General features: G+C 63.4%; 57 protein-coding genes and 1 tRNA gene (1 of these 58 only partly in view). 33 read left to right on the top strand and 25 right to left on the bottom strand.

What is annotated here, in order from left to right; genetic code table 11:
• Nucleotides 1-7 precede the first annotated feature (7 nt).
• On the bottom strand, nt 8-1228 hold the full coding sequence (locus tag VGG89_07870; GenBank protein ID HEY1976444.1) for a DUF1501 domain-containing protein: 1221 nt from the start codon (nt 1226-1228) through the stop codon (nt 8-10).
• A 7-nt stretch (nt 1229-1235) separates the two neighbouring features.
• Nucleotides 1236-2687 (bottom strand): DUF1800 domain-containing protein, encoded by a 1452-nt coding sequence (locus tag VGG89_07865; GenBank protein ID HEY1976443.1) that lies wholly within the window; start codon nt 2685-2687, stop codon nt 1236-1238.
• A 38-nt stretch (nt 2688-2725) separates the two neighbouring features.
• Between VGG89_07865 and VGG89_07860 the strand changes: the two genes are divergently transcribed.
• A complete protein-coding gene (locus tag VGG89_07860; protein HEY1976442.1) occupies nt 2726-4309 on the top strand; it encodes a carboxyl transferase domain-containing protein in 1584 nt (527 codons plus the stop codon).
• 16 nt (nt 4310-4325) lie between these two features.
• Nucleotides 4326-5543, top strand: a complete 1218-nt coding sequence (locus tag VGG89_07855) for an alkaline phosphatase family protein (GenBank protein HEY1976441.1) — start codon at nt 4326-4328, stop codon at nt 5541-5543.
• A gap of 2 nt (nt 5544-5545) precedes the next feature.
• On the opposite strand, the gene VGG89_07850 is transcribed toward VGG89_07855, so the two are convergent.
• Nucleotides 5546-5692 (bottom strand): hypothetical protein, encoded by a 147-nt coding sequence (locus tag VGG89_07850; protein ID HEY1976440.1) that lies wholly within the window; start codon nt 5690-5692, stop codon nt 5546-5548.
• Between the two features lie 26 nt (nt 5693-5718).
• On the opposite strand from VGG89_07850, the gene VGG89_07845 reads away from it, so the two are divergent.
• The gene (locus tag VGG89_07845; GenBank protein ID HEY1976439.1) at nt 5719-6576 is read left to right on the top strand and encodes an EamA family transporter; all 858 of its coding nucleotides are present in this window, start codon (nt 5719-5721) and stop codon (nt 6574-6576) included.
• Here VGG89_07845 and VGG89_07840 read toward each other — a convergent pair.
• The 4 genes from VGG89_07840 to VGG89_07825 all read right to left on the bottom strand — a co-directional run bounded on the left by VGG89_07840 (nt 6573) and on the right by VGG89_07825 (nt 11428).
• On the bottom strand, nt 6573-8750 hold the full coding sequence (locus VGG89_07840) for an NB-ARC domain-containing protein (GenBank protein HEY1976438.1): 2178 nt from the start codon (nt 8748-8750) through the stop codon (nt 6573-6575). The two genes, VGG89_07845 and VGG89_07840, sit on opposite strands and share 4 nt — an antisense overlap.
• 78 nt (nt 8751-8828) lie before the next feature.
• Complete coding sequence (locus VGG89_07835) at nt 8829-9872, bottom strand: hypothetical protein (protein HEY1976437.1); 1044 nt, start codon at nt 9870-9872, stop codon at nt 8829-8831.
• Nucleotides 9873-9909: 37 nt separating this feature from the next.
• Nucleotides 9910-10653, bottom strand: a complete 744-nt coding sequence (locus VGG89_07830) for a molybdopterin-dependent oxidoreductase (protein ID HEY1976436.1) — start codon at nt 10651-10653, stop codon at nt 9910-9912.
• Nucleotides 10643-11428 (bottom strand): cytochrome b/b6 domain-containing protein, encoded by a 786-nt coding sequence (locus VGG89_07825; GenBank protein HEY1976435.1) that lies wholly within the window; start codon nt 11426-11428, stop codon nt 10643-10645. The genes VGG89_07830 and VGG89_07825 overlap by 11 nt, the downstream gene beginning before the upstream one ends.
• Nucleotides 11429-11513: 85 nt before the next feature.
• Here VGG89_07825 and VGG89_07820 point away from each other — a divergent pair, with 85 nt between their 5' ends.
• Nucleotides 11514-12293: an enoyl-CoA hydratase-related protein gene (locus VGG89_07820; protein ID HEY1976434.1), complete on the top strand. Its 780-nt coding sequence runs from the start codon at nt 11514-11516 to the stop codon at nt 12291-12293.
• Entirely contained in the window at nt 12290-14167 is a 1878-nt protein-coding gene (locus VGG89_07815; GenBank protein ID HEY1976433.1) for an acetyl-CoA carboxylase biotin carboxylase subunit, read from the top strand. The genes VGG89_07820 and VGG89_07815 overlap by 4 nt, the downstream gene beginning before the upstream one ends.
• Here VGG89_07815 and VGG89_07810 read toward each other — a convergent pair.
• Nucleotides 14164-15924, bottom strand: a complete 1761-nt coding sequence (locus tag VGG89_07810) for a DUF885 domain-containing protein (protein ID HEY1976432.1) — start codon at nt 15922-15924, stop codon at nt 14164-14166. The genes VGG89_07815 and VGG89_07810 overlap by 4 nt on opposite strands.
• 59 nt (nt 15925-15983) lie before the next feature.
• Here VGG89_07810 and VGG89_07805 point away from each other — a divergent pair, with 59 nt between their 5' ends.
• From VGG89_07805 to VGG89_07770, 8 genes are read left to right on the top strand one after another with little or no spacing between them, the layout of a single operon-like run.
• Complete coding sequence (locus VGG89_07805) at nt 15984-16895, top strand: hydroxymethylglutaryl-CoA lyase (GenBank protein ID HEY1976431.1); 912 nt, start codon at nt 15984-15986, stop codon at nt 16893-16895.
• Nucleotides 16882-17697, top strand: a complete 816-nt coding sequence (locus VGG89_07800; GenBank protein ID HEY1976430.1) for an alpha/beta fold hydrolase — start codon at nt 16882-16884, stop codon at nt 17695-17697. Before VGG89_07805 ends, VGG89_07800 begins: the two co-directional genes overlap by 14 nt.
• Nucleotide 17698: 1 nt before the next feature.
• Nucleotides 17699-18127: a DUF4870 domain-containing protein gene (locus tag VGG89_07795; protein ID HEY1976429.1), complete on the top strand. Its 429-nt coding sequence runs from the start codon at nt 17699-17701 to the stop codon at nt 18125-18127.
• 58 nt (nt 18128-18185) lie between these two features.
• Complete coding sequence (locus VGG89_07790; protein HEY1976428.1) at nt 18186-18638, top strand: VOC family protein; 453 nt, start codon at nt 18186-18188, stop codon at nt 18636-18638.
• 17 nt (nt 18639-18655) lie between these two features.
• A complete protein-coding gene (locus tag VGG89_07785) occupies nt 18656-19807 on the top strand; it encodes an amidohydrolase family protein (protein ID HEY1976427.1) in 1152 nt (383 codons plus the stop codon).
• The gene (locus VGG89_07780; GenBank protein ID HEY1976426.1) at nt 19804-21081 is read left to right on the top strand and encodes an alkaline phosphatase family protein; all 1278 of its coding nucleotides are present in this window, start codon (nt 19804-19806) and stop codon (nt 21079-21081) included. Before VGG89_07785 ends, VGG89_07780 begins: the two co-directional genes overlap by 4 nt.
• A 1-nt stretch (nt 21082) precedes the next feature.
• Entirely contained in the window at nt 21083-22225 is a 1143-nt protein-coding gene (locus tag VGG89_07775; GenBank protein HEY1976425.1) for a glycosyltransferase family 4 protein, read from the top strand.
• Nucleotides 22225-22626, top strand: a complete 402-nt coding sequence (locus VGG89_07770; GenBank protein HEY1976424.1) for a hypothetical protein — start codon at nt 22225-22227, stop codon at nt 22624-22626. The genes VGG89_07775 and VGG89_07770 overlap by 1 nt, the downstream gene beginning before the upstream one ends.
• On the opposite strand, the gene purK is transcribed toward VGG89_07770, so the two are convergent.
• Nucleotides 22623-23774, bottom strand: a complete 1152-nt coding sequence (purK, locus tag VGG89_07765) for a 5-(carboxyamino)imidazole ribonucleotide synthase (GenBank protein ID HEY1976423.1) — start codon at nt 23772-23774, stop codon at nt 22623-22625. The genes VGG89_07770 and purK overlap by 4 nt on opposite strands.
• Nucleotides 23771-24262 (bottom strand): 5-(carboxyamino)imidazole ribonucleotide mutase, encoded by a 492-nt coding sequence (gene purE, locus VGG89_07760; protein HEY1976422.1) that lies wholly within the window; start codon nt 24260-24262, stop codon nt 23771-23773. Before purE ends, purK begins: the two co-directional genes overlap by 4 nt.
• An 86-nt stretch (nt 24263-24348) precedes the next feature.
• Between purE and VGG89_07755 the strand changes: the two genes are divergently transcribed.
• Genes VGG89_07755 through VGG89_07740 form a run of 4 tightly spaced genes read left to right on the top strand, consistent with a single transcriptional unit; the run spans nt 24349 to nt 29451 of the window.
• Nucleotides 24349-25521, top strand: coding sequence for a hypothetical protein (locus VGG89_07755; GenBank protein ID HEY1976421.1), 1173 nt, complete (start codon nt 24349-24351; stop codon nt 25519-25521).
• 48 nt (nt 25522-25569) lie between these two features.
• The gene (locus VGG89_07750) at nt 25570-27513 is read left to right on the top strand and encodes a hypothetical protein (protein HEY1976420.1); all 1944 of its coding nucleotides are present in this window, start codon (nt 25570-25572) and stop codon (nt 27511-27513) included.
• Between the two features lie 4 nt (nt 27514-27517).
• Entirely contained in the window at nt 27518-28618 is a 1101-nt protein-coding gene (locus VGG89_07745; protein HEY1976419.1) for an SDR family NAD(P)-dependent oxidoreductase, read from the top strand.
• On the top strand, nt 28591-29451 hold the full coding sequence (locus VGG89_07740; GenBank protein HEY1976418.1) for a hypothetical protein: 861 nt from the start codon (nt 28591-28593) through the stop codon (nt 29449-29451). Before VGG89_07745 ends, VGG89_07740 begins: the two co-directional genes overlap by 28 nt.
• A gap of 6 nt (nt 29452-29457) precedes the next feature.
• Here VGG89_07740 and VGG89_07735 read toward each other — a convergent pair whose 3' ends face one another.
• From VGG89_07735 to VGG89_07710, 6 genes are read right to left on the bottom strand one after another with little or no spacing between them, the layout of a single operon-like run.
• Nucleotides 29458-32766: a choice-of-anchor Q domain-containing protein gene (locus VGG89_07735; protein ID HEY1976417.1), complete on the bottom strand. Its 3309-nt coding sequence runs from the start codon at nt 32764-32766 to the stop codon at nt 29458-29460.
• A 23-nt stretch (nt 32767-32789) separates the two neighbouring features.
• Nucleotides 32790-33626, bottom strand: coding sequence for a metal ABC transporter permease (locus VGG89_07730; GenBank protein ID HEY1976416.1), 837 nt, complete (start codon nt 33624-33626; stop codon nt 32790-32792).
• Between the two features lie 55 nt (nt 33627-33681).
• Nucleotides 33682-34482 carry a metal ABC transporter ATP-binding protein gene (locus VGG89_07725; protein ID HEY1976415.1) on the bottom strand — a complete coding sequence of 267 codons (801 nt, stop codon included), beginning with the start codon at nt 34480-34482 and terminating at the stop codon, nt 33682-33684.
• 58 nt (nt 34483-34540) lie between these two features.
• On the bottom strand, nt 34541-35413 hold the full coding sequence (locus VGG89_07720; protein ID HEY1976414.1) for a metal ABC transporter substrate-binding protein: 873 nt from the start codon (nt 35411-35413) through the stop codon (nt 34541-34543).
• The gene (locus tag VGG89_07715) at nt 35404-35799 is read right to left on the bottom strand and encodes a transcriptional repressor (GenBank protein HEY1976413.1); all 396 of its coding nucleotides are present in this window, start codon (nt 35797-35799) and stop codon (nt 35404-35406) included. Before VGG89_07715 ends, VGG89_07720 begins: the two co-directional genes overlap by 10 nt.
• 35 nt (nt 35800-35834) lie before the next feature.
• Entirely contained in the window at nt 35835-36554 is a 720-nt protein-coding gene (locus VGG89_07710) for a hypothetical protein (GenBank protein ID HEY1976412.1), read from the bottom strand.
• Here VGG89_07710 and VGG89_07705 point away from each other — a divergent pair.
• From VGG89_07705 to VGG89_07655, 11 genes are all read left to right on the top strand, one after another.
• Nucleotides 36528-36603, top strand: a tRNA-Ala gene (locus VGG89_07705). The two genes, VGG89_07710 and VGG89_07705, sit on opposite strands and share 27 nt — an antisense overlap.
• Before the next feature lie 128 nt (nt 36604-36731).
• Nucleotides 36732-37124, top strand: coding sequence for an STAS domain-containing protein (locus VGG89_07700; protein ID HEY1976411.1), 393 nt, complete (start codon nt 36732-36734; stop codon nt 37122-37124).
• Between the two features lie 53 nt (nt 37125-37177).
• Nucleotides 37178-38029 (top strand): STAS domain-containing protein, encoded by an 852-nt coding sequence (locus tag VGG89_07695; GenBank protein HEY1976410.1) that lies wholly within the window; start codon nt 37178-37180, stop codon nt 38027-38029.
• Nucleotides 38026-38442, top strand: coding sequence for an STAS domain-containing protein (locus VGG89_07690; protein ID HEY1976409.1), 417 nt, complete (start codon nt 38026-38028; stop codon nt 38440-38442). The genes VGG89_07695 and VGG89_07690 overlap by 4 nt, the downstream gene beginning before the upstream one ends.
• Nucleotides 38429-38848, top strand: a complete 420-nt coding sequence (locus VGG89_07685) for an ATP-binding protein (GenBank protein HEY1976408.1) — start codon at nt 38429-38431, stop codon at nt 38846-38848. Before VGG89_07690 ends, VGG89_07685 begins: the two co-directional genes overlap by 14 nt.
• The gene (locus tag VGG89_07680) at nt 38845-39843 is read left to right on the top strand and encodes an ATP-binding SpoIIE family protein phosphatase (protein HEY1976407.1); all 999 of its coding nucleotides are present in this window, start codon (nt 38845-38847) and stop codon (nt 39841-39843) included. Before VGG89_07685 ends, VGG89_07680 begins: the two co-directional genes overlap by 4 nt.
• Entirely contained in the window at nt 39840-41573 is a 1734-nt protein-coding gene (locus tag VGG89_07675; protein ID HEY1976406.1) for an ATP-binding protein, read from the top strand. The genes VGG89_07680 and VGG89_07675 overlap by 4 nt, the downstream gene beginning before the upstream one ends.
• A complete protein-coding gene (locus VGG89_07670) occupies nt 41570-43435 on the top strand; it encodes a SpoIIE family protein phosphatase (GenBank protein HEY1976405.1) in 1866 nt (621 codons plus the stop codon). Before VGG89_07675 ends, VGG89_07670 begins: the two co-directional genes overlap by 4 nt.
• 37 nt (nt 43436-43472) lie before the next feature.
• Nucleotides 43473-44549 (top strand): hypothetical protein, encoded by a 1077-nt coding sequence (locus tag VGG89_07665; protein ID HEY1976404.1) that lies wholly within the window; start codon nt 43473-43475, stop codon nt 44547-44549.
• A 73-nt stretch (nt 44550-44622) separates the two neighbouring features.
• Complete coding sequence (locus VGG89_07660; GenBank protein ID HEY1976403.1) at nt 44623-45681, top strand: hypothetical protein; 1059 nt, start codon at nt 44623-44625, stop codon at nt 45679-45681.
• Between the two features lie 50 nt (nt 45682-45731).
• Nucleotides 45732-45914, top strand: a complete 183-nt coding sequence (locus VGG89_07655; GenBank protein HEY1976402.1) for a hypothetical protein — start codon at nt 45732-45734, stop codon at nt 45912-45914.
• A 97-nt stretch (nt 45915-46011) separates the two neighbouring features.
• Here the strand turns inward: VGG89_07655 and VGG89_07650 are convergent, their stop codons facing one another.
• A complete protein-coding gene (locus tag VGG89_07650; protein HEY1976401.1) occupies nt 46012-46494 on the bottom strand; it encodes a hypothetical protein in 483 nt (160 codons plus the stop codon).
• A 5-nt stretch (nt 46495-46499) separates the two neighbouring features.
• A complete protein-coding gene (locus VGG89_07645; protein HEY1976400.1) occupies nt 46500-48398 on the bottom strand; it encodes a KUP/HAK/KT family potassium transporter in 1899 nt (632 codons plus the stop codon).
• 96 nt (nt 48399-48494) lie between these two features.
• Between VGG89_07645 and VGG89_07640 the strand changes: the two genes are divergently transcribed.
• Nucleotides 48495-50480: a hypothetical protein gene (locus tag VGG89_07640; protein ID HEY1976399.1), complete on the top strand. Its 1986-nt coding sequence runs from the start codon at nt 48495-48497 to the stop codon at nt 50478-50480.
• A gap of 159 nt (nt 50481-50639) precedes the next feature.
• On the opposite strand, the gene VGG89_07635 is transcribed toward VGG89_07640, so the two are convergent.
• The 3 genes from VGG89_07635 to VGG89_07625 are packed head-to-tail and all read right to left on the bottom strand — an operon-like array spanning nt 50640 to nt 52221.
• Nucleotides 50640-50999, bottom strand: coding sequence for a hypothetical protein (locus VGG89_07635; protein ID HEY1976398.1), 360 nt, complete (start codon nt 50997-50999; stop codon nt 50640-50642).
• Nucleotides 50999-51400: a hypothetical protein gene (locus tag VGG89_07630; GenBank protein ID HEY1976397.1), complete on the bottom strand. Its 402-nt coding sequence runs from the start codon at nt 51398-51400 to the stop codon at nt 50999-51001. The genes VGG89_07635 and VGG89_07630 overlap by 1 nt, the downstream gene beginning before the upstream one ends.
• 26 nt (nt 51401-51426) lie before the next feature.
• Entirely contained in the window at nt 51427-52221 is a 795-nt protein-coding gene (locus VGG89_07625; protein HEY1976396.1) for a hypothetical protein, read from the bottom strand.
• A gap of 63 nt (nt 52222-52284) precedes the next feature.
• Between VGG89_07625 and VGG89_07620 the strand changes: the two genes are divergently transcribed.
• Entirely contained in the window at nt 52285-53145 is an 861-nt protein-coding gene (locus VGG89_07620; GenBank protein HEY1976395.1) for an HNH endonuclease signature motif containing protein, read from the top strand.
• A 9-nt stretch (nt 53146-53154) separates the two neighbouring features.
• Here the strand turns inward: VGG89_07620 and VGG89_07615 are convergent, their stop codons facing one another.
• Nucleotides 53155-54081, bottom strand: a complete 927-nt coding sequence (locus VGG89_07615; protein HEY1976394.1) for an HNH endonuclease — start codon at nt 54079-54081, stop codon at nt 53155-53157.
• Nucleotides 54082-54210: 129 nt separating this feature from the next.
• Between VGG89_07615 and VGG89_07610 the strand changes: the two genes are divergently transcribed.
• Nucleotides 54211-55236 carry a restriction endonuclease gene (locus tag VGG89_07610; protein ID HEY1976393.1) on the top strand — a complete coding sequence of 342 codons (1026 nt, stop codon included), beginning with the start codon at nt 54211-54213 and terminating at the stop codon, nt 55234-55236.
• A gap of 25 nt (nt 55237-55261) precedes the next feature.
• Here VGG89_07610 and VGG89_07605 read toward each other — a convergent pair whose 3' ends face one another.
• Nucleotides 55262-55525, bottom strand: coding sequence for a hypothetical protein (locus tag VGG89_07605; GenBank protein HEY1976392.1), 264 nt, complete (start codon nt 55523-55525; stop codon nt 55262-55264).
• A 63-nt stretch (nt 55526-55588) separates the two neighbouring features.
• On the opposite strand from VGG89_07605, the gene VGG89_07600 reads away from it, so the two are divergent.
• Complete coding sequence (locus tag VGG89_07600; protein ID HEY1976391.1) at nt 55589-55969, top strand: hypothetical protein; 381 nt, start codon at nt 55589-55591, stop codon at nt 55967-55969.
• A 173-nt stretch (nt 55970-56142) separates the two neighbouring features.
• Here the strand turns inward: VGG89_07600 and VGG89_07595 are convergent, their stop codons facing one another.
• Complete coding sequence (locus VGG89_07595; protein ID HEY1976390.1) at nt 56143-57279, bottom strand: DUF2130 domain-containing protein; 1137 nt, start codon at nt 57277-57279, stop codon at nt 56143-56145.
• A 14-nt stretch (nt 57280-57293) separates the two neighbouring features.
• Nucleotides 57294-57488 (bottom strand): hypothetical protein, encoded by a 195-nt coding sequence (locus VGG89_07590; protein HEY1976389.1) that lies wholly within the window; start codon nt 57486-57488, stop codon nt 57294-57296.
• Nucleotides 57489-57615: 127 nt separating this feature from the next.
• Between VGG89_07590 and VGG89_07585 the strand changes: the two genes are divergently transcribed.
• Nucleotides 57616-57671, top strand: partial view of an HTH domain-containing protein gene (locus VGG89_07585; protein ID HEY1976388.1) — the beginning only. Its footprint extends 205 nt past the window's final position; only the first 56 of its 261 coding nucleotides appear in the window; its start codon is at nt 57616-57618; the stop codon falls past the right edge of the window.

The raw sequence follows: 57671 nt of genomic DNA, 5'->3' as shown, positions 1-57671 counted from the left end.
CGGAGATTTACGCCAGGACCGGGATCGCCGGGAACGCCCCACCCAGAACCGGTGACGCAGGTCGCCCTAGCCATCGCTCGAGGACGGTGGCGTAGACGCTGCGGAAGTCGGTCGTCCAGCGCAGGTTTCCGTTGTCGAGGCTGCCGAGGTCGGGCACGTCGCCGTAGAGACCGCCTTTCACGCCGCCTCCGATGAGAAAGAGAGGGGACGCTTGGCCGTGATCGGTGCCGCGGCTGGCGTTCTCCGCGACGCGGCGTCCGAACTCACTGAAGGTCATCGTCAGGACGCGGTTGTCGTTGCCGTGAGCCGCGAGATCTTGATAGAACGCCGAGATGGCATCGGAAAACTGCATCAGCATGCGATCTTGACCCGGCCGCTGATTTTGATGCGTGTCGAACGAAGCGTGCTCGACATAGATGACGCGCGTGCCGAGATTGCTGCCGACGATCTGCGCGGCCAGTGCCAGGCTGCGTCCGAGCGGCGTCGCCGGATACGACGCGTCGGTCTTATAGCCGCCGATCAATTTCGGAAGCTCTTCCGAACCGCGCTGCGCGTGGTCTTCGATCTCCATGACGTGCGCGAGATACGGCGATTTAAACGGCAACGACGCGTCGCGTGCGTCTTGTTTGAACGCCTGGCTCAGCTCCGGCGAACGGTCGAACGCCAAACCGTATCCCGCGGAATTGGGAATCGCCGGGATGTCGGTCTTGTTCGAAGCGAGCACTTCGGGAACGGTTTGCGAGATCGCGACGCCGTTGAAAAGGTTGTCCGGCGGCAATCCGGCTTCGTCGAAATAGCGTCCCAGCCAACCGGTGTGCTCGTAGCGGTCGGGCGCGGCCGTCTGCCAAATCTCGGTCGAACGAAAATGCGAGTAGTCGGGATTCGGATAGCCGACGCCTTGCACGATCGCGACGTTGCCCTTATCGTACATCGACTTGAACGCGGACATCTTGGGATTGAGGCCCATGTGCGCGTCGATCGCGAGCACCTCGGATTGCGAGATGGCCAATGTGGGGCGCAGGTTGTAGTAGCGCTGATCGCCGTGCGGAACGACGCAGTTGAGGCCGTCGTTTCCACCGCCCAAGTTGATCAGCACCAGGCAGCGGCCTTGCGAACCCGGCAGCCCCGCCAGCGGCGTCTGCGCGAGAGCGCGCGCGAAGACGTGATTGGCCGTCGCGGAGACCGTGAGTCCGGAGATCGTTCCGAGGAGAAAGTTACCGCGTTTCATATCTTCCCTAATTGAGCTGGTACGCCGGCATCGCCATCGCGAGCGCAACCGCTTGCCCGATGCGCTGTTGCAGATTTTCCGGCGAAAGCGACTTGAGCGACGCCGTTCCCGAGCCGGCCATCACACCTTCGAGTTGGAAGCGCGACGCGGGCGCGGCGTCCTGCTGCACGATCGCCGAAAGTATCTCGTGCGCGGCTTGCGCCGGCTGCATGGGAATTTGCTGCAGCCACGACGATGCCGCGAGCGTCTGCGAGTTGACCATGCGCACGGCGAAGTTCTGGCGCGCGATCATGGTCGCGCTGGTGATCCAGTTCGCTCCGCCCGGCCAGCCGGCGACGTTGGGCGGCTGCAGCAGCGTCTGTCCCATCTGCTTGGAAGCCGCTACGGCGGACGTCTCGATCTGCGGGAGTCCCAGCGCCTTATAGGTTCCCACGACAAACTCGGTTGGGCTCTTTACCAGCGCGCGATAGGCGCGATCGCCGTAGAATAGGTTGCTGCGGAAAATCGCCGACATCACGGGCGCGAGCTCGAACTGGTGCTTGCGCAAAAGCGCCGCGACGCCGTCGATCAGTTCCGGCTCGGGATCGTTGTAGACGAAATAGCTCAGCAGGCTGTTGGCGAAGAATCGCGCGCACTGCGGCTGATCGAAGATGATGTCGACGACGTCGTCGCCGGTGAAGTTGCCGGTGTGCCCCAAGAACGTCTTGGTACCGTCGTCGTGCTGCGCCTCGCCGAACCAGACGGTCTCGGTGAAACGATCGAAGCGCAGACCCGTCCACGCCCGCGCCGCTTCGCGCACGTCGTCTTCGGTGTAGTGCCCTACGCCCAAAGTGAAGAGCTCCATCAGCTCTCGAGCGTAGTTCTCGTTGGGATGCTTGGCGACGTTGCTGTTATTGTTGAGGTACAGAACCATCGCCGGATCTTTCGACACCGCGTGCGCGAGCGCGCGCACGTTCCCCAGCGCGTATTGACGGAACAGCTGATTCTGACCGTACATCATGCTGCTGAAATTAATGTACGTCGTAAAATGCCCGTGCCAGAAGAGCGTCAACTTTTCTTGCAGCGGCGCTTGCGTCGTCAACATGCGGTTGAGCCACCACAGACGCAGGTCTTCCAGGGCGAGCACGTCGCCGTGGACGAGCCGATTCTGCAACTGTTTTTTTTCGTTGCCCTCGAGACTGGCGAGCTCGCGCATGTACGGACGGCGATCGAAGAGCGTCGGCTGCGCAGCGGCGGAGCTCGACGTAAAACGAACGAGCGATTCGACCGCATCGCCGGCCGACATCGAAGCGTACCGGCGGATCTCGTCGGGCGTGCCGCCGAAGCCCGCGCGGCGCAGCAGATGCGCCGCCAGGCGCTCGTCGAGCGCTCCGCGGAACGGTTGCAAAGCCGTGGCGGAATCCAACTGCCCCGACGGGCGAAGGATGCCGCCGAAATCGACTCGAGTCTGCGCTGCCATTGCATGTAGTATAACATTTGCGGCGAATCGCTCGGTTCGTGGCTACATTAGAATCGCGTTTAGATCGGCGATCCGAAGAGTTTGCGCGCAACGACGCGCGTCTAGCGAGCCTGGTTGCCGAACTGCGCGAGCGCCTGATCGCGGTGCGCGCAGGCGGCGGCCCCGAAGCCACCGAGAAGCACCGTAAGCGCAATAAGCTCACCGCGCGCGAGCGCATCGAACGTTTGATCGATCCGGGCTCGGATTTCCTGGAGTTTTCGGCGCTGGCTGCCTACGACATGTATAACGGCGATTCGCCGTGCGCGGGCATCGTGACCGGCATCGGCATCGTCGAAGGACAGCATTGCGTCATCGTCGCCAACGACGCAACCGTCAAAGGCGGAACGTACTATCCAATGACGGTCAAGAAACATCTGCGCGCGCAAGAGATCGCCGAACAGAATCATCTGCCGTGCATGTATCTCGTCGATTCGGGCGGCGCGTTCTTGCCGCTGCAGGCCGACGTGTTCCCCGATCGCGAGCATTTCGGACGTATCTTTTACAATCAAGCGCGCATGTCGGGCAAACGCATTCCGCAGATCGCGGCCGTGATGGGCTCGTGTACCGCGGGCGGCGCTTACGTGCCCGCGATGAGCGACGAAGCGGTGATCGTCAAGGGCCAAGGGACGATCTTTCTCGGCGGTCCGCCGCTGGTCAAAGCCGCGACCGGCGAAATCGTCACCGCTGAAGAGCTGGGCGGCGCCGACGTGCACACGCGCGTTTCGGGCGTTGCCGATCACTTCGCCAACGACGACACGCAAGCGATCGGCATCGTGCGCGAGATCGTGCGCAACCTGCATCTCGAACTTCCCGGTCAGTGGGACCGCACCGATCCGCAGCCGCCGAAATACGATCCGCGCGACATCTACGGCGTCATTCCCAGCGACAGCCGCATCGGCTACGACGTTCGGGAAATCATCGCACGCTTAGTCGACGCGTCGGAGTTTCACGAGTTCAAAGCGCGCTACGGCACGACGCTCGTCTGCGGCTTCGCGCGCATCGAAGGCCATCCGGTCGGCATTTTGGCCAACAACGGCATCCTCTTTAGCGAAAGCGCGCTCAAGGGCGCGCACTTCATCGAGTTGTGCGTGCAGCGCGGCACGCCGCTGCTCTTCCTACAGAATATCACCGGCTTCATGGTCGGCAAGGAATACGAAAACGGCGGCATCGCCAAAGACGGCGCCAAGCTCGTCACGGCCGTGGCTTGTGCCGAAGTCCCAAAGTTTACGGTGGTGATCGGCGGCAGCTTCGGCGCTGGGAATTATGGCATGTGCGGGCGCGCATATTCGCCGCGCCAGTTGTGGATGTGGCCCAATGCCCGCATCAGCGTGATGGGCGGCCCACAGGCCGCAAGCGTGCTCTCCACCGTCAAAGGTGAGATGCCGGCCGACGAGAAGGCCAAGTTCGAAGCGCCGATTCTCGAAAAGTACGAGCGCGAAGGCAGCCCCTATTATTCGACGGCGCGGTTGTGGGACGACGGCATCATCGATCCGCTCGACACCCGCCGCGTCATCGCCATCGGACTCGACGCCGCCGCGCACGCACCGCTGCCGCGAACGCACTTCGGCATCTTCAGAATGTAACGAGGGGAGGTTCGCCGTGACGCACGTTCGATCGCTCGCATGGATCGCCGTAATCGCCGTTCTCGCAGCCTGCGCACCCGGCGGTGACGGCGCTTCAACGACGCCGCCGCTCGACGCCGCGCGTCGCTTGAATGCTGCCGGCCCCGGATCGATCGGCAACGTGATCTTCATCGTGCAGGCCGATCGCAGCTTCAACGATCTTTTCGAAGCGTTTCCGGGCACGGATACGGCGTCGACCGGACGCACCCACGACGGCCGGGAGGTTGCGCTAAAAGCGGTTCCACTGTCGGCACCGCCGTGTTCGATCGAAGGATACGGGCTGTCCTCATCGGTTACCGCATGGAACCACGGGGAAATGAACGGGTGGGATCTCCTCGATAGTTCGAAACCGGTTTGTCCCTATACGTACGTGCGCCCCGCCGATACAAAGCCGTATTGGCAACTAGCGAAGGCATTCACGATCGGCGACCACACGTTCTCGTCGAGCTATTTCGGCGATTTCGTTGCGATGCAATATCTGATTGCAGGATCGACGAAGGTAGCGCCCGGCACGTACGTGATCGGCGTGCCCAACAAGCTCGACTGCGACGCGCCGGCCGGAACGACGTCGACTGTTCTGCGCCGCGGCAAGGTCGATCCGCACGGACCCTTCCCGTGCTTTAGTTATCCGACCATTGCCAATCTGCTCGACGCGCATCACGTTACGTGGAAATGGTACGCGGCACCGAACTCGCAATGGAACCCATGGGCGTATATCAGGTACGTTCGCACGGGCCCGGATTGGAAACGCAACGTCAGCATTCCGGAGACGAACGTCTTCTCGGACTTGAAAAACGGAACGCTCGCATCGGTCTCCTGGGTGACGCCCAGCGTAGCGAACTCCGACGATCCAGCCTCAGGCAGCGATGGCGGCCCGGAGTGGGTGAAATCCGTCGTCACGGCGGTGCGGCATAGTAAGTACTGGAGCCAAACGGCGATCGTCGTCGTCTGGAACGACGCGGGCAACGGACAGTTCTACGATCCCATCGCGCCGCCGCAGCTTGATGTTCTCGGACTCGGCTTCCGCGTTCCACTCATCGCCATTTCGCCGTTCGCGCGCAACGGCTACGTTGCGCACGCCGTATTCCAAAACGGCGGCAGCACGCTGCGATTCGTCGAGCAGAACTGGAAGCTCGGCAGTCTTGGTACGACCGACGCGAGCTCAACCTCGGTCGGCGAGCTGTTTACGAAGTAGGTTTAGTCGGTCTTACGGGCGGCGCCCAAGACCATCGAGCGCGGCGCGCGCATGCCGCCGTGCCGCTCGTCGCCGTGCTTGTCGGCGACGGCCACCAGCGAATCTTCGTCGTCACCGGCGATGATCTCGCCGCATAGAGGGCATTTCACGGTTAATCCCATACCTCGGCCATTCGATGCAGTCCGGCGAAAACCGTGCCGCCATCGTCGGTGCCTATTGCGCGATGTGCGCGATCTGGGGCACGACCTGGCTGGGCATCAAGGTCTCGCTCCACTACGTCCCGCCGCTAACCGGCGTGGGGCTCCGCTTTATCATCGCCGGCACAGCAATGTATGCGATCGCCGCGCTTGCAGGTACGAAGGGGAAGCCGCCGTGGAAGCTGATCGCGGTACTGGCCGTGTTCCTGTTCGGGCTCAACTACGTTCTCACGTACACGGCGGAGACGCGGTTGGATTCGGGGCTGGTCGCCGTTTTGTTCGGAACCCTGCCGTTCTTCGTCTTCGCGTTCGGGCACGCGCTCGCAAACGAACGCACGACACCGCGCGTTTGGATCGGCGCCGCGGTTGCATTCGGCGGCGTCGCCGCGATTTCGCTCGGCGGCCAAGTGCGCGGCTCCCCGCTCTTCGCGCTGGCGGCAATCGGCGCGGCCGCGGTCTCGGCGTTCGGCAACGTGTACGCGCGGCGTCACTCCGGATCTCCGCCGCTGCTCACCTTGCCGCCGGCGATGCTGATCTCCGGCATCGGGGTGTTTCTCCTCGGCATCGCTACCGAGCGCGTGACGTGGGCCAATGCCGCGACGCCGCCGTCGATCGCCGCGCTGCTCTACCTCTCGATCTTAGGCAGCTGCATTCCGTTCTTCTTGAATCTTTGGCTGCTGCAGCGCATCGCCGTCTGGATCGTCGGACTTTCGTCGCTCGTGATTCCCGTGATCGCCGTCGCCGTCGGTATCGCGCTCGGCGGCGAAGTCTTCACGTGGCGCGAACTGCTGGGATCGTTTTTGGTGCTGATAGGAATGTGGGTCGCGCTGACTTAGTGACGCGCCAGCACCGAACGTTCGGCCTCTTGCAGAACCTCCGCAATCGGGATAGCGGCGCCGCTCGCGCGTTCTTCTTCGTAGGTCGCGTCGCCTAAGTTCTGGCGCAAACTGTCGAGAATCTCTTGGAGCACCGCGCCGTCGCGCGCCTGGCGTGCGAGATCGCGCGGAATGAGCGTCTGCGCGCAGCCGATCAGGCGCGCGGCCAGGCGATCCTCACCCGTGACGTGATAGTAGTAGGCGCTGTTTTCGAGCACTTCGGAGAGGCCTTCGCGGTCGTTGCGCTCGAGGGCGATCTCGATGCCTTTGCGCAGCGCCGTGCGCGACTCGTCGTAGCGCCCGACGACGGCGAGATGGAAGCCGAAGTTCGACCACTGATGTCCGGCTTCGATGCTGTCCGGCACCTCGTCGAAGAATCCGACGGCGCGTTCGCTCCAGCGCACGGCTTGTTCGATATCGCCCGAAAGGAAGGCGTTGATTGCGCTGTTGCCCATCACCACGCCGGCGCGAAAGCGATCGCCGCGCGCCTCCATCAGGCCGGCGGCGCGCTCGAAACAAACGCCCGCATCTTGCAGCCGCGCGTCGTCGAGCGACTCCGCGTAAGCAACGCCGAGATTGTTGAGCAGCTCGGCGGCGCGCAGCACGCTGCCCATCTCGAGCATCAGATTCGCCATGCGGGCGAGCTCGGCCGTGAGCTGCATGGCCGGCGCGCCCAGCACCGCGTGCTGCAAGGCGTTGGTAGCGCGCAAAGCATCGGCGAGGTGAACGACGTCACCCAGCGAGCGATACAGATCGTGCGCGCGCTTGGCGGCTTCGAGCGCGCGCGGGCGCTGACTGCGGCGTAAGAGCGCCGCAAGCGCCAAACGCAGCGGCGCTTCGACACGCGCTTCCATCGTCGTCGCAAGAATCGTTGCGATGCGGCGCGTCAGATCCGCAGCGTGCACCGGCCCGTGCGTCCACAGCCAGTGATGCAGCGCCTCGCAGATCTCCGCCGGACTCTCGACGTCACCGGCGTCCAGTGCGAGCGATAGCGCGGCGCGGAAGTTCTGCGCTTCGCCGGTGACCATCGCTTGCCACTGCAGAATCGGCAGCGCGTCGAGCATGTTTTCGAAGCGTCGCGCCAGCAGCGAGAAATACCGGACGTGCGCCAGCGCGGCCTCGTCGTATTCGTTCGAGCGCAACAGACAGTTTTGGGCGTACGCGCGCGTGATCTCCAGCATGCGGTACCGCGCGCGGCCGTCGGAGACGTCTTTGACGACCAGCGATTTGACGACCAGCTCGTCGAGCGCTTCGCTCAGGCGGGCTTCGTTGAACGCTTCGTCCGCGCAGACGTGCATCGCGGCTTCGAGCGTACAGCCGCCCACGAAGATCGCCAGCCGGAGGAACAGTTTCTGCGCGTTCTCACTGAGGAGGCGATGGCTCCAGTCGTGCATCGCTTCCAGCGTCTGCTGCCGGCTGGGCGCGCCGCTCTTTTCGAGCGAGAGCAGCTCGAGGCGATCGTCGAGATGCCGCAGCAGCTCTTCGGTCGACATCGTACGCAGCAGCGGCGCCGCCAGCTCGATCGCCAGCGGAATCCCGTCGAGATACTCGACGATCGTGGCGATCACCGGCCGCTCGAAGTCGCCGAGCTCGATGCCGGCGTTGCGCGCACGATCGTAAAAGAGTTCGGCCGCGTCGTCGAGCGCGAGCGTGTTCAAGCGATGTTCGAGTTCGCGAGGCACGGACATCGGCTGGCGCGACGTCGCGATCACCCGTGCGCGCGGCGCCGAATCGACGATCGACGTGACCAACTCGCCCGTCTGTTCCAGCACGTGTTCGCAACTGTCGAAGACGAGCAGCACTTGCCGGTCGCCGAGCGCGACGGCAAACGACGCCGCATCGTGCGCGACCGGTGCGACGTCGCGCAGCGTCTCGCAAACGAACGGCACGACGTCGGCGCCGTCGTCGAGCAGCGCGAGATTGACGAACCACACGCCATCGGGGAAAAAGCCGGCGGTACGCTTTGCCAGCTCGATCGCGGTGCGCGTCTTGCCGACGCCGCCCGGGCCCGTAAGCGTGACGACGGGCGTTTCGTCGAGGGCGGCAATGAGCAGCGCCACCTCACCGGCGTGGCCGATGAAGCGGGTGGGACGGCTCGGAAGGTTTCCGGGCATGCGATTCGAGTTGACGATCACGCCGGTGAGCCTTCGGCTCCCTTGCTCATCTTCCTAAGTGCGAAATGCACCGATGTCACTTTTTCGGCACCTCCCGGCCTACGGCTTCAAGGTCGCGCCCTTGGGCGGGGCCGACAACAGGGCCATTCCTCCCAGGGCCGGCGGCGGGGACCGGACGATGCCGCGGTGCATGTCGCCCCACGCCTGCGTGAAGATCGGCAAGAGGGTTACGATCCGGTGCGTTCCGTGCGGCTGCGAGTAGAACGATACCGGTATGCCGCTGGCGTTTAAGTAGACGGCGGTCGCCGTGGGATATTGGGTGGGAATGCTATCGTCGTCGCTGCCGGTGAGCACGTAAAACGGCGTTCGCGAAAGCATCGCAGTCACCGCGTGCGCGTCGTGACCTAGCAGCGCGCCGGAAATGCACATGATCCCCGACCACACGTCGGCGTGAACCGGCGCGACTTCAAACACCGAAAAGCCGCCCATCGAATAGCCGGCCAGGTACCGCTTGCGCGAGTCGATCGCAAACGCTTTGCCGGCGACGGCAACGGTATCGTAAACGTCGGCAATCGCGCCGCGAAAGTCGTAGTACCCGCGGCCGTACGGCGCGACGACGATGCTGCCCGTCGCGTCGGCAAGCGCCGCGACGTAATCGGGCGCCATCAACGACGTCTCCGCCTGCGGATGTCCGTGCAAGAACACGACGAGCGGCGCGGGATGCGCCGGCGTATACGACGGCGGCACGTAGACCGCGACCGGCTGCATCGTCCCGTCGAGCGACGAGCGAACCAGCGCTTCGCCCAGTCCGTGAATCGATTCCATCGGCTGATAATGCTGCGAGAGCACTTGATGCGCCAAGCTCACGTCGAGGGTCGCTTTGCGCAGCACGTAGTCGTGCCATTGGCCGGCGGTGAAACCGTCGGGAACGTCGTTGGGCGAATCCATCGCATCGGCGTCGTCGACGAGCCGCTGCATATAGTCGGTCACGGAGTAGCGCCCGACGATCGGCTCGAGCGCGACGAGATGCTTGTAATACTCCGATTGGGTCGCGCGCAGTTGCTCGCGCAGGCCCGGCTGCGCCGGCGCAACGGCCAACATCGCCACCGCCGCCGCAGCGGCCGCGACTGCTCGCAGTGTCATGACGGGAATTATAGCGCGGGCCGTACCTGCCGTGTGACTAAATGCCCGCGTACCACTCGTAGCCCTGATCTTCCCAATAACCGCCGCGGCCCGAAGCGATATTGGCGAAACTGCCGACCAGCTCGATGCGGCCGATCCATTTGGCGCTCTTATAGCCGAGCTGCGTGGGAACGCGCAGGCGCACGGGCGCCCCGTGATCGGGATCGAGCGGCGCGTCGTTGAGACGCAACGCGAGCAGCGCTTGCGGATGGCGCGCCTGGTGCAGATCGAGGCTTTCGTAATACATGTTGCCCTGGCCGTCGTTGTCCAAGCAGTGGAAGACGACGTAGCGCGCGTCGCCGCGCGGCCGCACCGCATCGAGCACGTCGCCGAGCCGCACGCCGCTCCACTTCCCGATCGCGCTCCAGCCTTCCACGCAATCGTGACGCGTGATCTGCGTCTGCTGCGCCATCGCATGCAGTTCCGCCAACGAAAACGCGTGCCGGTTCTCGGCCGCGCCGTCGACGACGAGCTTGTACGCGGCGAAGTTTCCCGCGACGAGTCGCTGATAGTTTGCGTCCGCGGGCGTGTTGAAACCGTTGACGCGAAACTCGCGGTCGACGTCGCTCTCGCGATACACGCGCGCCAACCCGCGCGTGCCGATCAGCGCGTGATTGACCGGCTCGGCCGATTCGAGCAACCGGCGGAACGCCTCGTTGTTGTTGAGCCCGTTGGAGATCGGTCCGCACGCGCTGAGCGCCGCCGCCGACACCGACGTCGCGATAAACAAATTACGCTTCATACCAGCCCGTAATCATCGAACGCATCTGATTCAAGAAGCCTTGCGTCGCCACTTGAAAGACGTGAATGGCGAAGAACGCCAAGAGCGCGAGCATCGCGGCGAAGTGCCACAAGCGCGCGAACTGCCGCCCGCCGAGGATCGCCGTGAGCGGCTGCGCGATCGCGTCGATGCCCGGCGAGAGGGCGAGCCCGGTGATGACGATGAGCGGCGCGATGACGAATCCGACGACCGTATACGCGGCTTTCTGCAGCGGATTGTACACGTCGTAGGGCGGCGGCTCTTTGCGCAGTTTGAAGTAGTACGCCTGCATCGGCCAGAGTTTGGGCAAATCGCTCGGCCGCAGAATCATCTTGCGCAAGGTGCCGCGCCACGCGGTGGCTACAATCCAGCTGATCCAGCACAACGCCGCGATCCACGCGAAGAAAAGATGCCAACGCCGTCCGTCGGCGAGATCTTGAAAGCCGGGAACCGTGATCCACGCCGGAAACGCGTGCGGTCCGCGCCCGCCCATGCCGTCCTCGACCCAGCCCAGGACTCCCGTGGTGGTGAAGGTATGGCCGAAGATCGTGGTCGTTCCCACGCCGTCGGCCGGCGATCCGATCGCAAGCACGCGCCGAGCCGGGTTGCTCTTGTCGCTGGCGTCGAGGTTCGGCGACGCGTTGAAGATTTGTAATCCGCTCGACACCAGCACCGCAAACGCCAGCGCCCACAGCCAGTGACTGGCGCGGGTCACGACGGAGTAGCGGTAGATCGTCGTTTTGTGGTTTGGCGGCACTTCAAACCGTATACGCTAGCGAGCTCAGGCCGGATGAGTTCGCTCGCCATGGTCGGGGAACCCGCAGGGCGAATCAGCCCCCCGCATGCCTGAAACGATCACACTCGAGGTCACCGACGGGATCGCGCGCGTCACGCTCGCCCGCCCCGACGTGCGCAACGCGTTCAACGCCAACGTCATCGGCGAGCTGCACGCGGCGTTCACGCGCATCTCGGCGGCCGACGACGTCCGCGCCGTCGTGCTGGCCGGCGACGGGCGCGTTTTCTGCGGCGGCGCGGATATCAACTGGATGCGCGAATCGCTCGACTTGAGCATCGAAGCGAATCAAATCGACGCGGAACGCATGAGCGACATGTTTCGCGCGATCGACAACTGCTCGCATCCGGTAATCGGACGCATCCACGGCGCGGCGATCGGCGGAGGGGCGGGTCTCACCGCCGTCTGCGACATCGCGATCGCCAGCGACGAGACGGTCTTCGGCTTCACCGAGGTGAAGCTCGGCATCATTCCCGCGGTGATCTCGCCGTTCGTGCTGGGAAAGATCGGCGCGTCGCACGCCCGCGCGCTATTCTTAACCGGCGAACGCTTCGACGCGGATCGCGCGCTGCAGATTGGGCTGGTACACCAGGTCGTCAAGGTCGACGATCTCGACGCGGCGATCGACGGCATCATCGCCGAACTGCGCACCGCCGGCCCGCGCGCCGTGAGCGCGGCGAAGCTATTGGTACGGCGCGTGCTCGACGCGACGTATGAAGAGTCGCGCGAGATCACGTCCAAAGCGATCGCCAATCAACGCGTCTCGCCCGAAGGCCAAGAAGGGTTACGCGCGTTTCTCGAACGCCGCACACCGGGGTTTGCCGAATGATCCGCCGCCTGCTGATCGCTAATAGGGGCGAAATCGCGGTGCGCGTCGCCCGCGCCGCGCGCGAGATGAGCATCGCTCCGCTGGGCATCTATTCGCAAGCCGACGACCGCGCCTATCATTTGAGCGAGATGGACGACGCGCGCTGCGTCGGTCCGGCGCCGGCAACGCAATCGTATCTCAACATCGATGCGGTCATCGCGGCGGGTGTCGCGATGAAGGCCGACGCGGTGCATCCGGGTTACGGCTTTCTCTCCGAACGCGCCGCGTTCGCGCAAGCGGTTCTCGACGCGGGCATGATCTTCGTCGGACCAACGCCCCAAGCGATGGCGGCGATGGGCAGCAAGATCGAGGCCAAGCGGCGGGTCAGTGAGTTCGACGTGCCGACCGTTCCGGGCTACCTCGGCGACGACCAAACGCTCGAGACGCTGCGCGCGAAAGCCAAAGAAGCCGGCTTTCCGCTGCTCATCAAAGCCAGTGCCGGCGGCGGCGGCCGCGGCATGCGGGTCGTCGACGCCATCGCCCAGTTCGACGAAGCGCTCGCGGCGGCAAAACGCGAAGCGCTGGCCGCATTCGGCGACGACGCGGTGCTGCTCGAACGCTACCTGCGCGATCCGCGTCACATCGAGTTTCAGGTGCTCGCCGACGCGCACGGACACACGATCCACCTTGGCGAGCGCGAGTGCTCGATTCAGCGGCGGCATCAGAAGATCGTCGAGGAGGCGCCGTCGGTCGCGCTCTCGCCCGAGCTGCGCGCCGCGATGGGCGCGGCCGCGGTGCGCGCGGCGCAATCGGTGCAGTACCGTAACGCGGGCACGTGCGAGTTCATGCTCGACGGCGACGGATCGTACTACTTTCTCGAGATGAACACGCGGCTGCAGGTCGAGCATCCGGTGACCGAACTCGTCTACGGCGTCGATCTCGTGCAGTGGCAGCTGCGCATTGCGTCGGGGGAGAAACTCACGATCGTTCAAGACGACGTGCGCCCGCGCGGGTGGGCGATCGAGACGCGCATTTACGCCGAGGATCCCGCCAACAACATGCTGCCCTCGACGGGCACGATCGCGCAGTGGACGCCGCCGGAAGGCCCGGGCATTCGCCTCGACGCAGGCGTCACTACCGGCAGTGAAGTGAGCGTTTACTACGACCCGATGCTCGCCAAGCTGATCGTCTACGGCAGCGATCGCGCACAAGCGATCGCGCGTCTCCAGCTCGCGCTCGAAGACTTCGCCATCGGCGGCGTGCGCACGAACGTTCCGCTGCTGCTGTGGATCGCCCGAGACGACGCGTTTGGGGCCGGCGATACGACGACGAGCTTTTTAGCGCAGCGCCTCGACGAGTCGATCTTCAAAAACCCGGTCGTACCCGAAGACGCGATCGTGAGCGCGGCCGCGAGCTTGCTCGCGGATGCGCCGTTTCGCGTCGGCGGGGTCGGCATACCGTTGCGCTTTACGATCGAGGGACGTAACGTCGTCATCATTGCCGACGCCACCGGCGATTCAACCGTTTGGCAGCTATCCGGCGACGTCAACGGCGAACTGACGGTCGCACACCGGCAGCCGTCGCTCAACGGCCGGCCGATCGCCGCGAGCGCGCACCGCTATCGTTTCGAGCTGACCTCGCCGCCCTCAGCGGAGGGCGCGCACGGTTCGCACGGCGGCGGAGACGGCCGCGTCGTCGCGCCGATGCCCGGCAAGATCGTGAAGATCGCGGTGCGCGAAGGCGACGCCGTCGAGGAGCACGCGCTGCTCGTCGTGCTCGAGGCCATGAAGATGGAACATCGCCTCGAAGCGTCGATCGCCGGCAGCGTCAAAGCGATTCTCGTGAAAGAAGGCGCGATCGTCGCCGGCGGCGCGCCCCTGCTCGAACTCGCCTAAGTCCCCTTTGCTTTGGCTATTTCGTAGTCGACGTGCTCGCGCAAAGTGTCGAGCGTCATTGCGCCGCTGTCGAGAATCCACGCGTGGAACTGCCGGATATCGAACTTCGAGCCTAGCTCCTTGCGCGCGTGGTCGCGCAGCTGCAGCATCGTCATCTCGCCGGTTTTATACGCAAGCGCTTGGCCCGGAATGTCGGTCGAATACCGCAACGTTTCGCTCTCGATCTGCGCCTGGCTGATCGTCAGGTTCGCTCGCATGAACGCGATGGCGCGCTCGCGGCTCCAACCCATCGCGTTCATTCCGGTGTCGACGACCAACCGCGTCGAGACCATCAGATCTTGCATCAAGCGGCCCGCTTTGTCATAAGGCGTCGTGTAGACGCCCATATCCCAGCAGAGCTGCGACGCGTACTCACCCCAGCCTTCGACGAATCCCGTCTCCGAGAAATCGTAGTGCCGCACGTCGGGCAGCGCCGTATTCTCTTGCTGCGCCGCGATTTGGAAATGATGCCCGGGAATCAGCTCGTGACAGATCAGTGCGCCGGCGCCCAGATCCGAGGTGCGTTCCGGGTGCCACGCGTTGTAAAGGTAATGGCCGTACGGTTTCGAGGCCGTCGGCGGATCGTAATAACCGAACGTCTGCGAACCGGCCAGCTCTTTGGGCAGCGGCTCGACGCCGTACGGCGCGGTGGGCGTATGCAAGAAGTATTTCGGGACCGCTGCGGCGGCGCGGCGCACGTAGACTTCGAGTCGATCGCCGAACTCACTGGTCGTCTTGACGAAGAAACGCGGATCGGTCGCGAGGAAGTGTTTGAACGCCGCCAGGTCGCCGTGAAATCCGAGCTGCCGGCGAATGCCGTCGAGCTTCGCGTTGATCGCCGCGACCTGCTCCATTCCGGTTTGGTGCAGCGTTTCAGGTTCGACGTGAATCGTCGTACTCGCGAAGATGAGATAGCGATAGTAGTCGAGGCCGCCGGGATACTGCCGCAGACCGACGCCGGCCGGCGCACCCACGCGATACGGGCCCTTCAGGTAGGCGCCCACGGCGTCGAACGCGGGCGCGATCTCGGTGCCGGCGATGCTCGTCGCCGATGCGCGTAACGCCCTCGCGTCGCTTGGGGAGAGGGCGGTCAAACGGCTTTGCGCCGGAGCGAGCGTACCGGCGCGCGTCAGTTTGGCGTAGCCGTCGAAAACGGCCGCCGACGCTTCGCTCTCGACGTTGGGCAGAACGATACCGCGCTCGTGCTGGCCCTCGAGCAGGTCGCCGATCGACGTCACGAACGCCGCGTACTGATGCAGCAGCGACTCGTAGCGCGCGGCATCGCCCGCGTTCGAGAACGTAAACGACGTAAAGATGTTGGCGATCTGCTCGATCTGGCTGCCGCCGGCGTAGGGCGTTGCCTGCTGCGCGAGCCAGTAATACTGTTTGCCCGCAACGTCGTTACCGGCGAGATACTGCAGCGTCCGGTAGGTCAGCCAGCGATCGTGATCGAGCTTCGCGGCATCGATTGCGGCGAGACCGTTGAGCATCTGTTGCGCAAACGCGGCGTCGTCGGACGCATTCGCGTACGTGACGGCACGGATCGTTTCGATCGGCTTGCCGATCTCGGTACGCAGGTAGTAATTGTTCTGCAGCTCGCGCTGCCAGTATTGCGCGGCCAGCGCGTCGAGCGCGTTGGCGCCGCTACCTTGGGCAGGCGCGGGAGCGGCTGCCAGCAACGCGGCACCGAGGAGCAGGGCCAGCCATCGCTTCATCATGCTCCGGGCCTTCGGACCGAATCCAGGCAATACCGCCCAGCGGTCTAATGAGAGCAGCAATGGCTCTTCCCAAATCCGTGACGCTCTTCGAAATGGGCGCCCGCGACGGGCTCCAGAACGAAGGCGAGATCGTCCCCGCCGACGCGAAGGTCGAGTTCATCGACCTGCTGTCGCAGACGGGTCTGCGCTGGATCGAGGCGACGTCGTTCGTCAGTCCCAAGGCGATTCCGCAGCTCGCCGACGCCGCCGACGTTTTCGCACGCATCGAAAAGGCGCCCGGCGTGCGTTATCCCGTGCTCGTGCCGAATCTCAAAGGCTACGAGCGCGCAAAAGCGGCCGGCGCCGATGCAATCGCGGTATTCACCGCGGCGTCGGAACACTTTACCAAACGCAACATCAATATGACGATCGACGAATCGCTCGAAACGTTTCGCGACGTCGTGCGCGCCGGCCGGCATGACGGCATGTGGGTGCGCGGTTATGTATCGACCGCGTTCGGCTCGCCGTTCGGCGACACGGTCACACCCCAGATGGTCGTCGACGTCTGCGTGAAACTCATGGAGATGGGCTGCAGCGAGTTGTCGATCGGCGACACGATCGGCGTCGGCGTGCCCAGCCAAATCGACGAGTTGATGCCGCTTCTGCTGCACGACGTGCCCCTCGAGCTGATCGCGTTTCACTTCCACGACACGCGCGGCACCGCGCTTGCCAACGTCTACGCAGCGCTCCAGCACGGTATCGCCAAGTTCGACTCTTCGTCGGGCGGCCTGGGCGGCTGTCCCTACGCGCCGGGCGCGACCGGCAACGTCGGCACCGAAGACGTGCTCTACTTGCTGCATCAAATGGGCATCGAAACCGGCATCGATCTCGCGAAGATCCGCGCCGCCTCGCGGTACATCGCCAACGTCGTCGGACATAATCTGACCAGCAAGGCGTATCAAGCGATGGAAGCGGCCGATGCGCGCCGCTAGCGCGCTGCTCGCCGTCCTTTTGATCGCGGCTTCTGCGCCGCACGCGATCACGTTCAACGCCGACAACAACATGGATTCGCCGCAGCCGAAAGCTCCGCTCGCGCAGTGGCAAGACGCGCCGGGACGCAAGCGCGTCGAGTTGTTCGTCAAGGGCGCGATCTTGCGCGGGTACAGTTACACCGGCAAAGTCGAGCGCGGTCCCGTGGTGGTGCTGTTCGGCGGCAGCGGCAATATGGTGAAGGCTCACGATGGGGCGGCGCGCGGATTCGCGCGGCACGCGTCGCGGGTGGTGTGGTACGACTACCGCGGATATGGATTCAGCGGCGGCACGGCACACTACGACGATCTGCTCGCCGACGCGTTGCGCGTCTACGATTCGGTCCTTGCCGGAAGCGAAGTCAAGCGCATCGTGCCGTTCGGCTACTCGATGGGCACCGCCATCGCCGAGTACGTCGCGCTCAACCGTCAGGTCGCGGGATACGTTCTCGCCGCACCGTGGAGCGATTTCAACGCGGTACTGCGTTATCAAGATCCCAAACACACGTACCGCCTGACGCCCCAAGCCGCGAGCGAAACCGACGAGGTCGCGATGGTGCGCCGCATCCGCGCACCGCTGTTGATCTTCCAAGGAACCCGCGACGACGCTATCCCCCCGACGCAAGGGCCGCGGCTCGAACGCTACGCTGCCTCGCCGGACAAGCGCTTCGTTGCTATCGTGGGCGCGAAGCACAATGGGCTGCTGGAGAATCCGCAGTCGCAAGCCGCAGTCGCCGGCTTCCTCATGCACGTGACCAATTTATAAGATGGACGGCTCCAAGGGCGAACGCACCTGGGCCGTCGTGGCGCACCTGTGCGGCTGCCTGTGGATTCTGGGGATACCCTTCGGCGGCAGCATCGCAACGGCCGTCATTTACCTCACGCGGCGGCACGATTCGCCGTTCGTCGCCGATCAGGCGCGCGAATCTCAAAACTTTCAAAATACCGTTTCGCTCGCGGTGATCGCCGTGTTCGTCGTTGTCGCGCTAATCGTCGAACGGCTGGCCGTTCACGGCGCGACCGAGCCGGCTTTGGCGGCGATCGCGCTGGGTGCCGTTTCTTTGGCCGTCATTATGACTGCTAACGTTGTCTTATCGATCGTAGCGGCGCTCGCAGTGCAGGGCGGCAAGACGTATCGCTATCCATTGTGCGTGCGTTTTCTTCGTGCGGCAAGCGAGCCCACTTCCGCGAGGTGACGCGTCGCGCGCCGCGAACCCGTCACGCCTCCCACAAACACACACGAAGGAGATACGCATGAGCACCACCGGTACTGCAACGACCGGCACGACGGGTACGGGAATCACGTTTCAGCCGTACATCTTCTTCTACGGACGCTGCAAAGAAGCACTCGATTTTTACAAAGACGTTTTCGGCGGCACGTACGAAGCGATGACGGCCGGCGAATCGCCGTTTAAAGACGATCCGCAAATGGGCGGCGACAACAACCGCATCATGCACGCATCGTTTACGTCGCCGACCGTCAACTTCTTGTGTTCCGACGGTCAAAACGACAAGACGATCGACCCCGAAGAAGGCAACATTTCCGTCGCGTTTTCGACGACCGATAAAGCCACGGGCGAACGCATCGTCGAGCGGCTGTCCGAGGGCGGCACGGTGAAAATGCCGCTGGCAGACGCGTTCTGGGGCGGACGTTTCGCCAACGTGGTCGATCGCTTCGGCAACGATTGGATGATCACGACCCCATAGGCGCCAATAGGCCCGGCATGATCGTTCGTGCCGGCGTTCTTTACGACGGAACCCTCGAACCCCCAAAACACAACGTCGACGTCGTCATCGACGACGGGCGCATCCAAGACATCCGCGCGGGCGACGGCGAGCACGATCTCGCCGCCGCCTGCGTTACGCCGGGGCTGGTCAACGCGCACGTGCACCTCGAAGCCAGCGGCGAGCCCGACCTTTTCGCGATGGTCCAGTCGACGACGCCCAACCAGCGGCTGCTGTGTGCGGTCGCCAACGCGCGCAAGTCGCTCCAAGCCGGCGTCACGACGGTGCGCGATCTCGGCTGTTCCAACACCATCGCGCAATCGGTACGCGACGCGATCGCCGCCGGACTGATTCCAGGTCCGCGCATTCGCGCCGCCGGCAACGTGCTGTGTATGACGGGCGGACACGGCTGGCCGATCGGCCGCGCGATCGTCTCGCCCTGGGACGCCCGCAACGCCGTTCGCGAACAAATGCTCGCGGGCGCCGATTGCATCAAGGTGATCGCGACCGGCGGCGTGCTCACCAAGGGCGCCGTGCCCGGCAACGCACAACTCTGTCCCGAGGAACTCTCGTTTGCCGTCGACGAAGCGCACCGGCACGGACTGCGCGCGGCGGCGCACGCTATCGGCACCGAAGGAATCAACAACGCGCTGCGGGCGGGTATCGATTCGATCGAGCACGGAATGATGCTCGACGACGAGTCGATCGCGCTGCTCAAAGAGCGGCGGGCGTTCCTCGTACCGACCCTGGCGGCACCGGTTTGCATCTTGGCCCATCTCGAGGACGGAACGCAGCCGCAGTACGTGATCGACAAGACGCGCGCGATCGGAAGCGTGATGCAGAGCAACGTGCGCCGCGCCTACGAAGCCGGCGTGCGCATCGCCGGCGGCTCCGACGCCGGCACGCCGTATAACTTTCACGAGGACTACGCCCACGAAGTCGAGCTCATGCACGCGATGCTCGGCATGACGCCCCAGCAGGCGCTGCACGCCGCGACCGCCGTCTCCGCCGAACTGATCGGTCTGCACAAAGGCATTCTCGCGCAAGGCGAACCTGCCGATCTCATCTTGTTCGATCGCGACGCCGGTCAAGACGTTCGCGCGCTTGCCCATCCCAAGCACGTCATCAAAGACGGCTCCGTCGTCGCGTGATTGCCGCGCTGCTCGCCGCCGCAGCGCTCGGCCAGCCGGTGATGGGCAGTCCGATCGCGCACGTCATCGTCGTCATTCAAGAGAATCGCACGACCGATAATCTCTTCGCGTCGTCGACGCTGTCCAACGGCGGTCCGTTTCCCGGCGCCGACGTCACGCAGACCGCCAGGATCGACGGAAAATCCGTCGCGCTCAAGGCGACGCCGTTCGAGGATCCGTACGATCCGGATCACTCGCATCCGGCGCTGCTCAAAGAGTGGAACGGCGGCAAACTCGACGGCTGGCCCGCGCAGACCCTGGCGTACGTGCCCGCGGCCGAGACGACCGTGTATCACATGCTCGCGCACGCGTACGCACTCGCCGACGAAAACTTCGCGCCGCGCTTGATTCCAACGTTCCCGGGTCATCTGTTCTTGGTCGCCGCGCAAAGCGACGCCGCGGACGATCCGACCGATCTGTTTCGCTGGGGCTGCGATTCCGCGCCGGGCACGACCGTGCCGGTCTTCGGCCAAGGCGAAACCGAGATCACGCCCGGGAAGTTTCCGTGCTTCGACTATCAGACGATCGGCGATCTGCTCGACGGCGCGCACGTGAGCTGGAAGTATTACGCCGCCGCGCCCGGCACGATGTTCGACGCCTGGGAGAACGTGTACGACGCCATCAACCACATTCGCTTTGGTCCGGATTGGGCGAACGTATCGATGCCGATGTCGAACGTGCTCTCCGACGTGGCGTCGTGCAGACTGCCGCAGGTTGCTTACGTCACGCCGACGTGGACCAACTCCGATCACGCGGGCGAACTGACCAACGGCGGCCCAGCGTGGGTAGGATCGATCTATATGGCGATGCTCCAGAGTCAGAAGAGCGCCGATCCCGCCTGCCGTTATTACGGCAATACCGCCATGATCGTCACGTGGGACGACAGCGGCGGGTGGTACGATCACGTCGCCCCGCCCGCCGGGCCCAACGGCACGCACTGGGGGTTTCGCGTGCCGATCCTCGTCGTTTCGGCGTGGTCGAAGTCCGGGTTCGTCTCGCACACGCAGCGCGAAACCACCTCGATCGTTCGCTACATCGAGAAGAACTGGTCGCTGGGCGATCTCGGTCAGCGCGACGCGAGCGGCGACGACTTGAGCGACCTGTTCGACTACGCTCGTCCGCAGCCGATACCGCCGCTGCAATCGTATTGGCTCGCGCGGCTGATTCGGCACACCTCGCCGGGCTGGAATCTCGCCGCGAGCCTGCGCGACACGCACGTGGTCGACAATCAGTAACGTGAGTCTCGCCGGACTGCGTCTGGCGGTGCTCGCGCCGATCGCATGGCCGACGCCGCCGCCGGGATACGGACCGTGGGAACAGATTGCGTTCAACATCGCCGACGGCATGCGCCGGCGCGGTCTCGACGTGACGCTCTTTGCCCCCGGTAACTCGCAGTTCGACGGCAAGGTCGCCTCGGTCGTGCCGGTGGGATTGAACGAAGACCCGGCGCTCAACGGCGACGTCTTCGTCGCGCTGCACATCGGCGAGCTCGTGCGGCGATTCGGTGAGTTCGATCTCATCCATAACAACTTCGATTGGAAGCCGATGACCTACGCGCTCGGGTCGACCGCACCACCGCTGCTCACGACCGTGCACGGCTTTTCGTCGCCGCAGATTCTCGCCGCGTACTACGCGTGCGCGTGGCGCAGCTTCTTCTGCTCGATTTCCGACGCCGATCGCGATCCGGGCTTGGAGTATCTGTCGACAACCTACAACGGCATCGACGTCGAAGAGTTTACCTTCGGCTCGAAGCCCGGCGACTATCTCGTCTTCTTGGGCCGCTTCCATCCCGAAAAAGGCACGCACCTGGCGATCGACATCGCCAAGCGCGCCGGCGTGCGATTGAAGATGGCGGCGATTCCGCAAGACGATGCGTACTTTCACGAGTACGTCGAGCCGCACATCGACGGCGATCGCGTGCAGTTTCTGGGCGCGGTCGAACGCGACGCGCGCAGCGAGCTGCTCTCGAACGCGCTGGGACTGATCCATATGACCACGCGGCCGGAGCGCTTTGGTTTAACCATGATCGAAGCGATGGCGTGCGGCACGCCGGTGCTCGGCGCGAACATGGGCTCGGTTCCCGAGATCGTCGTCGACGGCGTCACCGGCTTCGTCTGCGATACGGTCGAAGAGGCCGCGAGCAAGGTGCCGCGGCTCGCGTCGATCGATCGGGCCGCCTGCCGGGAGCACGTCGCGCAGAACTTTTCGGTCGAGCGGATGATCGACCGCTACGTCGATGCGTACGAACGCGCGCTCGCTTTGAAACTGCCCCCGCCTCCGGCGGAAGATACCTTACGAATGCGAAAGCACGACTGGTGGGACCGGCCGATGGCCTACACCGAGATTCCGCCCAAGCCCAAGACGTTGACGTTTGAGTGATGAAAACCGAGCGCGACTACTCGCATCGATCGCTATTTGAAAAACTCGGGGTTCGCTCCGATATGCACGTTGCCGTCTGCGGCGTGCGCGACGAATCGTTCCTGCTCGAGCTCAACGCACGTTTGGCCATGGGCGCGTCGACGACCATGCGCACGAAGTACGACATGATCTTCGTGCAGATCGACGGTCCAGCCGACCTCGAGCGCATCGCCCGCGCGAGCGCGCACCTGCGCCCGAACGGCGCCGTCTGGGTGTTTCATCCTAAAGGCCGCGGCGCGTCGCCCACCGACGATCAAGTGCGGGCGTCGGGCATCGCTGCCGGACTCGTCGACACGAAAATTTGCGCGCTCAACGACACGCACACGGCTACCAAGTTCGTGATTCCGCTGGTGAAGCGCTAGCCTACCGGAGTCCAGCCGAGCTTCTTGAGCGCGGCCTTCGCTTCGGCGATCGCGAACTCGCTCACCGGTCCGTCGACTAGCATCGTGAAGTGCCCCATCTTGCGGCGCGCGACGGCGTGCTTCTTTCCGTAGACGTGCAGCACGATCGCCGGATCGCTCAGTAGGGCGGGGACGCCGCCGAGAAAGTCACCCTTGCCTTGCCCGAGGATGTTCATCATGATCGCGTTGCAGAACAGGCGCGGCTGCGAGAGCGGTAAGTCGCAGATCGCGCGCACGTGCTGTTCGTACTGCGAGCACGGCGTGACGTCGATGGTGTAATGTCCGCTGTTGTGCGGGCGCGGCGCGATCTCGTTGACGAGCAACTCCTCTTCCATCGAAAGGAAGAACTCGACGCAGTACGTGCCGACGATGCCGAGCTTGCGGCCGATCGTGGCCGCCATGCTCTGCGCGCGCGCCGCGATCTTCTTGTCGACGCGCGCCGGCGCGATCGTCATCGCGAGGATCCCCTGGTCGTGCGTGTTCTCGCACACCGGATACGTTACCACGTTGTCCTTGGCATCGCGCGTGGCGATCACGCTCAACTCGCGCGTGAAGTAAATCATCTTCTCGAAGATGAGCTTCGCTCCGCGTGCCGCCGCGAACGCCGCCTTGGCTTCTTCGAGATTGGTCGCGCGCCACTGGCCTTTGCCGTCGTACCCGCCGCGCACGGTTTTGAGAATCGCCGGAAATCCGACGGTCATCGCCGCTTCGGAGATGTCGTCTATGCGATCGACCATCGCGAAATCGGCGGTCGGCAGGCCGCACTCGCGCACGAACTTCTTCTCTAAAATCCGATCCTGCGTGACGCGCAGCACGTTGCTGCCCGGCGTCACGCGATATTCGAGCTTTTCCAGATGCTCGACCGACGCGATCGAGATGTTCTCGAACTCGTAGGTAACGAGGTCGCTGCGCTTGCCGAGGTCTTCGATCGCCTCGAGATCGTCGTATTGCGCGACGATTTGCTCGTCGGCAACCTGCCCGCACGGCGAATGCTCTTGCGGGTCGAGCGTGATGACGTGGTAACCCATGCGTTTGGCGTCGAGGGCGAGCATCCGGCCGAGCTGGCCTCCCCCGATCACGCCGATCGTATGGATCGCGGGCGTCTTCACTCCGGCGAGCTCGACGCGGCCGCGTCGTGCATTTTCTTCACGTACGCTTCTAACCGCCGGCGCACGCCGGTTTTGCGCAACGCGACGATCCGCGCGGCAAAGAGCGCCGCGTTGATCGCTCCGCCGATCGCCATGGTCGCAACCGGAACGCCCGGCGGCATCTGCGCGATCGATAAGAACGAGTCGACGCCGTCGAGCGCTTTGCTTCGTACGGGAACGCCGATAACCGGCACGAGCGTTTTCGCGGCCGTCATTCCCGGCAGATGCGCCGCCCCGCCCGCCGCTGCGATGATCGCCTGTAGGCCGCGTTTGGCGGCCTTTTCGGCGTACTTAAACATCTCGTCGGGCATGCGATGCGCCGATACGACGCGCACCTCGCAAGCGATTCCAAATTCGCGCAGCAGGTCGCGCGCCGGTTCCATGGTTTCCCAATCGGAACGGCTGCCCATGATGATTCCGACCGTCACCGCCTTGCCTGCTTGCGCCATGCCCAGGCGCTTCGCCAACGCCCTATTATGTCATCCTGAGCGTAGCGAAGAGCGAAGCTCGAAGCGAAGTCGAAGGGCAGGCGCATATGGACAACCGCTTTCTTCTGGGCATCAATTACTGGCCGAGGCGGAGCGCGATGTACGCGTGGAAGCGTTTCGATATCGGCGAAATGCGCGAAGATTTCGCGCGCATCAAAGCGCTTGGTTTGGACGTGGTGCGCTTCTTCTTGCTGTGGGAAGATTTTCAGCCCGAAGCCGACGCGATGGATGCCCAAACGCTGCGCAAGTTCGACGCGGTGATGGACGCCATCGCCGACGATGGGTTGCTCGCGATGCCGACGCTCTATTGCGGACACATGAGCGGCGTGAACTGGTTGCCGGCTTGGTCGCTCGACGCAGGGACGCCGCACGGACGTTTCCGCACCATCGCCAACGATCGCAAGGCGCCGTTCGGCATCGGCGACTTCTACGCGGGACAAAAACTGCTGCGCGCACAAACGCTGTTCGCGCGCAAGGTCGGCGAACGCGTGCGCGAACATCCGGCGATGTACCTGTGGGATCTCGGTAACGAGTTTTCGAACATGCGCGAACCCGCTACACCCAACGACGGCGCGAAATGGAGCGCGCTGCTCACCGAGCATCTGCTCGAAACGTCCGGCTTCGGGACGACGGCCGGCATGCACGGTGAAGACCTCGAGCGCGACCGTCATTTGCGTCCCGCGAGCATGGCGACGCCGTGGACCATCGCGACGATGCACGGCTACTCGGTGTACAGCGCATGGTCGCGCGGCAAGCTCGACACCAACGTCGTGCCGTTTCTCTGCCAAGTGCAGCAGTCGCTGAGCGTAAAGCCGGTGCTCTTTACCGAGTTCGGGAATCCGACGTGTCCGCGCGATCGATCGAGCATCGGCGAAATGGCGTGCCTCACCGAGGAGCAGATGTGCCATTACGGGCGAGGCGTGCTCGATCGGCTGCACGCGCGCGGCGCGCTCGGTGCATTCTGGTGGTGCTGGGCCGATTACGACGCGGCGCTTGCGACCTTGCCCCCGTTCGACGTCGCACCGCACGAGCTTACCTTTGGAATTGTGCGCGACGACGGCAGCGAGAAGCCGATCGCGCACGTCTTGGCGGCTTTTGCGCGCGAGGGGCGCACGGTCGTCGCGCCCCCGCCGCCGATCGCTGAAGAAAGCGCGTATTACGCGGCGCTGCCGGAGGGCATTTTCGACCTGTACCGCGAGTATTGCGAAACGCATTCTTGACATAAATCAACAAAGGGCGAGCGGGCGGACGGCCCAAATATATCGAGCATGCGCTCGAACGTTTATATGCGGCTCGGCGCCGCTGCATGCGCCGCACTCTTAGCCAGTTGTTCCAACGCGGTACGCGATGCCGCGCCGCTTCCTCCCGATAGCGCCGCATTCTCGCACGCCGCCCCTTCCGGCGCCGCGGAGCCGATCGGGCGGCACAAGCGACGTAAAGAAAACCTCACCATTCGCGTGCGCATTCCGAAAGCGCGTCATCATAAACGCGGGCGCTATATTTCACCCGCGACCCGCGGCATGAAGCTGTCGTTTACCGGAACGAAGTCGTTTACCGAGGCGATCGCACTGACGCAAGTCAGCCAAGGCTGCAGCAACTCGACGGGTGCGGTGGAGTGCACGGTTACCGTTGCGCTTCCGACCGGCACCTATGCGGTGTCGGTTGCCACGTACGATCAAGCGCCCAGCGGCGGCACGTTTTCCAGCGGCGCGAAACTGCTGTCAACCGCTTCGAATCTGCCGCTTACGGTAAAGCTCGGGAAGCCCAACACGCTCAAGGTGACGCTCGACGGCGTTCCCGCGGCGCTCGCGGTGAGCGGGATTCCGTCGGGGTCCGCGGGCATGGCATTCTCGGCGCTCGGCTTCACGGTTGCGGTGAACGACGCCGGCGGCTACACGATCGTCGGCACCTACGATTCGCCGGTAACGCTGTCAGATAGCGACAAGAGCGGCGCAACGTCGATCGCTACGTCGGGTTCTGACAAACCGGCGGCCGGAAAGCTCCTGAGCTCCAACGACAACGCGACGTTATCGTACTCGGGTCTTGCGCTTGCGCCCGTAACGATCGGCGCTTCGGTAACCGGCGCGACGAACGCAAGCGCGCAGTTCGCACCGACGCTGCAGCCCATTGTGTTCACAGCGCAGGGAGGCAGTACGACCCAAACCATTAATTTGTATGCCGACGCGAACGACCCCGACTCGGCCGGACTTTCCGCTTCGTTCACGGCAACCGAAGCCGGCTGGACGAACGCGCCGTACAATCGCAACATCACGGCGACACCAGCAGATGCGTGCAACGCCTTCTCGAACACGTCGCCGGCCAGCGGGACGTCGTTTACCACCACGGCCAGTTTGATTCCAACCACCGGTTTGTGCACGCTTACGCTATCTGACGGAAACGGACAAACGCTCCACATTTCGTTGTCGTACGCCGTATCGTCAACGACGATTAACACCGCTGGGTCGACGCAATTTACCGTTCCCGACGGCGTTACGCGCATTACGGTTACGGCCGGCGGCGCGCAGGGGGGTACCGGCTACAACGGGCTCAGCGGCGGCGAAGGCGGCTCGGTCACGGGAACCATCGCCGTGACGCCGGGCCAGACCTTTGACGTCGTTGTCGGCGGTAAAGGCGGTAACGGCGGGACTCCCGCGGGGGGATCCGCCGGTACCAACGGCGGCGGCGCCGGCTCGGGCTCGGGAGAATGGGGCGGCGGAGGCGGCGGAGGCGAGTCGACCTTCGCGCTGAGCGGCACGCGGCTCTTCGTCGCCGGCGGCGGTGGCGGCTCGGCCGGCGCCAGTTCCGACTTCGGGGGCACGCCCGGTGGCGGCGGCGGAACATCGGGCCAAGTCGGCGGCGCCGGGGATGGCGGCGGCGGCGGAGGCGGCGGCGGCGGCGCAACGCAATCGCTCGGGGGAACGGGCGGTACCGGACTGGCTCCGGGCGGCACCGGCGGAACTGGGACGGCAAACACCGGCGGGGCCGCCGGCTTGGGGTCCGGGACCGGTCCAAACTCTCCTGGCGCATACGCACCGGGCGGTGGTGGCGCTGGCCACTTCGGGGGTGGCGGCGGCGGCACCGGCGCAGCTAGCAGCGATAACACCGGCGGCTCGGGAGGCGGCGGTTCCTCGTTTGCGGCCGGCAGCATTTTGAACGTTACGTATACAACCGCCACGCAAAGCGGTGACGGAGTCGTAATCATCGCATACTAGCGGCATGCCTAGAGCGCGAACGATGGTCGTGACGGGCGCAAGCTCGGGAATCGGCCGAGCGCTCGCGTTCGAAGCCGCGCGCGACGGTTTTGCCGTCGTGGCGGTGGCGCGCCGCACCGAGCTGCTCGCCGAGATGGCGCTGCACATTCGCGCCAACGGCGGCGCGTGCGCGGTCGTGCCGACCGACGTGCGCGCGAGCGACGCTCCCGGACGCATCGTCGACACCGCGCTGCACGCGTTCGGCGGCATCGACGTCGTCGTCAATAACGCGGGCGGCGGCGCCTACGGCGCGCTGCTCGAACAGAGCGACGCCGCACTCGAAGCGCAGTGGCAACTGCACGTCGCCGCGCCGCTGCGCATCGCCCGCGCCGCGCTGCCGCATTTGGAGAAGGCACGCGGACAACTGATTTTCGTCGGCTCGGGCATCGCGCGCGTTCCCGTTCCGCAGTACGGCGGCTACGCGCTGGCCAAAGCCGCGATCCGCACCGCATCGATTCAGCTACGCCGCGAGTTGCGCGATCGCGGCATATCGGTGGCGTACGTCGATCCAGGATTGGTGGCCAGCGAGTTTCACGACGCCGCCGGCGTCGAGCGCGATCCGCGCGTGAGGGCGGCGACACCCGAAAGCGTCGCGCGCACGATTTTGCGCGGCATCAAACGGCGCCGTCCGACGATCAACGCGCAGTGGTGGCAATCCGCCGGCACCGCGCTCGGCGAGTTCGCCGGCACCCTCGCCGACAGCACCGTCTCGACCTTCACGCCAAAACCCACACAGCAAGTGGGCGAGAACGCCTCTGTCATCCTGAGCGTAGCGCCCGAAGGGCGCGAAGTCGAAGGGCAGGCGCCTCAAAACACCGGCTTCGAAAAGGCTCTCGAGCCGGTGGCGCGGCGCATGGAGCGGGTGAAGCTGCAACCAACGTTCGTGCGCGACGCGTTGGTGCCGGGGACGACGCTCGAGCTCAACGAGCTGGCGATGCGCTGGGCGGGAATGCCGAACAAGAACGAACGCGCGGCGATGCGCGAAGTGCTCGATGCGTTGACCGCAGGTGGTTACCTCGAACCGATGGGAGATGAAACGTGGAAAGTCGTACGCGCCGCGGATTGACGCTTGCGGTTGTCGCACTGGCAACCTTGGCCTCGGCCGGACCGGCGGAGCAAAATGGAACGTTCGCGCTGCTCGGCGGCACGCCGCAGATCGTCTCGGAGTTCTGGGCGACGCACGGCACGGGTTTGACCTACCGGCTCAACGTGCAGCAGTTTACCAAAGCCGGCGCACCGATCAAAGCGTACGACGTCGACATGCAGCACTTCATGCACCTCGTCGTCGTCCGCGACGACTTCGCGACGTTCGCGCACAAGCACCCCGCGTACAACACCACCACCGGCGCGTTTGAAGAAAACTTCACCAAAGAGCGCAACCACCGCTACTACGTCTTCGCCGACACCGTGCCAAAAGGCGTCGGCCAGCAAGTCTTCCGCTTCCTCTTGGAGAGCGACGGACCGTACGCGATGTACAAGCTCTCGGCCGACGCATCGGCAAATAGCGCGCCGGCCGGACCGTATACCGTGACGCTCGCGACGACGACCGTGGCCGCCAACGCGCCGCACGTCGTCGATCTCACCGTCGAGAAGGGCGACGATCCCGCCGAGGATCTCGTACCGTACCTCGGCGCGGCCGGGCACGTGGTGATGATCGACATGTCCACGCTCGAATACATCCACGTGCATCCGACCTTGCGCGGTCAAGCGACGCCGCAAAACGCGTCGATGAACTCCCCGCGTGCGATGAAAGCCATGACCGGTTCGGGTAAAGCCGGCCCGTTCATGAAGATGGAGTTGCCGCCGTTGCCGGCCGGCTCGTATAAAACGTGGGTGCAGATTTCGGGCGGCAAAGACTTAAAAGTCTATACCGCCCCGTTTACGATCGTCGCGAAGTAAAGCGCTTTACGGATACTCGTACGCGCCCGCGTCGCAGTTGGCGTGTCCGGTTCCCGGTCGCGCGTTCCCGCGCTGATCGGTCGTAACGCCGCTGTTGTTGCAGCTGCCGGTGACGATCGGAATCGTGTTGTAGCCAGGACTCGTATTCGAATCCGCCATGGTTTTCGTCGGACCGCCGTTACTTGCCAGCGCCGACAACCCCGGATTTGCGGTTTGGTCGTGCGGCGGCGGGCTAAAAATTCCGATGGGTGTGGGGGTCGTCTGCATGATGTTGTAGTCGCCCGAGTTGAGCGTGCCGTTGTTGTAGATGTCGGGTCCCGTGCCGCCGGCCGTGCCCCCGCCGACGACCGAGTTCGTTAGCGAATCCGGCGACGTCGGGGTCGTCGAGTTGTTCCAATTACCGCCGTTGCCGCTCTGCGCCGTATTTCCGTACATTGTCGTATTGACCAGTGACGACGTCGATCCCAGGTCTTCCAGACCGCCGCCGTCGACGGGCGACGTGTTGTTGGCAATCGTATCGTTCGTGAGCGTCAGCGTACCCGGCGAGCCATTGCTGGTATTGAGAATGCCGCCACCGGTACCGCTGCCGGCGACGGAGTTACCGGAGATCGTGCTTCCGCTGATAGTGAACGTGTGGCTTCCGACGAGATAGAGCCCGCCGCCGCCGTCGGGGGTCGGTTGACCGACCGCCTGCGCGGCGGTCACGTTGTTGCCGGACACCGTCGAGTTGGTCATCGTGAGACCGCCGACGAAGATGCCGCCGCCTTGGTTCGTGGCGCTATTACCGGTAACCGATCCACTGAACGTGAGCGTGCCTGCGTTGACCGCTCCGCCCCACCCCTGGTGGTCGCCCGGCGTCGTCGCGGAGTTGTTCGTGAACGTACCGTTTGAAATCGTGGAAGTGCCTATCAGGTACAGCGCCCCGCCGTTCGCGAGCGACAGCGCGCCGGATGCCGTGGCGACGTTGTTTGAAAACGTGACGTTCGTCAGCGAGGTTCCCGGAGCGTCGACTTCCGCCCCGCCGCCGTAGACGTACGCACCGGCGCCGCCGGTCACCGTATTGGACGTGAACGTCGTGCCGCTAATCGTCGCCGAACTACTCGGGTCAAAAACGCCGCCGCCGTCGGCGAAACCGCCGGCTCCGGCCGTCGCGCTGTTGGAATTAAACTTGCTGTTGGTGATCGTCATGCCCGACGTGCCTTGAATGGCGCCGCCCGCGACGCTCGCCGCGCCCGGCCCACTGGCAGCGTTCGACGTAAACGTATCGCTGTCCAGCGTCAGCGTGTTGCTTGTGTAAATCGCGCCGCCGGCGGTGATCGGACCGTTGCCGCCACTAGCAGTATTCTGCGAGAAGGTACTTCCGTTGAGCTCGATGGTCGAATTCGTATCGATCGCGCCGCCGAAAACGTTTTGCGACGCGCTCGTACCGGTCGCCGCGTTCTTCGAAAACGTGTCGCTGCCGCCGTTGAGGTCGGCTTGGATAAAAATCGCGCCGCCGTTGCCGTACCCGTCGCCGCCGGCCGTGTTGCTCGTAAAGGTCGAGCCATTGAGGGCGAGCGTGTTGTACGCTTCGGTGTTGATCGCGCCGCCGTACCCATACGACGTCCCCGCGCTGCCGCCGCCGGCAATATTGCCGGTGAACGTCGAGTTGGTAATGCTCACCGCGAGCGCGGATAAGCTCGTCGTGTCGATCGCGCCGCCTTCTCCCGTCGAACCGCTCGAGCTCGCGCCGCCGGCGACGTTGTTCTTAAACGTGCTGCCGGACACGGTGAGCGCCGCATTATCGGCCTCGATCGCGCCGCCGAACCCGTACGCGAAAGCCTGCGTGCCGCCCCCGGCCACGTTTCCGTTAAAGATGCAGTTCGTTACCGTGAGTGCCCCCTGCGCGTACACCCCTGCGCCGAAGCCGTATGGCGGGATCGTGGCGCCGTCCCCCGGATAGCCGCCGTTGGTGGTAAACGTGTCGCTAGTCAGCGTTCCCGCCGTATCTACTCCGACGGCGCCGCCGTAGGCGGCGGAGTTATTCGTAAAGGTGTCGTTGGCGATCGTCCATCCGGCTGCTGAGTTCGCGCTGGAGACGGCACCGCCGTCGCCTTGCTGTGCACCGTTGCCGGTGAAGGCCGCATTGGTGATGTCGATCGTGCCTGCGGCCCCGTTATAGATCGCGCCACCGTTGGGCACGGTGCTTGCGGCGGGATGCGGACGCATGTGGTCCGGCGGAAATACTTGTTTGGGCACTTGGGGTGCGTGCCGCGGGGCGCGCCCGCGCGGATGCAATCGCTTGAGATGGCGCTGCTTCGGCATTTTCGCCGGCCGCATCGCGTTGACGATCGACGGTCCGACGCCGGCGCCGACGGCGTTGTTGCCGCTAAACGTGTCGGAGGTCGCCGTCAACGATCCCGTGTTATCGATCGCTCCACCGTGGAGCGCGGTGTTGCCGGAATACGTGTTGGACGTCGACGTCATCACGCCGGCGTTTTCGACCGCGCCGCCGGCGGTGGTCGCCGTGCTGCTCGAAAACGTATCGTCGCTCAGCGTGAGCGTTCCGGCGTTGTCGATCGCGCCGCCGTTGGTGGACGACGTGCCTTTGGTGATCGTCACGCCGGAGATCGTCGCGGTGACGCTGGAGCCGATGGTAAACGCTTGCCCCGCATTGTTGGCGGAGATCGTGAGCTTGCCGGCGCCGGGACCCGCGATCGTGACGTTCTTGGGCAGTGCGACGGCGCCGCCGGTCAGTGTAATCGTCGCCGGCGTCGTTCCGACGTACAGGAGCGTGTCACCCGGATTGGCGTCGGCGAGTCCCTGACGCAGCGATCCCGGTCCGCTGTCGTTCGCATTGCTGATCACCGGACCGAGAATGATGCCGACCGATTTCGTTGTCGACGTCACGCGATAGACCGCCGTCGCTTGGTCGAGCACGAAGCCGCCGGCGTTCGTCGCGCTATAGGTTTTCACGACGAGCGTGTTCTTGCCGCCGCTGACGAAGATCTGGAACGCGCAGATCAGCTCACTCTTGCGTAGCGCGCAGTTTTTCGAACTCGGCGTCGTGTTGAACACCTTGGGCGTCTTTCCGTTGTCGGCGACCGAAACGGAGAGCGTCAGCGGGGAGATCGTATTGCGATGCAGCTGATGGGCGTCGCGCCGACGATGGTGCGGAATCGAGAGCCGCATCGACAGCGACACCGGCGCGGCGCGATGGCGCCCGCTCAGCACGTCGGGTGCCGTGCCGAGGGCCGACGGGGTCAGCGTGGTGCCGCCCGGCCCGCCGCTGCAGGCAACGAGAAATGCAAAGCCCAGCGATAACAATCGGCGCATGAGTCCTCCAACCAAGGGCTTTCTTAGGACTGCTGCGCGCGACTCCTCTTCGCGATCTCCTTGACGGTAAGGGCGAGGAAGAACAGCACGGTCGCGAGGAGCACGATCGTCGCGCCGCTCGAGCCGCGGAGGTAGTAGGAAAGGTAGAGGCCGCCGACGGTGCTGACCGCACCGAAAATCGCCGAGACCCACATCATCGGTGCGAAGCGCGCCGTGAGCTGATAGGCTGCAGCGGCCGGCGTGACGAGCAGCGCGGCGACGAGAATGATGCCGACCGACTGCAGCGCAACGATGATGGTCAGTGCGAGCATCACGAGCAGCGCGTACTCGTAAGCCGGCGCCCTAATGCCGCTGGCTTCGGCGACGACCGGATCGAACGACGTGTAGAGCAGTCCGCGGTACAGCATCGCCACGGTCGCGCCGACGAGGACGCTCAAGCCAAGGATCAGCCACAGATCTTGCGACGAGACGCCGAGGATGTCGCCGAACAGAAAGCTCTGCAGGTCGACGGCGTAGCTGCGCTGCTGGCTCATCAGGAAGACGCCGAGCGCGAACATGGCGGTAAAGAGCACGCCGATCGTCGTGTCGAGCGAGATGCGCCCGCGCCGGTGCACGTAGCCGATGCCCAGCGCCGTCACGACCGCCACGATCGCCGCGCCGATGTAGTAGTTGGTGCCGCGCAAGAACGCGATGACGATACCCGCGAACGACGCGTGCGCGATGCCGTCGCCGATGAACGACAGCTTACGCAAAACGACGTACGTCCCCATCGTCGAGCAGAGCAATCCCACCGCCAGCGCCGCCACAAACGCCCGCTGCATAAACGCATAATGAAACGGCTCCGCCAACAGCGTCAGCACGCTTTTGTCATCCTGAGCGTAGCCCCGAAGGGGCGAAGTCGAAGGGCAGGCGCCACTAGTGCTTGACCTCCGGGTGCGCGGCGTGGCCTTCGTGCGGCGGATGGTCGTGGCGCAAGTGGCCGTGCGTGTGCGTGTGCTCGCGAATCGCCGAGTACGCGCCCGATTGTGCGACCTGCTCCGGCGTTCCGATCGCCAGCATCTTGCGATCGAGCACCAGCAAGCGGTCGAACCATTCGTCGACGCGATCGAGATCGTGCGTGGTCATGATGACCGGCAAACCACCCGCGACGAGATTGCGCACGACTTCACGCAGTGATTCTTCCGTTGCCGCATCGACGCCGGTCGTGGATTCGTCGAGCAGCAAGAGCTGCGGCTCCTGCGCGATCGCTCGCGCGACGAAGACCCGCTGCTGCTGCCCGCCCGAGAGATTGGCGATGTGCCGATCGGCAAACACGTGCATCTTCACGGCTTCGAGCGCGTCTTGCACGGCCTCGCGATCGCGCGGTCCGAACCGCTGCCAGAACTTCAGACGCGGATAACGCCCCATTTTCACCACGTCCCACACCGTTGCGGGAAACGACCAATCGACGGCCTCGACTTGCGGCACGTACGCGATCGATCCCGGCGGTAAATCGCGCGGCTGACTGCCCAGCACGCACAGCTGCCCCGACGCGGGCGAAATGAGTCCGCACAACGCCTTGAGCAACGTCGACTTTCCCGAACCGTTGGGACCAACGATGCCGAGCGCTTCGCCCTCGTGCACTTTGATAGTGACGCCTTCGAGCGCGGTGAAATCCTCGTACTTGAGCACGAGGTTGCGCGTAACCACCGCCTCCCCCGGCTCACACTGCAGCATCACCCCTTGTCATCCTGAGCGTAGCGCCCGAAGGGCGCGAAGTCGAAGGGCAGGCGCATCATTTCAGCGCTTTTACGATTACGTCGGTATCGTAGGTGAGCATTGAAATGTAGTTGGAGACGCGCGGATCGGTGCCGATCGAATCGTCGTAGAGATTCTCGACGACTTTGACGCCGGCACCCTGCGCGATCGAGTAGAGCAGCTTCGGACTATATTCCGGCTCGCTGAACACGGCTTTGACCCCATGCTGCTTGGCAAGATCGATGAGGTTGGCGATTTGCGCCGGGTTCGGCTCCTGCCCCGGATTGCGCTCGACGAACCCGAGCGTATCGAGTCCAAAACGGTCGTTATAATACTGGAACGCGTTGTGGAAGACGATCATGTACCGGTGCGACGGCGGAATCGTGTTGATTTTCGCTTGAATGCTGGCGGAGAGCCCATCGAGCTTGCCGTTATAGAGGAACGCGTTGCGGCGGTACTCGTTGGCGTGCTGGGGATCGACCGCGATGAGCCCGTCGCGAATCGCCAGCACGTAGTGCTTGGCGTTCGCCGGATCCATCCACAAATGCGGATTGTCGTTCTTTGCCTGCAAGCCATCCGCACCGACGACCGTCTTGAGTTTCGGGTTGCCCGCGTTTTGCAGCATGCGATCGAGCCACGTCTCGAGCCCGGCACCGTTTTCGACGAGCAGCTGCGCGTCGGCCACCGTCGCGACGTCTTGCGGCGCCGGTTGAAACGTCTCCGGCGACGCGCCGACCGGCACGATGTTCTGGACGTGCACGTACTTGCCGCCGACCCCTTCCACCAGCGAGTTCAGCGTCGAAATGGTCGTCGCAACTTGCACGACGTTGGTGTGCTTCGTAGCCTCGCGCGTGCCGGAACATCCGGCGCTCAATACGAGCAGCGCGGCGAGTAGAATTCTTACCGGCATTGGCGGCACCGTCCGAAGAACTCCATGGCGTGACCGTCGAGCTGGAAACCGCTGCTGGTCCGCAGCGATTCGGCAAACTGCTCCATCGCGGTACAGTCGACGTCTTCGACGCGGCCGCACACGTTGCAGATGGCGTGATGGTGATGGTGCTGCGGCTCGCACGGCATGTACCGCGTTTCGCCGTCAGCCTCGGTGCGCGCGGTCAGCTCGCCCTTGCTCTGCAGATGTTCGAGGTTGCGATAGACGGTCGAGAGCGCGACCTTCGGGCCGCCTTCCTCGAGTAGATGGTGATGGATCTCGGCGGCGGAGAGAAACCGCCGCTCGCGATGGAGGATGGTGGCGATTCGCTCGCGCGCCCGGGTGACGTATTCCGCTCGCATGGCCATGATGCGACCCTATTTGCGAACGATTTGCAAAATCCCTATGGCGTGGCTGTCGTCGAGGGCGCCGGGCTCGAACAGGCCTGGATGGCCGCCTTTGCCTGATTGGCGACCTGGTCGCGCCAGTAGGCCGAGGTGTCGGCCCAAACCGGCAAGGTCAGGCCCAGAACCGCGGCGCGCTTCTGAATGCGTGGGGCCGCTTCGGTGACGTCCTTCGGCGGCGTCCCGCCGGCGTCGTTGACGACCTGCGCGAGATTGAGCCAGCCCTGGGCCAGTAACGCCTTCGCGACCGCTCTTGCGGCGTCTGGGCATGGCTGGTTGATCCGCACCGCGACGTCGCTCTGGAGCGCGAGCGCGTACGACGCCGTCGCGCCGGCGTACGCGAAGAGGGGTGCCTTGTCGGCATCGCTCGTGCAGACGCTATCGAGAACGGAGCGCTCTTGGCCGAGCGCCTTGAGCACCTCGTTGATATCGTTGAAGCGCTTCTGCAGGCTGGCCAGATCGACGGCGGACGGATGCGCGTCGTAGTCGCGCACCTCGCCGGCGTAGTCGCCGATCATCCGCGAGTTACAGCGGCTCGCGGCAGCGACGGTCGACCCGGCCGCGGCCGGGGGCGCGCCGACGAACGTCAGGCTCATAAGGAAGGCCATGGCGGCAAGGGTACTGCGGTACATCGCTTTGACAGGTGCCCAGCCCAGCGCGTACAATCCTTCACGCTGCCCAAAACGAGCCGTGGGGATGTAGCTCAGCTGGTAGAGCACTTGCTTCGCATGTAAGGGGTCAGGAGTTCGAGTCTCCTCATCTCCACCATTTGAAAACGCCCAATGACGGGGCGTTTTCTTTTTGAGCATGTGCGCGCAGCTGTTGGAACGTACGTCGCGATCGTCAATGGCAAGGAGTGTTGCGCGAACCCAAGCGCGAACGGTGCTAAATCCTCAATGTCCAATCACTACGTCATACTCACGCTGACGGGCGACTACGACGTTTCGCAACGTTCAACGCTGCGCGCGGAGCTCGCGGCCGTCGAAGATAGCGATGGCTTGATCGTTGATCTCAGCGGCGTCACGTTCATCGACTCGTCGTGCGTTGGCGAGCTCGTCTCGATGCACGGAGCGCGCGTCGCGGCCGGGCATCCTCCGCTCACCGTCGTGCAGGACGATTTCATCGTCAAGCGGTTGTTCGAGCTGCTCGGGCTCAATCTCGTTTTTCACGTCGTCGACACGCTCGACGAGGTGGTGCCCGACGATGCCGGCGCGATCGTACGCCAGTACGCCGCCGGCGGAGACTCGCGCGCATCTGTTGCCGACACTAGCAACAAAACAAGCAGATAACTAAGCGCATTGTTCCTAGGAGCCCCTTAAGCTCCAATACAAACTACCGCCCCATGGCAAGAGACACTTCTTCAGGCCAGGTTGCTTCTGTCGTCCGCGAAAAGCGCGACGAGATCTGGAAACGCTGGCTCAAGGTTATCCAATCGCGATCGCGCGGCACGACCAATATTACGGAATCCCAAAACGAGCTGGCCCCAATTTTCGAGGCCGTGCTCGCGGGCATCGCCGCGAACAAGATGGACGCGGAAGATCCGGCCCACGACGAACTGCGCGCGCTGCTTTCAGAATATTCGCGGATGCGGGCGCGCCACGGCTACACGCCGACGCAAACGGCGCTAGCGATCTTCGCGCTTCGGGATGCGATTCTGGAATCGGTCGACGACGCACGCATCCACGCCGAGTTTCCCCCGTACTCGCGCTTCATTGACGATTTGGGACTGCTGACGTTCGAATCGTACAGCAAGACCCGCGAATCGGTTATCGCCGGGCAGACCGAGCAGCTCATGGAGCTGTCGACGCCGGTGGTCAAGCTGTGGGAGGGTATTCTTGCCATTCCCCTGGTTGGAACGCTCGATTCGGCGCGTACGCAAGTCGTCATGGAGTCGCTGCTGCAAGAACTCGTCGCGACCGGCAGCGCCCACGCGATCATCGACATCACCGGCGTTCCCGCTGTCGACACCGAAGTGGCGCAGCATCTGCTCAAGACGGTGTTCGCCGCCCGTTTGATGGGCGCCGAATGCATCATCTCGGGTATCCGGCCTCAAATCGCGCAAACGATCGTCAGCCTTGGAATCGAGTTCGGCGACGTCGCGACGAAAGCGACACTCGAAAGTGCTCTGCGCCTGACCCTCACTCGAGCCGGGTTTGAAGTCCGGCGAGTCGCCGGAGCGGCCCAGCGCACGTGAGCGAACGCGTACCGATCCTGCGAATCGGAGACGTGCTGCTCGCGTCGATCCATCTCGACTTGAGCGACGAATCCGTACTCTTGCTGCAAGACGATCTTTCGCAGCGCATCGTCGAAACCGGCGCGCGCGGCGTCATCATCGACATCTCCGCCCTCGAAATCGTCGACAGCTTTGTCGGGCGCATGCTCGCGACGATTGCGGCGATGGCCGGGATACTCGACGCCCGAACCATCGTCGTTGGGATGCGGCCGGCAGTAGCCATCACCCTCACCGAGCTGGGCCTCTCTCTTGGCGGCGTCCGGACCGCGCTCAACGTCGACAAGGCGCTTGCGCTTTTGGGAACGAGCGACGTGACGAGAACGACCGCACCAGATACCGACGAGGATGCAACCGCCGCCAGTGGCCAGGAGTAAGGCAGCACCAGTCGCCGAGATCCACGACATCGACACCGCCGCCGACGTCGTGCGCGTTCGGCAATCGGTCCGCACGCTCGCACAGCAAGCGGCACTCTCGATCGTCGATCAAACGAAGATCGTCACCGCCGCCAGCGAGCTCGCACGAAACACACTCGTGCACGGCGGCGGCGGCAACGCACGAATCGAATTAATCGTCGAAGGCGACCGCACCGGGCTGCGCGCCTCGTTTTCCGATTCGGGTCCAGGCATCCCCGACATAGGCAAAGCGATGACCGACGGCTACAGCAGCGGTAACGGGTTGGGCCTTGGACTTTCCGGCAGCCGCCGGCTCGTCGACGACTTCAAACTCGAGACGACCGTCGGCAAAGGGACGCAGGTGACGGTAATCAAGTGGGCGCGGTGACGGGCGAAGACATCGAATGGATCTGGGTTGAAGACGAAAGCGCTCCGGGCCGGGTACGCGTAGCGGCAATGTCGCTGGCGCGACGGTTGGATTTTTCCGAGAAGCAAACCGGCGAGATCGGCCTAGCGGCAACCGAACTCGGGACGAACCTTTACCTGCATGCCAAGCACGGTGCGATGCTGATACGCTGCCGGCGCGAGAGCGCCGAAACCGCGCTCGAACTCGTCAGCATTGACGAAGGACCGGGAATCGGCGATTACGCCGGGGCTTCGCGCGACGGTGAATCGACCCGCGGTACGCTCGGCATTGGTATCGGAGCGATTCGACGGGCCGCATCGTCGTTCGACGCTTACTCAAAGCCCGGACGCGGCACGATCGTCGTCGCAACGTTTTGGAGCGGAGATCGCAAGCGTTCCGTGCGTACGGTTGGCGCGCTGACGCGTCCGATGCAGAACGAATCGGCGTGCGGCGATGCGTGGGCGATTCGCTCGAATCGCGACGGCGATGCCGTCGTGATGCTGGCGGATGGACTGGGCCACGGTGAACTGGCGGCAATGGCCAGCCGCGAAGCCGTCCGCACGTTCTTGGGCTCGAGCGAACAATCACCGGTCGCCATTATCGAAACGCTCAACGGCGCTTTGCGCGGCACGCGAGGTGCGGCGGTCGCAGTCGTCGCGGTTTCGGCGCAGGAACGCGCCGTCACGCTTGCCGGCGTCGGCAACGTGGCGCTGTGGATCGACGACGCCCAAACGCGACGCGCCCTGCACAGCAGCCCCGGCATCGTCGGTCAGTATCCTAAGCGCGTTCGCGAAGTTTCGGCGCCCGTGCCCGAAGGGGCGATCGTCGTGCTGCATTCAGACGGGCTTTCGTCGAAATGGGATTTACATCAATATGGCGGTCTCTTGCAGCACGACCCGCAAGTAATAGCCGCAACGTTGCTGCGCGATGCCGGGGTTCACCGCGACGACGCATCGGTGGTCGTCTACCGGCCGTGAACGAACTGTTGACATTGGTCCTGGCCCAAGCCGAAGACGTCTTCGCGCTTCGGCAGTGCGGCCGCGTCGCGATGTCGGCAATCGGATGCGACGAAGCCGACCAAGTGCGCTTCGCGACGGCGCTGAGCGAGATCGGTCGCGAAGTCGTTGCCGCCAAAGCGAAATCGTCGGCAACGTTTTTCATCGAAGACGACGCGCTGGCGGTGAGAATCGGCGGCGTACCGGTTGCCGCGAAGGGCCGTCCCAGCGACGGGCTGCTGGCTGCGCAACGGCTCGTCCAGGCGATCGAGGTCGAACGCGAAGCCGATGGGAAAAGCGAGACGGTTACGCTGCGACGCGGTTTTGCCAACCGCGCGCAACCCGGCGCGCTGCGCGCGCTGCTGCGCCGAAGCTCCACCTTGACGCCGCTCGAAGAGCTTCGCATCCAGAATAACGATTTGCTCAACGCGCTCGAAAGCGTCCAAGCGCAGCGTGAAGAGCTCGTTGAACTCAACGCCGAGCTCGAACACACCAACCGCGGCGTTCTGGCGATGTACGCCGAACTCGAGGGAGAGCTCGAAGAGACCAACCGCGGCGTAGTAGCGCTGTATGCCGAGCTCGACGACAAGACGCTGCGCTTGAACGACGTCAGCGAAGCCAAGACGCGGTTTCTTGCTAACGTGAGCCACGAACTGCGCGGACCGATCAACGCCATCCTCGGTTTGCTTCGCTTGACGCTTGAATCCGACGGCGATGACGGCGCAGAACGGCAGCGCCAAGTCTCGCTTGCAATAGGCGCCGCCAACGATCTCCTCGCACTCGTTAACGGGTTGCTCGACCTTTCGAAGGCCGAATCGGGACGCCTCGAACCCGATATCGCCGACACGGATTTGCGTGACGTCTTCGGCGAGCTTCGCGGCACGCTGCGCCCGCTGGCAAAACCCGGCGTCGAACTCGTCGTCGAGCAGCCTGCCGTCTGGAACATCGAAACCGACCGCATCCTGCTGGCGCAAGTCTTGCGCAATCTCATCACCAACGCGCTCAAGTTTACCGAAAGCGGAACGGTAACCGTGACCGCGAGTGAAAAGTCACCGCTGGAACTCGAGATCGCCGTGAGGGATACCGGCGTGGGCATCGCTCCCGAAGACCTCGCTCGCATTTTCGAAGAGTTCTATCAAGTTCGCGGTCCGTTGCAAACCAAACAAAAGGGTACGGGCCTGGGGCTTCCGTACGCCCGCTTAGCGTCGCGCGCACTCGGCGGCGACCTTTCGGTGGAAAGCACGCCCGGCGCGGGCAGTGCGTTCTACGTGCGTCTGCCGATGCGCTGGGTTGCGCCCGTTAATGCGGCGGCCACACCAGGTCGCTCGGAAGTCGCGCCGCATTCGTTAGGAACGGTTCTCGTCGTCGACGACGACGCGCGTTTCCGCGAAATCGTTCGCGGACTGCTGCAGGGCTTCGCCGCCGAGATTCTCGAGGCTGACAACGGGGTACATGCGTTGCAAATCATGCGCGCGCATACGCCCGATCTCGTCTTCTTGGATCTACGCATGCCGAGTATGGATGGCGACGACGTCATGTCGCAAATGAAGTTGGAACCCGTCTTGCGCGACGTGCCCGTCGTCATGGTGTCGTCGGCGGAACTCGACGTGGCTAGCCGTCCGATTCTGGGAAGCGCCGCTGCGCTGCTTGCCAAATCCAACGTGTCGAAGCAGACACTGCAGGAAGCCATCGCGAAAGCCGGGGTTCGGTGAAAGCCCGAATCCTCGTCGCCGACGATTCCGAAGGGTCGCGTTACGTCATTGCGACGTGGCTGCGACGCGACGGTTACGACGTGATCGAGGCCTCGACCGGACAAGAAGCCCTCGAGCACGCCGAACGCGGCGTGGATTTAATCATCCTCGACGTCAACCTGCCCGACATGAGCGGCTACGTCGTGTGCGAGCGCGTCAAGGCCGGCACCGATAACGCGCTACCGGTGCTGCACGTGTCGGCGACCGCGATCACGCCGAGCGACCGCTCCGAGGGTTTGCGGCGCGGCGCGGATGCGTACTTGGTCGAGCCCGTCGATCGAGAAGTATTGCTGGCGAGCGTCGCCGCGTTGTTGCGCGGCGCTTCCGCCGAGCGAACCGCTCGCCGCCTTGCAAAACGCCTCCGTCAACTCAACGACGCCACCCAAGCGTTGAACGAAGCGCGCACCGTGGAGAAGTTGGCGAGCGTCGTCGCGGAACAAGCGAGCGCGCTCTTCGAACGGGACGCGTGGGTCGAGATTGTCGTCGGAGGGACGCGCGAGCGGGCGGCCTCGCGCTCCGGCGGAGGTCAGCCCGAAGAGATCGACATCGCTGCCGCCGGTGCGTCCCAGCAATATACGACGGCCGAGTTTGCCGATGGCGATGGCGATCGCGCGCTCCTGGTCGTCGCGCCGGGGGAAGCGAACTCGACGCACGCCGAGGAAGACGAACTCGTCCTTTCGCAGTTCGTTCGCGCGGCCAAGACCGCGCTGCGGAACCTGGTAGTCTACGACATCGAACGCGATATCGCCGTGACGTTGCAGCAAAGCTTGCTGCCGACGGTCGTTCCGGACGTTCCCAACGCGCAGTTCGCAGTGCGCTATCGTTCCAGCGCCGAGCACGCTGAGGTCGGCGGCGACTTTTACGATATGTTCGCGCTACGTAATCATCGCCTGGCATTCGCCGTGGGCGACGTCGTCGGCCACTCGCTTGAAGCGGCCGCCATCATGGCGCAGCTGCGCACCGGCATTCGATCGTACATGCTGGAGGGCCACAGCCCCGCCTCGACGTTGGAACGCCTGAACGCGATGCTGCAGCGATTCCATCCTGGTACGTCCGCGACCGTTTGCTGCGCGACCTACGACTGGGAAACCGGCGAGTGCGAAATCGCCAACGCGGGGCATCCGCCGGCCTTGCTTATCGCCGGCGGCACCGCGAGCTTTTTGCCGACAGGCGGAACGCTGCTGGGGATCACGCCCGTTACCAGACCTCCGGTTCGACGCCGTCTCGATCCCGGCGACCTCATGCTGTTCTACACCGACGGTCTGATCGAACGGCGCGGGGAATCGCTCGACACCGGATTCAAGCGTTTGCTCGACGCCGCAGCTCGTCCCCCCGAAGATCTCGAGGGGTTCTTAGATCACGTACTGTCCGAAGTCGCACCAGCCAAACCGGGCGACGATATCGCGCTGGTAGCGTTGCGGCGGTTGGTACCCAAAATTGATTCGCGCCTGACGGTGTCGCGGCTGGCCACCGACGAAGCGCCGAGCTATATGCGAGCGAAAGCCGCGCAGTTCTTCCGAGCGATTGGCGCGCCGCCGGCGGTAGCGGCGGACATGCTGCTTGCCATCAGCGAGGCGGTAACCAATGTTGCCGAACACGCGTATCCCCACGCAGCCGGCGACGTTCAAATGCAGATCAGCCACCCGGACCCCGCAACGGTCTCCATCGAGGTTGCCGACACGGGCGCCTTCGCCTACCGGGAGGCGCAGCGGGACCGCAGTCGTGGACTCACGATCATTCGCGGCGTCGCGCGCGACGTGAAGATTCATCGCGACGGCGGAACGCGCATCGTGATGACGTTCGACGTATCGTCAGCCTCATAACCTTAAACGCCGCTCGCCTGCATCCGAAGATAGTCGAATGAAGACTCGTATTTTTGCTTTGCTGGTCGCGGGGGTTCTGTCGGGCTGTTCCGGATCGGTGATGCAATCGTCGCCGCCGGCAAATCCGGGGCCATTGCCGGCAATGCGCGCGGCGCATGCGGAGTGGGGCCGATCGGTTCGGCGGGTTCCGCTTCCCGGCGCCGGCTGCTTCAAAGCCTCGTATCCGGCGATGACGTGGCGGCGCATCGCGTGCTCGACGGAGCGTCTTACCCCGGGGTTCGCGCCGCACATTCGGCCAAACAGCGACTACAGCGCGTCGGTAAAGCCGAATATCATTGCGAGCGCTACCGGGTCGTTTCCAGCCGTGCGCGGCGTCAAGAGCGTTCGAAGCACGAACGCCGGTACGGCCACAGGCACGGGCAGCTATTCACTTCAGCTCAACTCACAGTTCTTTACGACGGCGGCGTGCGGCGCGATCGCGCACTGCCAAGGCTGGGTGCAGTTCGTCTATCGGAATGGGCGCAACCATGAGCGCGGAAACTTGGAAATCTGGGACTGGCTCGTCTCGGCGACGGCAAAACCCCTGTCGGGCTGTCCACCAAACTTTGGCTGGCATGGATCGTCCAGCAGCAGCAGCCTAGTCGATTGTTATCAAACGAGCCCAGTTCTCGACGTTCCTAATCAAGCGATCGCCAAGCTCGCAGACATGAGCTTGAGCGGCCTCGCATCGTCAGGTGGCGACGGGATCGAGCTTGTCGCAGGTGATACGGTGTACGGTATGCGGAAAGCGCAAAGCGACGGCATCGTTGATTTATCCAAATATTGGAACTTTGCCGAGTTCAACGTCTTCGGCTACAGCACCGCGGGGAGTAAACCCAGCAGCGCCAAATTTAATGCGGGATCGTCGGTCACCGTAAGCGTCGAGGTCGACGACGGGAGCACGTCGGCACCGCAATGCATCGGTGGCTACAGCACGACCTTCGAGATCAACAACTTGACTCTCGGTGTGCCGCCGGTGAATACGCCCTTGCCCAAGGATCCCTCGATCCTTTTCAACGAAAGCAATCCTGGCAGCGGCAAAAGTGACTGCGATGCCCTCGCAGGAGCGGGCTAGCCGCATACGGACCGCGATTAGACGTCAGTTAATCTAGCAGGGTCTCACGGCGCCGTTTTCAAACGCGCCAGACATGACGTACCGCGCGATAGCCACCCTCGTTTCGCTCGCCGTCTTGTGTGCGTGCGGCAATAGCCAAACATCGCCCACTATCGTGCCGCCGCCAACGCCGGCGGCGAACACGCTCTTCGTCTTCTCGCCCGATCGCGATGCGGAGCTCGCGACATATCCGGCGTCCGCTAAGGGATCGTCGACACCGTCTAGCGTTCTCGATGGCTCCAAAACGCTGTTCGACGGGTTGAAAAAAGACAGCATCTTCGGTGGCGGGATCTCGATTGAGGTCGACGGCACCATCTACGTCTTGGATGCGATGCGCGCGCGCGTGCTCACGTTCGCTCCGGCTTCGCGCGGCAATACCGCGCCGTTGCTCGTCGAGCGGCTGCCGCAGAACGACGGCGTGTCGCTTCACGTTCCGCAGTACGCGGGCTTCGCGCTCGATAACAACGGAGGCTTTTGGACCGTCGATCGTTCGAATGGCAACATCGACCGCTTCCCGCTCGGGGTCGGCGGCCGCGTGAAGGCTACGACGACGTTCAAGCCGTCGGTCCTCGAAGGTCATCAGTTCGTTCCCGGCGTCGCGTCGACCGTCGCAAGCGACGGCATGGGAAACATCTACTGCATTTGCCAGCCCGACGATCTCGTGCTGCAACTCTACTGCATCACCAAATACGACGTCACCGGCTCGAAGCCCAAACTCGTGAGCAGCATTTACGGCATCCTCGGCAATCTCGACACGCAGATTCCGTCGACGGTGATGCACGTCGACCCGCGTACCAAAATCGTGTACGTCGGCATCTGGACCCCCACCGCAGTGCTCGAATATCCGGCCGACGCACCATCGGGTCAGGCGCGGATGACGAAATATATCAGCGGGCCGCGCACCACGCTCGATACGGTACCCGCGGCCATTACGACCGACGCGACGGGGGCCGTCTACGTCGCGCAGCGCGAAGGCATCCTCGTGTTTGGCCCGAGCGCCAGTGGCAACGTCAAACCGACGCGCACCATCTCGGACCCGAACCACCTGCACTTCCTGGGCGACGCCTATGGAGATCTGCTCGCGATTCAGTGACGCCCTAGGCCTGCCAACCGTCTGGCACGCGCCGACGCTAGTCTAAAGGCATGGCCTATATCGTGTGCCTCATCGTAGGCTACATCATCGGCGCGTATCTCATGCGCCGCCATATGCTCAACTCGATTCGAGCGGCGGCGCGACGCGAGGTCGCTCGCGCCATGACTGAATATGAACGCGGGCTGCTGCGTACCATTCGCGCCGCGCCCGCCTGCCGCGAACTCAGGGATTAGCTCGAACGGCTATAAATGGGCGCATGGCTTCGAAGCTCACGATCGCACTATCGCGCGTTACCGTTGCGCTAGCGGCGCAAAGTAACGAGGACGCGCACTACTTCAAGTTGTGCGCCAGGTTGGCGCGCAAACTCCCACCGACCGAACCCACGAAGTCGTCGATGAGCCAGCCTTGCGCCGTCTTTATGACCACGACCGTCACGTGCCCGGCACCGGGGGCTCTTGAGTAACGAATCGCGACGGGAACCTTCGCGCTGTTGCCGCTGACGGTGGCAACGCCGACGGTCGCCGATGAAGCGGGAATCTGCGCGTCCTCGAACGGCTGGGCGTCGAGCACTTCTTCGTGGTTTTTCTGCTCGAAGGGACCGATTTGGCTCACTAAACCGTAGAGCGAGGTCGTCAGATACGGCTTAGCGCCGCTCAGGTGATCGAGATAGCTCTGCGGATACTTGACCGAGAGATCCCAATTGTAGAACGCGCGAACGACCGACTCCGGCGTACCCGCCGTGGCCGCGGGCGACCCGCACGGCGCAAGAAACGCAAAGCTGACGAGCAGCGCAACCGCACGAGTGTTTATCATTGGCCTCACATACCCACTTCGATGCCCAGTTTCGCTAGCTCGTCGGCGGGGATGCCGAGGCTTGCGGTAATGGGACGCGCGTTGCGCTTGAGGTAGACGAAGAGGTTGCGCCGCCAAGCGCGCCAGCGGCCCTGCTTCTTGGCCACGATCTGCGGATCGGCGACGTAATACGTGGTGTCGGGATCGTCGAGCTTGAGCCCCGACACTTCGCACGCCGACACGATCCGTCCGATGCTCAGCTTCTCCATGAACCCGTAGCTGGCGGTCACGCGAACGAGGTTTTCCGCCAACTTCTCGACGTGAACGCGCTGCGCTTCGGGAACGTACGGCTCGTTGACCGGCACGACCGTCATCAAGACGATGCGCTCGTCGACGCTGTGAATGCGCGCCCAATGATGGCGCATCACAAATGGAACGCCCTCGGGATCGGACGTGAGGAACACTGCCGTGCCGTGCAGCGGCCGGCCCAAGTTGCCCTTGACCTCCTCCAGAAACTGTTCCACCGGAACGGATTGCTCCATGAAGCTCAGCGCGACGCGCCGGCGGCCCGTGCGCCACGTGCCGGCGATCGCGAACACGACCAAGCTGATGAGAATCGGAATCCATCCACCCTGGTGAATCTTCGGTAAACTGCCCAGCACGAAGAGCAGTTCCACTACCATAAACGGCACGTTGAAAACGAGCGCTTTGGCCCGGCTCCAGCCCAGCTTTTCGCGCACGACGACGTAATACGCGATCGACGTCACGACCATCGTCACCGCGACTGCTAGTCCGTAGGCGTTCGCTAAGCGCTCGGAGCTATGAAACCACAGCACCAGGCCAATGCAGAGCACCGCCAACACCAGGTTGAGCATCGGCACGTAGATTTGCCCGCGATGAACCGCGTTGGTATAGACGACTTGCACACGCGGAATAAATCCCAGTTGAATCGCCTGCTTGGCCAAGGTGAACACGCCCGAGATCAGCGCCTGCGACGCAATAATGGTCGCGGCGGTAGCGATGCCGACGACGGCATAAAGCGCGACACCGGGGACGAGTCCGAAGAACGGATTGACGACCGCTTCCGGATTAGCGAGCACGAGCGCGCCCTGCCCGAGATAGTTGAGCACCAGCGCCGGAAAAACGAGAAATCCCCACGCGATCGCGATCGGCTGACGGCCGAAGTGCGACATATCGGCATATAAGGCTTCCACGCCGGATACGCAGAGCACGATCGCGCCGAAGATCGTGATCGCGACGATGCCGTGGTGCGCGAAGAAGTTGACGATATAGATCGGATCGATCGCATGCAGCACGGCCGGATCGCGGAAAATGCCCCACACACCCAGCGCTGCAATCGTCAGGAACCACAAGGTCATGATTGGTCCGAACACGGCGCCGATGCGGCTGGTGCCGCGATTTTGAAACAGAAACAATCCAACCAGCACGCCAACAGTGATCGGAATCACGAACGGCTGGAGTGCCGAGGTTGCAACGTTTAAGCCTTCCACCGCCGAGAGCACCGAGACCGCCGGCGTGATCACGCCGTCGCCGAACAGCATGCCCGCGCCGAGAATGATGAGGAACGTCAGCCAGGTCGCCTTGGGTGGCACGCCGCGCTTGACCGGCGGCAGCACGAAGGCGAGCAGCGCGAGGATGCCGCCTTCGCCGTCGTGCGAGACGCGCATAATCATGCTGATGTAGCGCACGAAGACGATCAGGATGAGCGACCACAGGATCAGGCTGAGCATGCCCAGGACGTTCGCGTGCGTGGGCGGCAGGTGCAGCGCGGTCGCGAAACACTGCCGGAACGCATACAGCGGACTGGTTCCGATGTCGCCAAAAACCACGCCCAGCGCCGCAAGCGCGAGCGCGGGAGCGAACGCCCGAGGGCCTGTTTGCTCGATGATACGCGAACCTTCCATCTTCAACCGGCGCCGCCTCCGAAGGGGCATTACCCAAATCGAGAGCAAGCCGCGATGGGCCAGGCCCTTCCTCACGAAACCCGAAAAGCTCGCCGCATGTCGCGATTCGCCTATTATATTGTTGGGGCACTTCTTCTTGCGTTGTCGACTGGTTGCGCGCACGGTCCGGCTAACAGCATTCCGGCCACGCCGGCAATCCCCCATTCGTCGCTCGCGTTAGCCCCTCGCGCTGGTTCGCCCGCGAAGGCTCCCAAGTTCTTGATGCCCACACCCGATTTCTACGACAGCGGCTATACGCCCAGCGTCAGTTTTCTCAAACCCGGGAAACTCGTGGAAATGCACGTCAGTTCGACGGGCTACCTGTGGTATCGCATCGGGTTTGTGGATCGCGCGACCGTTTCGTGGGGCAAGAGCCACGACATCGATAGCGGCGATGTGCCCGCCATCGCCGGGGACGGCAATGACGGCGTATTCGAAGTCCACCGGCACAGTCCGCGCAACGATACGCTCTATTACGGCACGGGCAAAGTGCTGACCAACAACAGCATTCAGTGGATCAACACGAATAAGTATTCCAACGGCAACGATCCCATGGTGGCATTCTCGGGAAGAAACGCCATTCTCGAATCCCACGTCGACAGCGACGGTCTTGGCTCGTGGGGTGTCGCGACCATCGCTTCCAACGGCGAGGTGAAGTGGGGGACGAGAGGCCCGTTCACCGGCGGCTACGATCCCAGTGTCGCGGCAAATTCGAGCGGAATGGCCGTTGAAGTCGAACGGCGACAGCAAGACGTACACGGCTCGTACTTTCTCTACTATCGTGTGGGCCGGATCGATGCGGCAAACCGGACCGTCAACTGGCTCAATCGCCAAGAGCTTCCATTTGGCGCAACGGAGGCAACAGGCAAATCGACCGCCGTCGCGCTCGACGACGCGGGCAACGTCATCGCGCTCTACACGTGCAAAAAGTATGACGGCGTTTTTGCCTTTGCGTACGGTTGGTGTTCGATTACGGGAAAGCTTGAAAGCAACAACCTCGTGGACTGGGTCAACATCGGAGAACTATCGCCGCCGATGAATTATTTCATCGAAACGCACGGACTCTCGTCGCCCGGCGTGGCGACCTCGAATGGCGTGGCCGTCGGGGTGGCTCAGCAGGGCAGTAAAGGGCTGTATTTCGGAACGACGTTCCTGACCGATCGAAGCAATTGGATGGGCGATCGCCTCGACACCACGTTAAAGGATAAGACACTTCGCCAGATCGTGATTCCCGGTTCGCACGACGCCGGCATGTATAAAGGGAACGCGGATTTCCTTGGCTTGGCTCAAAATCAAGATTTTTACAACCAGCTCACCGGCGGCCAACGCTATTTCGATCTTCGGCCCGACGCAGAACTCAGGGTATACCACGGGCCCGTCAAGGGGCCGTCCGTGCAGGTCATTCTCAACGACGTCAAGCGCTATATGGATGAAGGCCATCGCGAAGTGGTCATCCTAAAGTTCTCGCATTTCGATTTCGAGCCGTCGCTAACCAAGGGTTCGCCGTACGCCAAACTCGCGGATATGATCACGACGACGCTGTCGAAGTATCTCTACGAGAATACTACCGACGAGCGTCTCGCAGATATTCCGCTCTCAACGCTTATTCCGGCCGACCACGGCATCGTTCTACCACTGATGGATCTACCGGGCAGTTTCACTACCGCCGGACACGCGGGTCTCTTTACGTACCGTGACTGGGATAGCAAAGTAGAAGCCGGTACAGAGTTCACCGTATACGACCAATATAGTAATACGTCGGTTCTCAGCTGGATGCAGAACGATCAGTTACAGAAGCTGCGCACTTTCAATGGTAAAATGGAAACGCTCCCGGGCCCCTGCGACCTATTCTTATTATCGTGGACGATTACGCCGGTGTTGGCGATACGCGCGAGCGCCGCTGAAGCGAATGCGACGCTGGCGCCGGAGATGTCTCACGTACGTCGCAACGGGTACGGTTATATTCCCAACATCTTGTATGTAGATTTTTACTCGTGGGCAGATGCGGCCGATGTCGCGATAGCCGCAAACGCAACACTCTAACCTTACCGAATCGCTTCACCAGCCGCCGGGGCCGATCTCCCATAGCTCGCCGTAGGTGACTCGGGTGAAGCGCTGCTGCGCAGCCGTACACGCCGCGCGGTCCCAGCCGCGGATGTCGTAGTCTCCGTTGCTCAATCGATACACCCACGGCTCGGCGTGCTAAGCGGAGAGACACCGCTGCAACTCTGCGAGAATCTGCGGTGAGTAGTTCTTCGCGAACGACTTTGCAACACCGCGAGCGTTCGGATGCGGCAAGAAGACGATCGTGCGACGGCGGCCGCCGAGATCGCGCTCTACCGGCGAACTCGGCTGCGCGGCGCCAATACCGAGCATCGCTTCGCGGGCGACCCTTCCGAACACCACCACGACGCGGGCTGCGGCAACGCCCCACACTCGGTCCATAAAGCGCTTGTAGCACTCGCCGACGGCTTCGGTCACACCGTATTCGTCCTCGGTCTTGCAGTGTACGACCTCGGTCAGCGCATAATCCGTTCCCGGCACAACCGGTCGCTCCGGCATCAGCTCGCGCGCTCGCGCACGCACGCTGGCCAATACTTGACGGTCTTGATCGGCGTGCCGTCGGGCGCTGTCGATTTGACCCCGTCGAGGATATAGGTACGCGCGCCTCCACCAAAGGCCAAGTGACCTGACTCCCAAACTTCTTCGGGCGACGATTTGCCCATCGCGTGATCGTCCTTACCGATCGACGGATTCGACGAAACGAAGAGCAACGGCGCGACGTCGATCTGCCCCACCCATGGTTCGGGAAGCTGAAACGTATCGATCGACGCTGCGCCTTGCTTCGAGACGATACTATAGCATGGATTCGCTTTGTCGCCACCGATGCAACGCTCGACATTTGGGCAGTACGCGATCGCATCGAATGTCTCGCGAACGGACGATGTACCTGAAGTCTGCATAAGCGGTCCTCCTTCGTTGCTGCGGGTCACGCTCTTCGCCACGCCGGCGCCCACACGGTACGCCGAAACTGTTCGGCTTGCAGCGGCGAGCCGTCCCAAATGTGGTAGTACCGGTTCGCTTCGAGGTCTTCCCGCGGAATCGAGTCGAGCGGGTGGTGGATGATCGCAACGCGGGATGCGCTCAATGACTCCCGCAGCGCCGGGCTCGGGTCCCATTTTGAAAACAGCTGCACCGCGACCTGATCGGTTCCGTGCGCCAGGATTCTAAAGACGTCGGCTAAGGTGCGCTCGGGGCGTCCCTCGCATTTTCCGCAATCGGGGTGAAGCCGCCGATCGAACAGCTCATTGACGACGTTTTCGTGGAACTCGGCTTGCCGCATTGCCGTCCCGATGAGTGAGAGATTCCGCTCGATTCGAGCGTTCTGCGCGTTCATCTCGACGCGCGACGCGACGGTGTTGACGACACCCATCGGAAACTCCCACGCGCCGTTCCATCCTCGCGTGATGGAAGCTTCGGCTGCCTCCTCGGTGCTCGATGCAAAGTCGACGACGATCGCGTTGCGCAGATCGACCATCGGCGGCTGAGCGTACCACCCGTGTCCCCACGCCAATGCCACCAACGAATCGGCGAAGCTCGTGAACGCGTAACACTCGTCGGGATAGCCGTGCCACAAGCGCTCTTCGCCGCCGTCGGGTTGCGGGGAGGCAATGAACGCGTGACTGGCGTCGGCAGCGGCGACCAACGGCGAGGTCGCAGCGAACGGCGCGGCAGTCGCGAGGCCTAAAATACGTAAGAATTGCAATCGTGTCGAGTGGTCCATGCATCGATGATATACGGCGCGCTTGCCAACCGTCTGGCACACGCCGGGGATAGACTCAGCCCTATGAGTTGGAGTCCGTTTCGCGATGCCAAGACTCGCGCTCTCTGGCGAGAGCTCTTGATGCGCGAGCAGAGCGGGTTGTGCGCTCTCTGCGGGCACCGCTTCCCGCAACCAGGCCAGTGCAGCCCGGACGTCGACGCGGGTTTCGCGCCGACGTTCGATCACGTCATTCCGCGGGTGCACGGCGGCGAGGACGCGTTGCACAACCTGCGTCTCGTTCATCGCGCCTGCAATCACATGCGCGGAGACGCCGGCGGCCTCGAGCGAATCCCGCCGATCCCGCGGTCGCTCCGGGTCCCAGCGCCGCCGCTGCGGCGCGTGCGAATCAGCCGGGAGGGCGAGGCGTGGTGCCGCAATCGCGATTGGAAGCGCGCCTACCCTTCGCTGACGACGGCATGGATCGCCGCTTTTTGCAGTTTCTCGCAAACGGGGCGCGTTCATGCGCCCTATCGCTGCGGGCGTAGCACGCGCGCATGGGCAGTCGTGCGGCATCGCGTGAGCACGAACCCGTGGCGCTTCGATCCGATCGTCTACTGGATCGGCAGCGTCAAGCGCCGCTCCCATGGATGCGGATTGTGGCATCTAACGTCGCTCCCTGGCCATCTCCTATCGAGCGAAAAGCATTTGGCACTACCAAAGCCGATGGGCTGGGAAGCCTACCATCGCGCCGTCGACGGCAGCTGGGTTCCTAAGGACCGCGAATGCATTCGCGGCAATGGATTGCCGAAAAAACAGTTCGCAACGCGAGAAGACGCCGAGCGTTGCGCTCGAGCGATGTCGGTGCCCGAGGGGCGGCGCGGCCGGCGATATCATGCCTACGTGTGCAGCAACGGGCACATCCACGTCGGCGCGCTCAAGGATTGACTTCGTCCTTTACTTTTTGAACCGCTCCAAGCCGTGCCACTCCAGATGTTCGCGGCTCGGATAGTTTTCCCGATCGCTGGGAAGGAAGATTGTCGGCCGCTGTTTGGCGTAGTCGTAGTAGACCTGGCCGTTGTCGAAATCCTCACGGAGACGGTCGCTCACGACGAACCGGTAGTCCGGCGTTATCGTAACGTACCCTTGATCGAAGAGCGTGTGAATATCCGAGCGCAACGCGAGCCCGTTGGCGATCTCGTGCTGCGCAACGTCGGCAAACGGCCGAATATGGCTCGCCTGAAGAACTGGAACCGTGTGCTCTCCGCTTACTGCACAGCGCCGCTCGTACGCATCGAGCACCAGCTTTCGAAAGGCCCCCTGGCCCAGCCGCACTTGTTGCAAAACGGGCTGCCCATAGCCGCCAAACGCACTTGCGGGCACAGCCGGCTGCGCGCTCAGCGCGATCGAAACGTCGTGCCAAACCCGCCGCGCGACCGGTTCCGCCGACGAATAGTACTTGCCGGCCTGCAGGTTCGGAGGCCAACCTTCAGGCTGAGGTATGGGACTTGCGAAAAACGTCGGCTGGGACAAGATGATGCAGCCGACCTCATCGTCGACGCTTGCCGACTCTTGGGCGCGATTGGCTGCAATCCGCCGCCTGAGTTCCTCGAGCGATGGCGCACCGTTCTTGGTCTTAAAGAACTCCCACGCGTCGCGAATCGACATTCGTTCCGCGAGCGATACGAATCCAACCCCGCCGATGACGTTCCTGGGCGCTTTGAGCTTGAGGAGAAACGGTGTGCCGCGCTCGGCCCGAATGATCCGGCCGCTGGGACTCCAGAAGTTGATCTCATCAAGCGGCGGCTCGTTCTGCAAGAAACGGAACCACTGTTCGTCGGTCACGCCAACGTAGAATCGAGCCGGAACCATCTGTTGTGCCATCCAGTACCGACCGGACATTCGCACCCGACGAGTGGCGCCCTCGTGCGTGCAGCCACCCGTTTGATGACTGCGGAGGCGAAGAGATAGTATGCGGGCGAAACCCGGATTAAAGACGACTGGGAGGAACGCATGGCTATTTGGCTCGTCCGGGCTGGCCGTAACGGTGAACGCGAGGCATTGGCTCTCGAACGCAATGTCGCGACGATTGGCTGGACCGAAATGCCGGATCTGGGAACGTTCCGCGATCGAGATGAGATGCGCCGGTCTTTCTCCGAGCACTACTCCGCCGAATCGGCCGGCACGCTAGCGAACTGGACGGGGCAGTGCTGGCGTTTCGCAAAGGAAATCGCGATAGGCGACGTTATCGCGATGCCGCTCAAGAGCCGTCCAGCAGTTCAATTCGGAAACGTGACGGGCCCATATAAATATGAACCTAGCTTTCCGCCTGGAACCGAGCACACGCACGCCGTGAACTGGGCGCGCGAGGTACCCAGGGCGCAAATTGATCAGGATCTGCTGTTCTCTCTGGGCTCCACGATGACGGTTGCAAGAATATCCCGTAACGATGCGGAGCAGCGGTTTCGCGCCATGATGAGCAGGGTTGCAGGGTCCGGCACGCCGCAGGGTGCGGATTCGACGACAAAGGAAGATGGCCAGCAACCCGAGTCGGAAACGCTCGACATCGAAGAGTTCGGCCTTGACTCGATCCGACGACATATACGCACCAAATTTGCCGGCCATGGACTGGCAAGGCTCGTAGAAGCCGTCCTCATCGCGCAAGGGTACAAAACTCACAGGTCACCACCTGGCGCCGATCGTGGAGTCGACATCCTAGCCGGCCGGGGGCCGCACGGATTAGATTCTCCGCGGCTCTGCGTTCAAGTCAAGTCCGGCGATATACCAATAGACGTCAAGGTCTTTCGTGAACTTGACGGCATTCTTGGCAAGTTTAAGGCCGACAACGGCCTCCTCGTTTCTTTTGGTGGCTTTCGCTCATCGATTCCGGGTGAAACGCAGTACGACTATTTTCGTATTCGACTGTGGAACGATGCAGATCTCATCGAAGCTCTAACAACCTGCTACGAAAATCTTCCTGAGGACGTGAAGGCGGATATCCCGCTGAAGCGGGTCTGGACGCTAGCGACCGAGGAATAGTCGCCCGCAACCTCTGGGCGTTATGCTACCGCTTCGAGTATTCGTAAAACGACATCGCGATTCGTGCAGATTTCCGACGGATCCAGCGCTCCTGAAGCGCAAACCACGTGCGCATGGCGAACAGCACCGACGCCCACCAGAACAGCCACCACCAGCCGTCGCTTTCGATGTGCCAACTGTAGATGATGAAGGAGGCGACCATCGCAATGAATGCCTGCAACGCAATCCGGCCGTTGCGATCGGCCTCGGCCTTATGCTTGCGCGCTTCGAGAATGAACGGGTCTTCCATATGTTCATTGAAGCCAACGCTCGCGCCAGACGGTTGGCACTCCGAGCCGCGACAATCGCATACGTGAAAATCTACGAACACGACCTCCGCCTCTACGGACTGCTCAAGCGCTGTCTGAGCGGCGACTACGTGAGCCCTGGGGCCGACGCGCTGACGCCGGCGATGCGCGACGGCATGTTACGGTCGCTCCCGCACGTCGAGGTCGCCGACGTCTGCAGCTGCGGCACGGAAAACTGCCGCTCGTTCAACACGACCCACTCACCCGTCGTCAGTGACCCCGTCTTCAAAGTCCGGTTCCTCGTCAACGGCGAGCTCATGGTCACGTGCGACGCGCGCGGCAGCATCTTTCGCATCGAGTGGCTCCCCGGCGAGCCGACGAATCCACCAAAGCGCTGCTATGTGGCTACCGGTGATGGATTCAAACCCCGACCCCATGCCGGCTAACCTCGCTTTTCTTAGTCATCGGAAATCGCCAGCACCGTACTCGTCGAAGTCGGAATCCTCACTCTCGTACAAGTCATCGTCTTCGTCGTCGATCGACGGCGGATCTTCGCTCGACAGCACAAACCCGAGCAACGGTAGGTTATGCGAAAGACGGAGCAGTACCCCGAACACGGCTAGCCCGCCGCGACCAGCGCCGGCATCGGCAGCTCGTCGAGCTCCTCGATCGTGATGCCCGCGATACCCTGAATGTCGCCGAGTAGGCGCTGCACGCTGACCTGCGCGATCGTGATGCGCTGCTCTTCCTTGGCCAGCTCGCGTTCGATGCGCGCGCGTTTGGCGTTGAGGTCGGTGCGCATATACGCGAGCGATTCGAGCACCGGCATCACCCGGTGCCTGAAGTCGGCGCCCATGAGGTAGTCGTAGACCATGTCGGCCTTCGTCTGCCGCCCTTGCGACGTCGCGCGGACGAACGCGACGCGCACGAGCGCCGAGCGCAACATCGACGCGATCGGCACGATTAGGGGCCGGCGCGTCACCCACACGTCGTCGACGTTTTTGAAGCTCGTCACGTCGGCCGGGACCGCTTGACTCACCAGCACGCTGACGTCGGCTTTGCTCTCGCGCTGATCGGCGCGCAGTTTTTCGAGCCACGCCGCGTTCCAGTTCTTGGTGCGCTTGGATTCCCACAGGATCGTGCCGCACACTTGTCCGCCCGGTGCGACCACCGTCTGCAGCAGATCGGCGCCGCATTCCCCCTTCGCGATCGGCGTGAACGTGTCGGTGGGAAAGGCCGCGCGAAGCTCCTGCTCGATGCTGATCTCTTGGCTCTCGCCCTGCAGCTGCTGCGAGCCCTGCGCGAGCCGGCGCTGCAGGTCCTCGATCTGCGTGCGCGCCTGACCGAGCTTCAGATCGCGATCGTGCACCTGCAGCTCGTACTGCTCCTTGATTCTTTCCTTCATTCTCAAGGTCTCGCCGTCGACGCGTCCGCGCACGCGCTGCTCGACCTCGAGATCGGCTTCGCTGAGCTTCTGCGCTAACGCATTGCGCGAGCGCTCGAGCTCGAGTTGGTCGGCCTGCGCGGCGGCAAGCTTATCGCGGTAGTCACCAACTGAGGTGCGCAACGCTTTGAGCGTGCGATCCTTCTCCTCGATCGCCGCGGCAGCCGCGATCTGCGCGTCGTGCGCAGCCTCGTCAGCCAGTCGTTTACGCTGCGCGGCAACACGCTTGGCGACTTCGCCTTCGATTTGACCGGCCAGCGCGCGTTCGGTCAGCGGAAACTCCGTTTTGCATTTCGGACAAGTGATCGTCATGCGTCTATCCTCCCTTAGGCAACGTGCCGGAGTTTGGTAGCGAGATGGAACGCGCCGCAGTGCGGACAGCGATAGACCGTGTGGTGCTTGGTCTTGGCGGCCTTGGCCTCGGCGCGCGTGGCGTAGGCGACCTTGGTCACGCCGTCGAGCCGCCGGCACGTGCGCGGAAGCAGCACCTGCGGTACGAGCACCTGCGTGCCGTCGGGCAACGGCCGCCCAACCAGGAGGAGGCGGCCGGGCGGGAATGCGTTCGAGCGTCTGTAGCATGAGCGTCGATCTCCTTAGGGCTCTAGTCAACCAGAGCGTCGTGCCATACGTGTGGCACGAGACGGCGCGATGATCGACGTCAATATGAGTACGATGGGAAAGCCGCGCGCGCCGGGCCTCCCGGC

Source organism: Candidatus Baltobacteraceae bacterium, from assembly GCA_036488875.1.
Taxonomy (GTDB): Bacteria; Vulcanimicrobiota; Vulcanimicrobiia; order Vulcanimicrobiales; family Vulcanimicrobiaceae; genus JAFAHZ01.
The sequence above is the reverse complement of the archived record's forward strand: the minus strand, read 5'-3'. Positions and strand labels throughout refer to the sequence as shown.

What these genes read in the sequence shown, in the direction of transcription:
- VGG89_07700 (HEY1976411.1), top strand. Translation starts at nt 36,732, where the DNA reads ATGTCCAATCACTACGTCATACTCACGCTGACGGGCGACTACGACGTT.
- VGG89_07615 (HEY1976394.1), bottom strand. Translation starts at nt 54,081, where the DNA reads ATGGCACAACAGATGGTTCCGGCTCGATTCTACGTTGGCGTGACCGAC.
- VGG89_07830 (HEY1976436.1), bottom strand. Translation starts at nt 10,653, where the DNA reads ATGAAGCGTAATTTGTTTATCGCGACGTCGGTGTCGGCGGCGGCGCTC.
- VGG89_07635 (HEY1976398.1), bottom strand. Translation starts at nt 50,999, where the DNA reads ATGCCGGAGCGACCGGTTGTGCCGGGAACGGATTATGCGCTGACCGAG.
- VGG89_07720 (HEY1976414.1), bottom strand. Translation starts at nt 35,413, where the DNA reads ATGCCGGTAAGAATTCTACTCGCCGCGCTGCTCGTATTGAGCGCCGGA.
- VGG89_07750 (HEY1976420.1), top strand. Translation starts at nt 25,570, where the DNA reads ATGCGCTCGAACGTTTATATGCGGCTCGGCGCCGCTGCATGCGCCGCA.
- VGG89_07785 (HEY1976427.1), top strand. Translation starts at nt 18,656, where the DNA reads ATGATCGTTCGTGCCGGCGTTCTTTACGACGGAACCCTCGAACCCCCA.
- VGG89_07865 (HEY1976443.1), bottom strand. Translation starts at nt 2,687, where the DNA reads ATGGCAGCGCAGACTCGAGTCGATTTCGGCGGCATCCTTCGCCCGTCG.
- VGG89_07640 (HEY1976399.1), top strand. Translation starts at nt 48,495, where the DNA reads ATGTCGCGATTCGCCTATTATATTGTTGGGGCACTTCTTCTTGCGTTG.
- VGG89_07645 (HEY1976400.1), bottom strand. Translation starts at nt 48,398, where the DNA reads ATGGAAGGTTCGCGTATCATCGAGCAAACAGGCCCTCGGGCGTTCGCT.
- VGG89_07815 (HEY1976433.1), top strand. Translation starts at nt 12,290, where the DNA reads ATGATCCGCCGCCTGCTGATCGCTAATAGGGGCGAAATCGCGGTGCGC.
- VGG89_07625 (HEY1976396.1), bottom strand. Translation starts at nt 52,221, where the DNA reads ATGGACCACTCGACACGATTGCAATTCTTACGTATTTTAGGCCTCGCG.
- VGG89_07745 (HEY1976419.1), top strand. Translation starts at nt 27,518, where the DNA reads ATGCCTAGAGCGCGAACGATGGTCGTGACGGGCGCAAGCTCGGGAATC.
- VGG89_07665 (HEY1976404.1), top strand. Translation starts at nt 43,473, where the DNA reads ATGAAGACTCGTATTTTTGCTTTGCTGGTCGCGGGGGTTCTGTCGGGC.
- VGG89_07695 (HEY1976410.1), top strand. Translation starts at nt 37,178, where the DNA reads ATGGCAAGAGACACTTCTTCAGGCCAGGTTGCTTCTGTCGTCCGCGAA.
- VGG89_07605 (HEY1976392.1), bottom strand. Translation starts at nt 55,525, where the DNA reads ATGGAAGACCCGTTCATTCTCGAAGCGCGCAAGCATAAGGCCGAGGCC.
- VGG89_07820 (HEY1976434.1), top strand. Translation starts at nt 11,514, where the DNA reads ATGCCTGAAACGATCACACTCGAGGTCACCGACGGGATCGCGCGCGTC.
- VGG89_07735 (HEY1976417.1), bottom strand. Translation starts at nt 32,766, where the DNA reads ATGCGCCGATTGTTATCGCTGGGCTTTGCATTTCTCGTTGCCTGCAGC.
- VGG89_07845 (HEY1976439.1), top strand. Translation starts at nt 5,719, where the DNA reads ATGCAGTCCGGCGAAAACCGTGCCGCCATCGTCGGTGCCTATTGCGCG.
- VGG89_07725 (HEY1976415.1), bottom strand. Translation starts at nt 34,482, where the DNA reads ATGCTGCAGTGTGAGCCGGGGGAGGCGGTGGTTACGCGCAACCTCGTG.
- VGG89_07715 (HEY1976413.1), bottom strand. Translation starts at nt 35,799, where the DNA reads ATGGCCATGCGAGCGGAATACGTCACCCGGGCGCGCGAGCGAATCGCC.
- VGG89_07655 (HEY1976402.1), top strand. Translation starts at nt 45,732, where the DNA reads ATGGCCTATATCGTGTGCCTCATCGTAGGCTACATCATCGGCGCGTAT.
- VGG89_07650 (HEY1976401.1), bottom strand. Translation starts at nt 46,494, where the DNA reads ATGATAAACACTCGTGCGGTTGCGCTGCTCGTCAGCTTTGCGTTTCTT.
- VGG89_07620 (HEY1976395.1), top strand. Translation starts at nt 52,285, where the DNA reads ATGAGTTGGAGTCCGTTTCGCGATGCCAAGACTCGCGCTCTCTGGCGA.
- VGG89_07790 (HEY1976428.1), top strand. Translation starts at nt 18,186, where the DNA reads ATGAGCACCACCGGTACTGCAACGACCGGCACGACGGGTACGGGAATC.
- VGG89_07805 (HEY1976431.1), top strand. Translation starts at nt 15,984, where the DNA reads ATGGCTCTTCCCAAATCCGTGACGCTCTTCGAAATGGGCGCCCGCGAC.
- VGG89_07755 (HEY1976421.1), top strand. Translation starts at nt 24,349, where the DNA reads ATGGACAACCGCTTTCTTCTGGGCATCAATTACTGGCCGAGGCGGAGC.
- VGG89_07660 (HEY1976403.1), top strand. Translation starts at nt 44,623, where the DNA reads ATGACGTACCGCGCGATAGCCACCCTCGTTTCGCTCGCCGTCTTGTGT.
- VGG89_07835 (HEY1976437.1), bottom strand. Translation starts at nt 9,872, where the DNA reads ATGACACTGCGAGCAGTCGCGGCCGCTGCGGCGGCGGTGGCGATGTTG.
- purE (HEY1976422.1), bottom strand. Translation starts at nt 24,262, where the DNA reads ATGGCGCAAGCAGGCAAGGCGGTGACGGTCGGAATCATCATGGGCAGC.
- VGG89_07770 (HEY1976424.1), top strand. Translation starts at nt 22,225, where the DNA reads ATGAAAACCGAGCGCGACTACTCGCATCGATCGCTATTTGAAAAACTC.
- VGG89_07630 (HEY1976397.1), bottom strand. Translation starts at nt 51,400, where the DNA reads ATGCAGACTTCAGGTACATCGTCCGTTCGCGAGACATTCGATGCGATC.
- VGG89_07595 (HEY1976390.1), bottom strand. Translation starts at nt 57,279, where the DNA reads ATGACGATCACTTGTCCGAAATGCAAAACGGAGTTTCCGCTGACCGAA.
- VGG89_07870 (HEY1976444.1), bottom strand. Translation starts at nt 1,228, where the DNA reads ATGAAACGCGGTAACTTTCTCCTCGGAACGATCTCCGGACTCACGGTC.
- VGG89_07810 (HEY1976432.1), bottom strand. Translation starts at nt 15,924, where the DNA reads ATGATGAAGCGATGGCTGGCCCTGCTCCTCGGTGCCGCGTTGCTGGCA.
- VGG89_07610 (HEY1976393.1), top strand. Translation starts at nt 54,211, where the DNA reads ATGGCTATTTGGCTCGTCCGGGCTGGCCGTAACGGTGAACGCGAGGCA.
- VGG89_07795 (HEY1976429.1), top strand. Translation starts at nt 17,699, where the DNA reads ATGGACGGCTCCAAGGGCGAACGCACCTGGGCCGTCGTGGCGCACCTG.
- VGG89_07800 (HEY1976430.1), top strand. Translation starts at nt 16,882, where the DNA reads ATGCGCGCCGCTAGCGCGCTGCTCGCCGTCCTTTTGATCGCGGCTTCT.